The organism is Iningainema tapete BLCC-T55, assembly GCF_014698965.1.
GTDB lineage: Bacteria > Cyanobacteriota > Cyanobacteriia > Cyanobacteriales > Nostocaceae > Iningainema > Iningainema tapete.
This window is the reverse complement of the sequence record NZ_JACXAE010000095.1, coordinates 1-57,671: the sequence shown is the minus strand read 5'-3', so window position 1 is coordinate 57,671 and position 57,671 is coordinate 1. Positions and strand designations below refer to the sequence as shown.

53 protein-coding genes and 5 pseudogenes (1 of these 58 running past the window's edge) are annotated in these 57,671 nt (G+C 41.3%); 24 read left to right on the top strand and 34 right to left on the bottom strand.

All coding sequences use genetic code 11. The features are described from left to right. Positions 1 to 139 carry the 3' portion of a vWA domain-containing protein gene (locus ICL16_RS31700; RefSeq protein ID WP_190835568.1) on the top strand. 467 nt of this gene lie to the left of the window's left edge, so the window shows 139 of its 606 coding nt (coding positions 468-606); the start codon falls outside the window, past its left edge; the stop codon is at positions 137 to 139. A 21-nt stretch (positions 140 to 160) separates the two neighbouring features. Next, positions 161 to 538, top strand: a complete 378-nt coding sequence (locus ICL16_RS31695; protein ID WP_190835567.1) for a salt stress protein, Slr1339 family — start codon at positions 161 to 163, stop codon at positions 536 to 538. Between the two features lie 112 nt (positions 539 to 650). Here the strand turns inward: ICL16_RS31695 and ICL16_RS31690 are convergent, their stop codons facing one another. Then, complete coding sequence (locus tag ICL16_RS31690; RefSeq protein ID WP_190835566.1) at positions 651 to 1,004, bottom strand: winged helix-turn-helix transcriptional regulator; 354 nt, start codon at positions 1,002 to 1,004, stop codon at positions 651 to 653. Between the two features lie 154 nt (positions 1,005 to 1,158). Here ICL16_RS31690 and ICL16_RS31685 point away from each other — a divergent pair, with 154 nt between their 5' ends. Beyond that, on the top strand, positions 1,159 to 1,782 hold the full coding sequence (locus tag ICL16_RS31685) for an FMN-dependent NADH-azoreductase (RefSeq protein ID WP_190835565.1): 624 nt from the start codon (positions 1,159 to 1,161) through the stop codon (positions 1,780 to 1,782). An 89-nt stretch (positions 1,783 to 1,871) separates the two neighbouring features. Here ICL16_RS31685 and ICL16_RS31680 read toward each other — a convergent pair whose 3' ends face one another. From ICL16_RS31680 to ICL16_RS47860, 4 genes are all read right to left on the bottom strand, one after another. Beyond that, positions 1,872 to 2,342 (bottom strand): hypothetical protein, encoded by a 471-nt coding sequence (locus ICL16_RS31680; protein ID WP_190835564.1) that lies wholly within the window; start codon positions 2,340 to 2,342, stop codon positions 1,872 to 1,874. A 63-nt stretch (positions 2,343 to 2,405) separates the two neighbouring features. Beyond that, positions 2,406 to 2,999 carry a TetR/AcrR family transcriptional regulator gene (locus tag ICL16_RS31675; RefSeq protein ID WP_190835563.1) on the bottom strand — a complete coding sequence of 198 codons (594 nt, stop codon included), beginning with the start codon at positions 2,997 to 2,999 and terminating at the stop codon, positions 2,406 to 2,408. A gap of 69 nt (positions 3,000 to 3,068) precedes the next feature. After that, entirely contained in the window at positions 3,069 to 3,434 is a 366-nt protein-coding gene (locus tag ICL16_RS31670) for a Kelch repeat-containing protein (RefSeq protein ID WP_190835589.1), read from the bottom strand. Further along, a complete protein-coding gene (locus tag ICL16_RS47860) occupies positions 3,358 to 3,687 on the bottom strand; it encodes an FBX42 beta-propeller domain-containing protein (RefSeq protein WP_190835562.1) in 330 nt (109 codons plus the stop codon). Before ICL16_RS47860 ends, ICL16_RS31670 begins: the two co-directional genes overlap by 77 nt. Before the next feature lie 117 nt (positions 3,688 to 3,804). Here ICL16_RS47860 and ICL16_RS31660 point away from each other — a divergent pair, with 117 nt between their 5' ends. Continuing rightward, entirely contained in the window at positions 3,805 to 4,308 is a 504-nt protein-coding gene (locus ICL16_RS31660; RefSeq protein ID WP_190835561.1) for a hypothetical protein, read from the top strand. Between the two features lie 408 nt (positions 4,309 to 4,716). Here ICL16_RS31660 and ICL16_RS31655 read toward each other — a convergent pair whose 3' ends face one another. Continuing rightward, positions 4,717 to 5,028, bottom strand: coding sequence for a hypothetical protein (locus ICL16_RS31655; RefSeq protein ID WP_202895817.1), 312 nt, complete (start codon positions 5,026 to 5,028; stop codon positions 4,717 to 4,719). Positions 5,029 to 5,092: 64 nt separating this feature from the next. Next, complete coding sequence (locus ICL16_RS31650; protein WP_190835559.1) at positions 5,093 to 5,575, bottom strand: hypothetical protein; 483 nt, start codon at positions 5,573 to 5,575, stop codon at positions 5,093 to 5,095. Positions 5,576 to 6,104: 529 nt separating this feature from the next. Between ICL16_RS31650 and ICL16_RS31640 the strand changes: the two are divergent. Further along, positions 6,105 to 6,516, top strand: a pseudogene (locus ICL16_RS31640) (element excision factor XisI family protein). 69 nt (positions 6,517 to 6,585) lie between these two features. On the opposite strand, the gene ICL16_RS31635 reads toward ICL16_RS31640, so the two are convergent. The 4 genes from ICL16_RS31635 to ICL16_RS31620 form a co-directional block, all read right to left on the bottom strand. Continuing rightward, on the bottom strand, positions 6,586 to 7,293 hold the full coding sequence (locus ICL16_RS31635; protein ID WP_190835558.1) for a TIGR00266 family protein: 708 nt from the start codon (positions 7,291 to 7,293) through the stop codon (positions 6,586 to 6,588). 66 nt (positions 7,294 to 7,359) lie between these two features. Continuing rightward, complete coding sequence (locus ICL16_RS31630; protein ID WP_190835557.1) at positions 7,360 to 8,910, bottom strand: ATP-binding protein; 1,551 nt, start codon at positions 8,908 to 8,910, stop codon at positions 7,360 to 7,362. A gap of 158 nt (positions 8,911 to 9,068) precedes the next feature. Continuing rightward, entirely contained in the window at positions 9,069 to 9,644 is a 576-nt protein-coding gene (locus ICL16_RS31625) for a GNAT family N-acetyltransferase (protein WP_190835556.1), read from the bottom strand. A gap of 15 nt (positions 9,645 to 9,659) precedes the next feature. Then, the gene (locus tag ICL16_RS31620) at positions 9,660 to 10,691 is read right to left on the bottom strand and encodes a glycoside hydrolase family 10-like protein (protein ID WP_190835555.1); all 1,032 of its coding nucleotides are present in this window, start codon (positions 10,689 to 10,691) and stop codon (positions 9,660 to 9,662) included. Positions 10,692 to 10,923: 232 nt separating this feature from the next. Here ICL16_RS31620 and ICL16_RS31615 point away from each other — a divergent pair, with 232 nt between their 5' ends. Together ICL16_RS31615 and ICL16_RS31610 are read left to right on the top strand one after the other, a co-directional pair. After that, positions 10,924 to 12,141, top strand: a complete 1,218-nt coding sequence (locus ICL16_RS31615) for a Na/Pi symporter (RefSeq protein ID WP_190835554.1) — start codon at positions 10,924 to 10,926, stop codon at positions 12,139 to 12,141. A gap of 23 nt (positions 12,142 to 12,164) precedes the next feature. After that, positions 12,165 to 13,220 (top strand): PstS family phosphate ABC transporter substrate-binding protein, encoded by a 1,056-nt coding sequence (locus ICL16_RS31610; RefSeq protein WP_238361043.1) that lies wholly within the window; start codon positions 12,165 to 12,167, stop codon positions 13,218 to 13,220. Positions 13,221 to 13,309: 89 nt separating this feature from the next. Here ICL16_RS31610 and ICL16_RS31605 read toward each other — a convergent pair. Then, positions 13,310 to 13,735, bottom strand: a pseudogene (locus ICL16_RS31605) (DUF4351 domain-containing protein); the annotation flags it as partial. A 217-nt stretch (positions 13,736 to 13,952) separates the two neighbouring features. Here ICL16_RS31605 and ICL16_RS31600 point away from each other — a divergent pair. Further along, complete coding sequence (locus tag ICL16_RS31600; protein WP_190835551.1) at positions 13,953 to 14,201, top strand: hypothetical protein; 249 nt, start codon at positions 13,953 to 13,955, stop codon at positions 14,199 to 14,201. Here the strand turns inward: ICL16_RS31600 and ICL16_RS31595 are convergent. The 3 genes from ICL16_RS31595 to ICL16_RS31585 all read right to left on the bottom strand — a co-directional run bounded on the left by ICL16_RS31595 (position 14,194) and on the right by ICL16_RS31585 (position 18,144). Beyond that, positions 14,194 to 15,105, bottom strand: coding sequence for a DUF1338 domain-containing protein (locus ICL16_RS31595; protein ID WP_190835550.1), 912 nt, complete (start codon positions 15,103 to 15,105; stop codon positions 14,194 to 14,196). The two genes, ICL16_RS31600 and ICL16_RS31595, sit on opposite strands and share 8 nt — an antisense overlap. Before the next feature lie 95 nt (positions 15,106 to 15,200). Beyond that, on the bottom strand, positions 15,201 to 16,514 hold the full coding sequence (locus ICL16_RS31590) for an acetyl ornithine aminotransferase family protein (RefSeq protein WP_190835549.1): 1,314 nt from the start codon (positions 16,512 to 16,514) through the stop codon (positions 15,201 to 15,203). 136 nt (positions 16,515 to 16,650) lie between these two features. After that, positions 16,651 to 18,144 carry an aldehyde dehydrogenase family protein gene (locus tag ICL16_RS31585; protein WP_190835548.1) on the bottom strand — a complete coding sequence of 498 codons (1,494 nt, stop codon included), beginning with the start codon at positions 18,142 to 18,144 and terminating at the stop codon, positions 16,651 to 16,653. Between the two features lie 870 nt (positions 18,145 to 19,014). Between ICL16_RS31585 and ICL16_RS31580 the strand changes: the two genes are divergently transcribed. Beyond that, entirely contained in the window at positions 19,015 to 19,599 is a 585-nt protein-coding gene (locus ICL16_RS31580) for a peptidoglycan-binding domain-containing protein (RefSeq protein WP_190835547.1), read from the top strand. Positions 19,600 to 19,658: 59 nt separating this feature from the next. On the opposite strand, the gene murG is transcribed toward ICL16_RS31580, so the two are convergent. Next, entirely contained in the window at positions 19,659 to 20,729 is a 1,071-nt protein-coding gene (murG, locus tag ICL16_RS31575; protein WP_190835546.1) for an undecaprenyldiphospho-muramoylpentapeptide beta-N-acetylglucosaminyltransferase, read from the bottom strand. An 80-nt stretch (positions 20,730 to 20,809) separates the two neighbouring features. On the opposite strand from murG, the gene ICL16_RS31570 reads away from it, so the two are divergent. The 3 genes from ICL16_RS31570 to ICL16_RS31560 all read left to right on the top strand — a co-directional run bounded on the left by ICL16_RS31570 (position 20,810) and on the right by ICL16_RS31560 (position 25,311). After that, the gene (locus ICL16_RS31570; RefSeq protein WP_190835545.1) at positions 20,810 to 21,640 is read left to right on the top strand and encodes a nuclear transport factor 2 family protein; all 831 of its coding nucleotides are present in this window, start codon (positions 20,810 to 20,812) and stop codon (positions 21,638 to 21,640) included. Between the two features lie 55 nt (positions 21,641 to 21,695). Further along, a complete protein-coding gene (locus ICL16_RS31565) occupies positions 21,696 to 22,463 on the top strand; it encodes an SDR family oxidoreductase (protein WP_190835585.1) in 768 nt (255 codons plus the stop codon). A gap of 349 nt (positions 22,464 to 22,812) precedes the next feature. Continuing rightward, positions 22,813 to 25,311, top strand: a complete 2,499-nt coding sequence (locus ICL16_RS31560) for a bifunctional diguanylate cyclase/phosphodiesterase (protein WP_190835544.1) — start codon at positions 22,813 to 22,815, stop codon at positions 25,309 to 25,311. Positions 25,312 to 25,444: 133 nt separating this feature from the next. Here the strand turns inward: ICL16_RS31560 and ICL16_RS31555 are convergent, their stop codons facing one another. From ICL16_RS31555 to ICL16_RS31540, 4 genes and pseudogenes are all read right to left on the bottom strand, one after another. Then, complete coding sequence (locus ICL16_RS31555) at positions 25,445 to 27,286, bottom strand: sensor histidine kinase (protein WP_190835543.1); 1,842 nt, start codon at positions 27,284 to 27,286, stop codon at positions 25,445 to 25,447. Positions 27,287 to 27,388: 102 nt separating this feature from the next. Continuing rightward, positions 27,389 to 27,598: pseudogene (locus ICL16_RS31550) on the bottom strand (ATP-binding protein); the annotation flags it as partial. A gap of 139 nt (positions 27,599 to 27,737) precedes the next feature. After that, positions 27,738 to 28,145 carry a hypothetical protein gene (locus ICL16_RS31545; protein ID WP_190835541.1) on the bottom strand — a complete coding sequence of 136 codons (408 nt, stop codon included), beginning with the start codon at positions 28,143 to 28,145 and terminating at the stop codon, positions 27,738 to 27,740. A 23-nt stretch (positions 28,146 to 28,168) separates the two neighbouring features. After that, positions 28,169 to 28,615: a YajG family lipoprotein gene (locus ICL16_RS31540; RefSeq protein WP_190835540.1), complete on the bottom strand. Its 447-nt coding sequence runs from the start codon at positions 28,613 to 28,615 to the stop codon at positions 28,169 to 28,171. 285 nt (positions 28,616 to 28,900) lie between these two features. On the opposite strand from ICL16_RS31540, the gene ICL16_RS31535 reads away from it, so the two are divergent. Continuing rightward, on the top strand, positions 28,901 to 29,557 hold the full coding sequence (locus tag ICL16_RS31535) for a DUF1295 domain-containing protein (RefSeq protein WP_190835539.1): 657 nt from the start codon (positions 28,901 to 28,903) through the stop codon (positions 29,555 to 29,557). A gap of 102 nt (positions 29,558 to 29,659) precedes the next feature. Here ICL16_RS31535 and ICL16_RS31530 read toward each other — a convergent pair whose 3' ends face one another. Next, positions 29,660 to 30,508 (bottom strand): acyl-CoA desaturase, encoded by an 849-nt coding sequence (locus tag ICL16_RS31530; RefSeq protein WP_190835538.1) that lies wholly within the window; start codon positions 30,506 to 30,508, stop codon positions 29,660 to 29,662. Positions 30,509 to 30,677: 169 nt separating this feature from the next. On the opposite strand from ICL16_RS31530, the gene ICL16_RS31525 reads away from it, so the two are divergent. Then, positions 30,678 to 31,877 carry a TetR family transcriptional regulator gene (locus ICL16_RS31525; RefSeq protein ID WP_190835537.1) on the top strand — a complete coding sequence of 400 codons (1,200 nt, stop codon included), beginning with the start codon at positions 30,678 to 30,680 and terminating at the stop codon, positions 31,875 to 31,877. Here ICL16_RS31525 and ICL16_RS31520 read toward each other — a convergent pair. Beyond that, on the bottom strand, positions 31,852 to 32,835 hold the full coding sequence (locus ICL16_RS31520) for a Gfo/Idh/MocA family protein (RefSeq protein WP_190835536.1): 984 nt from the start codon (positions 32,833 to 32,835) through the stop codon (positions 31,852 to 31,854). The genes ICL16_RS31525 and ICL16_RS31520 overlap by 26 nt on opposite strands. A gap of 323 nt (positions 32,836 to 33,158) precedes the next feature. Here ICL16_RS31520 and ICL16_RS31515 point away from each other — a divergent pair, with 323 nt between their 5' ends. Beyond that, on the top strand, positions 33,159 to 33,458 hold the full coding sequence (locus tag ICL16_RS31515) for a ferredoxin (RefSeq protein WP_190835535.1): 300 nt from the start codon (positions 33,159 to 33,161) through the stop codon (positions 33,456 to 33,458). A gap of 84 nt (positions 33,459 to 33,542) precedes the next feature. Here ICL16_RS31515 and ICL16_RS31510 read toward each other — a convergent pair whose 3' ends face one another. Further along, entirely contained in the window at positions 33,543 to 35,141 is a 1,599-nt protein-coding gene (locus ICL16_RS31510; RefSeq protein ID WP_190835534.1) for a SpoIID/LytB domain-containing protein, read from the bottom strand. Positions 35,142 to 35,313: 172 nt separating this feature from the next. Between ICL16_RS31510 and ICL16_RS31505 the strand changes: the two genes are divergently transcribed. The 3 genes from ICL16_RS31505 to ICL16_RS31495 all read left to right on the top strand — a co-directional run bounded on the left by ICL16_RS31505 (position 35,314) and on the right by ICL16_RS31495 (position 36,790). After that, the gene (locus tag ICL16_RS31505; RefSeq protein WP_190835584.1) at positions 35,314 to 35,577 is read left to right on the top strand and encodes a ParB N-terminal domain-containing protein; all 264 of its coding nucleotides are present in this window, start codon (positions 35,314 to 35,316) and stop codon (positions 35,575 to 35,577) included. Positions 35,578 to 35,661: 84 nt separating this feature from the next. Further along, complete coding sequence (grpE, locus tag ICL16_RS31500; RefSeq protein WP_190835533.1) at positions 35,662 to 36,306, top strand: nucleotide exchange factor GrpE; 645 nt, start codon at positions 35,662 to 35,664, stop codon at positions 36,304 to 36,306. A 151-nt stretch (positions 36,307 to 36,457) separates the two neighbouring features. Continuing rightward, positions 36,458 to 36,790, top strand: a complete 333-nt coding sequence (locus ICL16_RS31495; protein WP_190835583.1) for an STAS domain-containing protein — start codon at positions 36,458 to 36,460, stop codon at positions 36,788 to 36,790. Here ICL16_RS31495 and ICL16_RS31490 read toward each other — a convergent pair. From ICL16_RS31490 to ICL16_RS31465, 6 genes are all read right to left on the bottom strand, one after another. Continuing rightward, entirely contained in the window at positions 36,787 to 37,932 is a 1,146-nt protein-coding gene (locus ICL16_RS31490) for a PP2C family protein-serine/threonine phosphatase (RefSeq protein WP_190835532.1), read from the bottom strand. The genes ICL16_RS31495 and ICL16_RS31490 overlap by 4 nt on opposite strands. Positions 37,933 to 37,997: 65 nt before the next feature. Then, positions 37,998 to 38,762 carry a DUF1350 family protein gene (locus ICL16_RS31485; protein ID WP_190835531.1) on the bottom strand — a complete coding sequence of 255 codons (765 nt, stop codon included), beginning with the start codon at positions 38,760 to 38,762 and terminating at the stop codon, positions 37,998 to 38,000. Positions 38,763 to 38,965: 203 nt separating this feature from the next. Continuing rightward, positions 38,966 to 39,685, bottom strand: a complete 720-nt coding sequence (locus ICL16_RS31480; protein WP_190835530.1) for a hypothetical protein — start codon at positions 39,683 to 39,685, stop codon at positions 38,966 to 38,968. A 211-nt stretch (positions 39,686 to 39,896) separates the two neighbouring features. After that, positions 39,897 to 40,928 carry a class A beta-lactamase gene (gene bla / locus ICL16_RS31475; protein ID WP_190835529.1) on the bottom strand — a complete coding sequence of 344 codons (1,032 nt, stop codon included), beginning with the start codon at positions 40,926 to 40,928 and terminating at the stop codon, positions 39,897 to 39,899. Positions 40,929 to 41,091: 163 nt separating this feature from the next. Next, positions 41,092 to 41,496: a hypothetical protein gene (locus ICL16_RS46240; RefSeq protein WP_238361042.1), complete on the bottom strand. Its 405-nt coding sequence runs from the start codon at positions 41,494 to 41,496 to the stop codon at positions 41,092 to 41,094. A gap of 133 nt (positions 41,497 to 41,629) precedes the next feature. After that, complete coding sequence (locus tag ICL16_RS31465; RefSeq protein ID WP_190835528.1) at positions 41,630 to 45,637, bottom strand: magnesium chelatase subunit H; 4,008 nt, start codon at positions 45,635 to 45,637, stop codon at positions 41,630 to 41,632. 354 nt (positions 45,638 to 45,991) lie between these two features. Here ICL16_RS31465 and ICL16_RS31460 point away from each other — a divergent pair, with 354 nt between their 5' ends. Further along, complete coding sequence (locus tag ICL16_RS31460; RefSeq protein WP_190835527.1) at positions 45,992 to 47,251, top strand: glycosyltransferase family protein; 1,260 nt, start codon at positions 45,992 to 45,994, stop codon at positions 47,249 to 47,251. Positions 47,252 to 47,275: 24 nt separating this feature from the next. Here the strand turns inward: ICL16_RS31460 and ICL16_RS31455 are convergent, their stop codons facing one another. Beyond that, a complete protein-coding gene (locus ICL16_RS31455) occupies positions 47,276 to 47,662 on the bottom strand; it encodes a hypothetical protein (RefSeq protein WP_190835526.1) in 387 nt (128 codons plus the stop codon). 406 nt (positions 47,663 to 48,068) lie between these two features. On the opposite strand from ICL16_RS31455, the gene ICL16_RS31450 reads away from it, so the two are divergent. Beyond that, positions 48,069 to 48,761 carry a M23 family metallopeptidase gene (locus ICL16_RS31450; protein WP_190835525.1) on the top strand — a complete coding sequence of 231 codons (693 nt, stop codon included), beginning with the start codon at positions 48,069 to 48,071 and terminating at the stop codon, positions 48,759 to 48,761. A gap of 71 nt (positions 48,762 to 48,832) precedes the next feature. On the opposite strand, the gene ftsH is transcribed toward ICL16_RS31450, so the two are convergent. Continuing rightward, on the bottom strand, positions 48,833 to 50,725 hold the full coding sequence (gene ftsH, locus ICL16_RS31445) for an ATP-dependent zinc metalloprotease FtsH (protein ID WP_273039823.1): 1,893 nt from the start codon (positions 50,723 to 50,725) through the stop codon (positions 48,833 to 48,835). Positions 50,726 to 51,019: 294 nt separating this feature from the next. Here ftsH and ICL16_RS31440 point away from each other — a divergent pair, with 294 nt between their 5' ends. Together ICL16_RS31440 and ICL16_RS31435 are read left to right on the top strand one after the other, a co-directional pair. Then, entirely contained in the window at positions 51,020 to 51,565 is a 546-nt protein-coding gene (locus ICL16_RS31440; RefSeq protein WP_190835524.1) for an NADPH-dependent FMN reductase, read from the top strand. Between the two features lie 222 nt (positions 51,566 to 51,787). Beyond that, positions 51,788 to 52,612, top strand: a pseudogene (locus ICL16_RS31435) (Rpn family recombination-promoting nuclease/putative transposase). A 70-nt stretch (positions 52,613 to 52,682) separates the two neighbouring features. On the opposite strand, the pseudogene ICL16_RS31430 reads toward ICL16_RS31435, so the two are convergent. Further along, a pseudogene (locus tag ICL16_RS31430) lies at positions 52,683 to 53,128 on the bottom strand (helix-turn-helix domain-containing protein); the annotation flags it as partial. A gap of 341 nt (positions 53,129 to 53,469) precedes the next feature. On the opposite strand from ICL16_RS31430, the gene ICL16_RS31425 reads away from it, so the two are divergent. Continuing rightward, positions 53,470 to 54,360, top strand: coding sequence for a DUF4351 domain-containing protein (locus tag ICL16_RS31425; RefSeq protein ID WP_190835523.1), 891 nt, complete (start codon positions 53,470 to 53,472; stop codon positions 54,358 to 54,360). An 89-nt stretch (positions 54,361 to 54,449) separates the two neighbouring features. Here ICL16_RS31425 and ICL16_RS31420 read toward each other — a convergent pair whose 3' ends face one another. Together ICL16_RS31420 and ICL16_RS31415 are read right to left on the bottom strand one after the other, a co-directional pair. Continuing rightward, positions 54,450 to 55,388 carry a DUF2382 domain-containing protein gene (locus tag ICL16_RS31420; RefSeq protein WP_190835522.1) on the bottom strand — a complete coding sequence of 313 codons (939 nt, stop codon included), beginning with the start codon at positions 55,386 to 55,388 and terminating at the stop codon, positions 54,450 to 54,452. 254 nt (positions 55,389 to 55,642) lie between these two features. Continuing rightward, positions 55,643 to 56,272 carry a peptidoglycan-binding domain-containing protein gene (locus ICL16_RS31415; RefSeq protein ID WP_190835521.1) on the bottom strand — a complete coding sequence of 210 codons (630 nt, stop codon included), beginning with the start codon at positions 56,270 to 56,272 and terminating at the stop codon, positions 55,643 to 55,645. Positions 56,273 to 56,818: 546 nt separating this feature from the next. Here ICL16_RS31415 and ICL16_RS31410 point away from each other — a divergent pair. Beyond that, the gene (locus ICL16_RS31410) at positions 56,819 to 57,619 is read left to right on the top strand and encodes a hypothetical protein (protein WP_190835520.1); all 801 of its coding nucleotides are present in this window, start codon (positions 56,819 to 56,821) and stop codon (positions 57,617 to 57,619) included. Positions 57,620 to 57,671 lie beyond the last annotated feature (52 nt).

The window sequence follows — 57,671 nt, the reverse complement described above, 5'->3', positions numbered from 1 at the left end:
AGCTACCCGCTTTCTTAAAGTATTAGATGATGAATTACAAGGGGCTGGTGCAAAGTTCGACATCTGTGACACTATTACTATGGACGATATGGAAGACATGAGTTTGTCGGAAGTTTTGCTCAATGCCATTAATGATTGAGCATGTTGAGGATATATAATTATGGACTCTCTCGATCAGTTACTAGCTGAACTAGAAGCGGAATATAATGGAAATAAACCTCAGCATACTTCAGCAAAACCATTACCACCAAAAATAAAATCAGCATCTTTAATAGATAATCTTTTGGCAGAAGTTAAAGCTGACTTTGAAGAAAAAGATTTAGCCGCTCAACTGCAAAAACAGCAAGAAATCAAACAAGAACAAGAAAGACTGGCAAAGCTTAAAGCTCAAAAACAGGAGGCAATCAAAAAGCAAGCTTCATCTTGGTTAGCTAACTTAGATCCTTTATCAACAGAAGGTATTTGGTTTGAGACGTTTGCGGAAAAATACTCTTCTAAATTAGAGGCAGCAGTAGATTATTTGCAAAGTAATGAATAGAGTCAAAAAAATGCAAAATTCTTTTGATTAATTTTGCATTTTGAATTGATTAATGATTGTCAGCGCTCAAGCGCTTACTACAAATTTATATTTATTTAAACTTAAAGCACAACTACATACCATCTTGCTTTTGATTTATTTGCGATAAATGCTTAACACCCCATTCATGCATTGCATAGAGAATTGGTTTTAAACTTTCTCCTAAAGGCGTTAATGAATATTCTACTTTTGGCGGAATTTGGGGGTAAATTTCTCTATGAATAATGCCGTCTTCCTCTAACTCCCTGAGTTGCTGAGTAAGCATTTTTTGCGTAATTCCATTTAAAGCTCGTTGTAATTCGCCAAAGCGTTTTACTCCTGCCATTAATTCTCTAATAATCAAAACCTTCCAGCGCCCACCAATCACTCTGAGTGTAGTTTCTACCTCACAACTTAGCCTGCTGTGGTTTTCCGCTTTAGCTTCCATAGTTACTTTTTGGTAATTACGTTACTTTTAAGTGCCTACTTTCTTTCTTATGTTTACATATATTAAAGTTAGTACTAGTAAAAACTTTAACTGAAAAAAAGGCTACAACTGACGTTGAACGCCTTTAATGTAGTGTACTATTGGGAATTGATTTATGGCGCATATCCTGCATATTGACTCTAGCCCTCGTGGGGAACGTTCTTATTCTCGCAAATTCTCTCAAGAATTTATCTCTTCTTGGAAAGCATCTCATCCTCAAGATACCATTAGCTACAGGGATTTAGGTCGTAATCCAGTTCCTCATGTTGATGAATCGTGGATTGCTGGGGCTTTTACTCCTCCACAAGCGCGTACACCAGAACTATCTAAGGCAATTGAAGTGTCAGATACACTGGTAGACGAGTTCTTAGCGGCTGACCGCTATGTTTTCGCCATCCCAATGTATAATTTTAATGTGCCTTCTACCTTTAAAGCTTACATTGACCAAATTGTTCGTGTTGGTCGTACTTTCGCTGTTACTGACCAAGGTAGTTTTAAAGGACTAGTTGAAGGAAAAAAAATGCTCATTATCACTGCTCGTGGTGGTGATTTTACACCACCAAGTCCTGCAGCACCTTTCGATTATCAAGAACCTTATCTCAGAGCACTTTTTGGGTTTCTGGGAATCACTGACATTTCATTCATTCATGTGGAAAACCTCAGTGCAGGAGATGACATTAGAGAGCAGTCTTTTGCCAAAGCCCATCAAGGTATTGAGCAAGCTGTAGCAAGCTGGTAATTCTGTAGAGACGCGAAAGTTGAGCCAGCGCTGCAGGAGGGTTTCCCTCCGTAGGCGACTGGCGTCGCGTCTCTACAATATGTTTGAGATTATACTACTTGCAGCACAATTACAGTCAAAGACAAAAGCGTTAGCAGCACACCCAACGTCGGAGCTTGATCGTGGTAAAATTCCCACGTCTGATCGCCTTTATCACTTACAATTGCAGAAGTAGGTACTGAGTCGGTTAAGTTCAGCAGTTTTGTATCAATCACCTGATTCCATAAGAGTGCGCCTAGTAAAGCGCTGCTCACTCCAATTGTCACTAATGATACTGATACACCTGAAAAAACTTGAATTAGCTCAATGATAATTATAGCGATCGCCGCACCAATCCCCCATGTATTGTAACGAATCCAGGTATCTAGTTTCAGTTTCTCTAGCACTCGAATTGAAGATTCATCCTGCTCATGACTAATCACCCCTTCTACAATCGGACGAAAGTTAAATATTATACATACAATTGCACCGAAAATAAAGCTAGAGAGCAACAGGGATGCAATTTGTAAAGAAGCAATCATTGATTTTCCCCTAATATTGGTTGAATGACCAACCAAAAATTGAGCAAAAAAAATTTCCTCTGGCTATGAGCGCTCGCCAAGCAGGGACTTGGACATCTCAATGAGGACATTATAAGCTCCTTCAATGTCAAAAGTCGGATCTGCAAGCTTTTGCACAGCTAACCCATCGAAACAAGCAAGTAGCACAGCAGCCATTGCATCAGAATCAACAGCCGAGTTTTCTGCAATGGTATCAATTGCTTCACTGATACATTGGCGTCCTTTTGCTAGCATTTCAGTCATACTTGGACGTAGCTGAGGATTTCTCAATCCCAAAGCAAATAGTTCACAACGGATGCGAAACCATTCAGGCTCGCGCTCTACTCGCTGCTTCGGCTCGGCAAACGCTGCTTCTAGTATATTTTCTGACGCAGAGGAAGATGTCAACTGCTTCATTTGTTCTACATAGCGTAAGCCTGCCTCTTGAAGTACTTCTTGCAAGAGTTGATCCTTGTTCTCGAAGTAGTAATGAATCAACCCGGGTGCAACATTTGCTGCACGAGCAATTTCCTTCATCGTCACTGCCTCATAGCCCTTCTCAGCGAGAAGGCGATATGCAGCAGCCGTGATATCAGCGCGAGGATTGCGAGTATCTTTGGGAGGTTTTTGATTGGTCATACAACCAATATAACATAGGAAGATGCAATCTTTGTAGAGACATTCCGCCGGAACATCTCTACATTGTTATTAATTCTTGTGGGGATCGTAGGAATAGACATCTAGGTTCCAAATTTGACCGGCACCCGTTCCGCCTGAACATTGAAAATCATAACCTGCAAAAATATACATTTGGTTGCCGACTTTTGCCGCATTAGTTCGCTTTAGACGTACCAAAGGATCTCCATCCGGCTGCACTTGAGTCCATACGCGCTTAACGAGATCGAACCGCCACAACTCCTCAGTTGGATTTTGTTGAAAGGGACTGCCGCCGTACACCGTCAGCTTGTTCCAACGGGGTTGAGTTCCTGAAAGCGCTTCATGTCGCGGTGGCGGTGTACCTGGCGTACCATTTGGCACTAGTTCCGTCCAGGCATTGGTTCTTTGATCGTACACCCAGAGCTCGATCTTCGGCAGCAACGCTAGCAGCAAATGCACGGGCTGGTGGAAGGCTACCTTTAGGGGAGAGTAAGAACCATGTATCAGTAGATGTATCGAATCTGTACAAATCATTGTAAAAGGTGTTTTGAAAAGTACTAAAGTCGTCTTTAACACCTCCAAACACGTACACTGACTCACGTAAGGCTGCTACCGCTGGAGTTGAGCGTTCTGTTGGACGCGATCGCGATGTTATCCGTCTGTTGTGCAAACATCCTTTCCCCCTTGTATTTGCTTTATACAACGCAATTTTTGAAGGTTAAGCTCCGTGATTGCCACAAGCGTAGCAATCAGCCAATACTTAAATAAATGCCATCTTAATTAACTTATGCACTTACGCTTAGTCGTAACAGCGATCGCCTTCAGTACAACACTTACCAGTTGCAGCACACTCACCACTAATGAGTACTCAGCCACTGCACTTACTCAATATACTTGGCAAGTTAAATATGCTAACGATTTAGTTAACGAAACATCACCACGTTTTGAAACTTTCGCCACCACCTCCCTACTTAATCGTAATGGCTTGAAGCCACAAGGAGCAGTCACAGGTCCTGACGAGCGGGGTTTATGGTGGGCTGCTCTGCCGCCACGCCCAACCGTTGATGAAGTGGAAGAGCGCAAACAAGGACAACAAGCAAGTCAGCCCGAATTATTAAAATCTGTAGAGTACCGATTGACCTATGGAGTAGGTGAGCAACAGCGTACATTACCTACTAATTATGATGTCTACCGCCAAGTAGTCAAGGCATTCCCATCGCGCATCCCTTTACAGTTGACTTTGGGAGTAACTGATAACTCAGTTGAAAAAGCTGAACCCGTGGGCAATTAAAGCCATGTACTCAAGTAAATCGCGCGAGTAGCCGAAGTCCGTTTTAACGGACTAAAAATCAACAAATTAGTCGGTTTTAACCGACTTAAGCTATGCAGCCTGTGAACTTCAGTTCTAGGCAGATTGCGGAAGAACTATCGCTACAATGAGGCAGCACTAAATTGCCAAGGGAAAAAAGCTGTGAGCGCAACTTATACCGGGGGCTGTCAATGTGGACAAATTCGTTATGAAATTCGTGCTTGTCTTTTAGCCCGATATAAGATCAGCACCTTACCCATTTTACGTGGGTGCTGAAATGAATACCTCTTCTAAAGTTCTGCGGACAAAAGGCGTTTCTCTCGTTAAAACGCCTCAACCATTTTGGAACAGTTAATTAGTTGTATATTCGATGGAATAGGAATAGAATTTTCACATTTCAGCTTGTTCTGCTGTTTGTTGAATAGTTGTAAACTCCCTTCTCAAGTCGTCGTCTGATGGTCTTTTAGGGAATTCTGCGTGGGTGTATACCCAAAGTAAATAAACAATACATTGCTCTTCATGAATTACGTACATTAGACGACCACATTCGGCTGCGCCTTGTAATTCAGGCATCCCAAATTTAATTTTCCTGAATTTAAAAACTGGTTGATAACATCCTTTTGGAAAGCCTTCATCCTCTGAAGATGGATGAGAGCCTGGGTTCTCACGGAGTTGAGCTATGATATCCTCAACTAACTCCAAAAAAGAATTCCTGGCTCTCTCATTTTTACGGTAATGGTTTTTAATTACCTTTTTAAAGCTATTATTAAACCTCTCTAAGTGCCTGAGCTGATAAATTTCGCAACCACTCACGGGTTTCCTCCGGTTTTAACTCCTCACCCTGTACTTTTTTTGAGTACAGTTGTTCTAGAGTATCAGATAAAACCGCTTGATAGCTAGGGTCTTCGCGCTCAATAGCATCCAAAATGTTATCAACTAGCATGTCTAAAGCTTCAATGCAAGAACAAAATGCTGCTGTTTGATTGGTTGCTTTTATAAACAACATATATGCTTTTACACGAATACCGATCCACAAATTAGGCAGCCCCGAAGGTCGCTCAATCAATTTATATGCAAGTTCTTTTAGCCTTTCCCGGCTTTCAGGGGAGAAATTACTCCATTCAAGTTTGACAAGATTTGCTGTTTCACGTAGTCCGACAGCAATTTTGTCAAGTTTCGACGGACTGACTTTTCTTTGCCGGACTTGCTGAATTTCATGAAAGTCAATGATCAAAACTGCTGCTGACACCGCGTTACTCCTGGACTTGTGGTTTTTAGTATAAAAAACTACAATTTTAAATTGTAAACAAAATTAGACTTGTCTACATCTGTAGCTTAATTGTATAACAGCAGATCCTCACTGTCTTCCGCACCAACAGTGAGCTTTTTACCGTATCTTTAACCTGCTTTGTAGTTGTACTTAAATCGTTTTTTGCAACGCTTTGAAGGGGTTGCGCGTGCTAACAGTGTTCTTTTGCGCAGAGTATCATATATCTTAACGCTGTGTCAAGATAATTGTTTCAACCTTGGTGACTTGCACTTTGGGAATCACCCCCGATAGTGACAAAATCTACAACTAATACAAAGCATTCCTGATGAAAAATTTTTTCAATGCGTGTTTGTACTAGTAGTTCCAGAAAAAATTAATCTGAGATTATTTTTTGCTCGGCGCAGTTGGCGCGATTGCGATCGCCTTCGACGTTACTGCGTGTATATTTTATATAGTGTTTTTTCAACTTGATTTCCCAAAAGCGATGGTAGAGGAAAATCAAGTCAAAATGATTATTTATGATGTAGAGCATCTTTGTAATTGTCGAAGGTCAAAACTAGAGCAATACCGCCAGAAGGTGCAACAAATGCTTTTAGAGTATGGTAAGCAAAAATCGGCTTAGGTCGATATTGAGGTTGAAAAGATTTTTGATACAGAGCGAGATCATTACCAAATAGTGCATATAGGTTGGCAGGGGCAGGATTGGGTTCATAGTTGTATCATACATATTGACATTAAAGGTGGAAAGATTTGGCGCTACTTGGAATGGTACAGAGGATGATATTGCAGCAGATTTGGTTGCAGCAGGAGTTCCAAAATCGGATATTGTGCTGGGATTTCAGTCACCGTTTATGCGACAGTTTACGGAATATGCTCGCTTGTTAAATGGACTCGTGGAGCAGATAGTGTTTGTGAGGTAACTGAGCTGTTGTGCTATAGGAAAAATGGACACAACAGCAGTCGTAAATTTTAGCTTGGACGTTGTAACATTAGCCACCTGCTGAAATTGATTGGGTGACTGCACCAATCCTCTCTGCCAGTTTAGAAAGTGGTAAACTTTGTAGATACACAATTCCAGGTCCAGTCAACTTCGCTAGAAACAAACCTTCACCACCAAATAAGGCATTCCGAAAACCACCAATAAATTGAATATCATAGCTAACTGTAGGAGTAAAAGCCACTATACAACCAGTATCAACCCGCAAAACTTCTCCTGCACTCAATATTTTTTCAATCAAAGTTCCACCCGCATGGACAAAAACCATTCCGTCCCCATGCAGTTTCTGGAGGATAAAACCCTCTCCACCAAATAAGCCTGCTCCCAGTCGTTTGGTAAAGGCAACATCAATTTCCGTCCCCTTAGCAGCGCACAAGAAAGAGTCTTTCTGACAGAAAATCGTCCCCCCCAACTTAGCTAAATCTACTGGGATAATTTTGCCAGGATAGGGAGCTGCAAATCCCACCCGTGCTTTACGAGTACCGCCATTAACAAAAGTTGAGATGAAAAAACTTTCTCCAGTTAACATCCGTTTGAAGCCTTTAAACAAACCACCACCTGTACCAGTTTGCATTTCGATGCCCTGTTCCATGAAAATCATTGTACCAACTTCTGCCCGCACTCCTTCCGCTGGATCTAGTTCTACCTCAACTAATTGCAAGTCAGAACCGTAGATTTTGTAATCAATAACATCCGCCATAATTTTTCTCCAAAATAGTCAAGACAATATTAACCGTTACACTTACTACTTGACTACATATCAAAGCTAAGCACGAATAACAGTAATAAAACGTTGATTTTTTGTGGTCATAATTTGGGTTGATAAACGTTCTTCTATCGGTGGTGCTTTTTTACGTCTGTCAAACACAAATAACCAACCAAAATCTAATCCCAATCGCGCTAAGTATGAATCCAATTGTTCAATACCTTCATTTTGAGGATCGCCTTTTTTCTCGCGCCATACTTTTAATTCAATGCCTAAAGTAGTAGAACCATATCTTAAACATAAATCCATACGATCGCTGCCGATTGCATATTCCCGCTCTAAGGTTCCACCACCATTGACGACGCGATGTAAAAATGCCATTAGTACTATGTGAGGGGCAACTTCATGATACCCAGTACTACCTAATAGTGGTTCACCATGCTGAAGCCAAAACTTCATAAATGCTTGTAGTAAAGCATCAATGTTTAGCTCTCCAGAGTCCGTCAACCAACTAGGGCTAATGTAAGGTAAACTATCCTGAGTACCTTGCACTAAAAGACGGGGAATAACCTCGCGATAAATGGGATTAGCGATTACCAATCCTGCGGTAGGATCGCGTCGCAACAATCCTAAATCAATTAAATATTGTCGATCATCAGCAGGAGTGTCACCTAGCGCAAGTCCAGCTAGCATCGGTTCAATAATGTTTTTGACTCGTTGTTCTCGAAGTTTTTCTGCCAGTGAGTCTAAATGTGTATCTTGACGAGTAATTAAAATTTCTTTAGCTTTTAATATATGTTCATGAGTAATGTCGATACTTCTATCTTTTACCATTTTTTCGACAATTTCTTTGGCAAGAGCATTTACTAACCAAGGTTGTCCCTGAGTTAAATCAAAAGCTGTTACTTTTGCCAATTGAGAGAAAACTTGCCCAGTATCTTCAGTATGCTGTTGATATAATTCTTGCACCTCTGTGGCGTAAAAATTTCTCAGTGTTAGGGAACTAACTTTAATATTAAAGGGACTAGCCGTATTTAATCTATCGCTACCACCTGATGCAACCTTATAATCGCGCACATCACGTAAACCAATCAACCCTACAGATAAAGGAAAATTATTGGGACGGTTGGGATAGCCGTCGCGTAACTGGCGCAGAACCGAAATTAGGACATCATTTTCTAGCGAATCAATTTCATCTATAAATATTACCAAAGGTCGGGACGAAGCTTGCGCCCAAATCTGTAAAGAAGCTCGAATTCTCCGTCCTGGTTCTTCTTGATTCCAAATCGGTGGCTGCAACTCCTTGGGCAATCGGACTTCAATTGTATCGCGCCATGTTCCCAACATTGCGAGTTCCGCTGCACCGATATCATGATTAAATGCGCTGCCTACTTCTGCTGATACCATGACTGCTGTGTAGCGCCCACTTTCTGTCAGCTGTTTTGCTAGCGCTAGCATCGTGGTTGTTTTACCTGTTTGCCGAGGTGCATGAACTACAAAGTAACTACGCTGTTGAATTAGCTCCTCTACATCTGGCAAACGCGCTGTTGGCGATAGCATATAGTGGATATCGTCTTGGCAAGGACCGGCAATGTTGAACCAACGAGACATGCAACAAAACTACGTTCAAGCGGATACTCTTGAGTGTACCTTACTTTAATGGGCTTAAACACTGCCGTAAACAACAACAAATCCCAACAAGATCCCCGACTTCTTTAAGAAGTCGGGGATCTGAGCCTAAGAGCGTGTTTGTAAATGAAATAGAATTGCTATACTTTATGCAAAGCATATTTAACTGCTTTGCGTTCAGATGCTGTGAGATTTGGTAGTTGACTTTCGGTAAATGAAAACTCTTTTTCATACTGCAAACCAACTTTTTTCATGACTTTAATAGAACGTTGATTATCTAGTAAAGTCCAACTAACTACTTTTTGTACATCCCATTCTTTAAATCCTTTGAACACTAATATCTGTGAACCTTCAGTAGCATATCCTTTACCCCATTTGTGGGGATGTAATCGATATCCGAGAGCAATTTCCTCATCTGTTACGATTTTTAATTCCACACCAAATCTACTTTCTGTAGCTGGATAGAAGTGAAACCAACCGATAAATTCATTAGTTTGCTTTTCAATTGCCGCCCAAATACCATAATGTTCATATTTTTCGTAGTATTTAATCATCTTGGGCAAAGACTGATTTTTAATGGTTTCGTAATTTGTTGGGTTACCTCCATTACCCCAACGCAATATTTCTGGTTGACTATCTAGTGCAAATAAATTGTCAACATCTTTTTCGGTAAACTCACGCAAAATTAATCTTTCGGTTTCTACAATAATATTCATAACAAACCTATTCATTCAATTTTGAAACAACTCCACAAAAACTTTCTCCACTGCCTGCGCTGGACTTTTTTTAAATAACCATAGTGTAGTTTCCCAACTAAAGAATGACACCCCAGAATAAGAAGCTGCCTGTACAGCTTTTACTTCTTTTTGCAATCTTTGAATTGACTTAGCTCCTAAAAATGGTCCAGTATAAAGACCAATACTTACGGGTACAAGATTTTGTAAACTGTAGAATCCACCGTTGTATAACTCAGATTTGAAGGATGCTAAATCTTGACGGTAAACTTGTACGACAACTTCATCTAGCAAGCCGAGTCTTACCCAACTCCTCCAGTCTTGTAAGTATTTGCTATAAGCAAAATCAGGTGAATTTGGAGATAAAGATACCACTGCTCGTGGACGAACAGCTTTAACTGATAAAGTAATTTTGCGCATCAACTGAGTGAGCTTTTCTGCCCGCCAAGCCATCCATTGGGCATTAGCAGGATTTGACGGTGGTTTACGTCCGTATTCTTTTTGATAAAGTTTAGTTGTATAAACATCGTAACCAAATTCAATCGGTAAACCAAAGTGGTCATCTAACTGAATACCATCAATGGGATAGCGTTTTGCCACATCTACGATTAAATTGACAATAAACTGCTGCACTTCTGGATGAAACGGGTTCAGCCATCCAGCAAAATCCTTGGTTTTTTCACCACTTTGAGTTACAGTAAGCCAGTCTGGATGCGACTTGGCGATCGCACTATTCACAGGAATCATTAAACCATACTCAAACCAAGGGATCAAACGCAAGTGTTGACGATGTGCTTGTTGAACTAATCCAGATAGCACATCACCAAAAGGTAGTAGTGGTAATGAAGCACGAGGATCGCGTAATAACCCTCCCGCCTGCTCAGCAATTGGACTAGGATGTAAGGTGTGACCTCGATTCCACACTGAAGGATAGATAGTGTTGAGATGGTGTTTTGCCACATTACCCACGACTTCATCTAGACGAGTAGTGTAGTACATTCCAGTAAAAACTATATTTAGATACCACATCCAGATGATTTATTACTGAAAAATCTGTAGTGATTAAACATAAAAGTTTCTTAATTAATCTTTAATAGAAAGTTAATTTTATTAATTTAACTACAAATTATTAAGAACATAAGTATTCAAAGAGTGATAGCATTTTTTTGAAGAGTTTTTATGTGCATTTGTGGCAATAGTGTGTCTATGCACATTTGCATAGTTTAAGGCAAGTAAAATACATCTACTTTGAGGAGCAGTTGTGTTCATTGCAAAGAGATTTAATCAAAAAATACTTAAATGTTTGAGTGTAGCCTTTTTCGTTTTAACTTTGATTGTTTATCCAGCTATACTCAAGCCTGATGTGCCATTTGCGCAGTCTTCTGTAGAGATGAGTGCAAATGCTCAGACTACTTCTAATACAAGGGATATCAAACTGGAAATTGCTCAAGCTCCCCCTCCTCCAGCTTCAGAGGAAGCATCAGAAGAAAAAAAGGATGGTGTGAATTTTTTCAAAATGGCAATGGGGGCAGTTGCAGGTTTAGTTTTGTTCATATACGGTGTGACTAAACTCTCTGAAGGGCTAGAAGATTTAGGTACAGATAGGATGAAGAGTCTGCTCTCGAAGTGGACGACTAATCGTTTTGCCGGAGTTTTGACAGGAGCCGTTGCCACAACTCTACTAGAATCATCATCAGTCACTATTATTATGGTGATTGCGATGGTAAGTGCCGGAGTGCTGACATTTGTGCAGTCTCTAGGTGTGGTTTTGGGTTCAAATATTGGTACAGCAGTAGGTGCGCAAATCATTTCCCTGAATATAGAACTTTACGTACCAATCTTGATGTTTGCGGGTTTGCTACTACTATTCGTAGGTAGAACAGGTACGCAGAAAAATCTTGGTCTAATTTTACTTGGTTTTGGCTTGATGTTCTATGGTTTAGAGGCGATCGATGAAGCCATGAAACCATTTAGAAATTATCAGCCTTTTATCGACTGGATGCAAACCTTAGGTAAAAACCCGCTTTTAGGTGCAATAGTCGGGGCAATTTTTACAATCATCATTCAATCTTCTTCCGCAACAGTTGCTATTGTCATCACCTTGGCAAGTTCCGGTTTAATATCACTTCCTGCGGGTATTGCCATCATGCTTGGGGCAGAAGTCGGAACTTGTGCTGATACATTAGTTGCTACTATAGGGCGTGGGCGTCCTGCTTTACGCACAGGTGTGTTTCATTTACTATTTAATTTAGTTAGTGCCATTCTGGGAATTCTCTTTGCGCCTCTATTGGTACAACTTGTCTTGGCAATTTCTGGTGGAGCTGGTGTTGGGCGTCAAATTGCTAATGCACAAATTATCTTCAACATGATTGGTGTAGTAGTAGTAATTGCATTTCTGCCAGTGATTGCGCAGTTATTGGAAAGATTAATTCCCGATGCTCGTGAAGAACGTCCCTTGCGTACAGAAACTGTAGTTTAATTGAGCGTATGATATTTCAAAACATGCGTACAGCATCTGTTCTACCTTTAGTTGCTCTGATGGGAATTACTGCTTGTAATAATCGGCAGCCATATCAGGCAACTGAGTTTCCCCAAGCATTGACTGTAGCTGAAAACGCTAGTAATGTTTCTAACCTATCAGGCAATTTAATTATAGATGGCTCAAGTACTGTGTTTCCTGTTTCCAAGGCAATGGCACAGGAATTTAAGATGAAAAATCCAGGAGTTCAGTTTACAGTTGCAGTGTCTGGTACTGGTGGCGGTTTTGAAAAGTTCTGTACAAATCAAACTGATATTACAGGCGCTTCTCGCCCCATCAACTCTTTAGAACAACAGGTTTGCCAAAAGAATAACATAGAATATATTGAGATGCCTGTTGCCTTTGATGGTATTTCGGTTGTAGCCAATCAACAAAACAATTTTGTTGATTGTCTCAAAATAGATGAACTGAGAAAAATGTGGGAACCAGGTGCTCAAGGTAAAGTTAGTAGTTGGAACCAAATTCGTTCTAGTTTTCCCAATCAACCATTGAAACTTTATGGTCCCGATCCTAAATCAGGTACTTACGACTATTTTACTTTAGCAGTAGTCGGTGAAGAAGGTAAAAGTCGAGGTGATTATACCAAGAGTGAAGATGATACTGCTTTAGTTAAAGGTGTTTCAGGCGATCGCAATGGATTGGGCTTTTTTGGCTATGCTTATTATATAGCAAATAGAGATAAGTTAAAGCTAGTCGCTGTTGACAATGGTTACGGTTGTACAAAGCCTAGCCCAACAACAATTTCTGATTCTAGTTATCAACCACTTTCGCGTCCAGTATTTATTTATGTGAAGAAATCGGCAGCTAATCGCCCAGAAGTTAAGGCTTTTACTAACTTCTATGTAGCACCAGAAAATGCAAATATTGTGTTACAAGTTGGCTATGTTCCCTTACCTAATATTACTCTTAATTCAGTTAGTTCTCGTTTTCGACGCGGTATAACTGGTTCTGTATTTGGTGGTAGTGGTTCGGTTATTGGTGTGGGGCAAAAAGCAATTCAAGAAAAAGAGAGTAATTAGGTATTTGTGATCAATTATGTTGTAAAAGCAGGTGATCGCATTTACCCATGTTAAGATACCCGACTTTTTTAAAAAGTCGGGTATCTATACTAACCCCCAAGTGCTTCTAGCCAAGAGAGTAAATCAGCCATTCCCTGAAAATCTAACAGTGCTTCACCAAGATTTTCTAACTTTTCTAGGGACAGAGTTTCCATGTGCTGACGCACATCTTGAGGTAATTCTCCTACCCGTCGAGTTAGTTGACGAAGAATCAGCGCTCGTTCTCTCTGTTCTGCCTCCTCTCGTCCTTCTGCCTTAATTTCTCTGTAAACTCGCGTTTCTTTTAGTGTAATTCCTAACATCAATTCTACCTCCCGGCGGCTTAATTGTTCAAATTTGTACACCATGATTGTCGTCACTAACTCAATTATGGCGCTATTTGCTGTTTCCGGCTGTTTCACAGCGGAACGCTCAAGTAAGTACCTTGCTTCGAGTGGTGCTTTTTCTTCGTCTACGGTAGTTAATACCATCAACGCCGCATTAGATACTTCCTAAGCTCAGTAGATACTGTGTATAATGCGGTGGTGTGACGGAAGCGGCATTCAAAGGTAAAGTAAGCTAAAATCTTTTTTTTAGTTGACATTATAATGCAGCTTCAAACCCAAGCTATTATAGAGACTTTATGCCGCCAACCAATCCGCTTGTAGTTTTTATTTCAATAGCTAGCTTTATTCTTTTAAGGAACTATTGATCTTGCTTAAAAAGACTATTGAAGAAGATTCAAATCTGTCTACTGAAGACAAGGTTGAAGCTTTAGAGCAAATAAAAATTATTGCAGAAGCAAGGATCAATCTTCAAGATTCTACACGTTATAAGATGGCAAATAGATCGATCATGATTTTGAAAGGAATGACAGTTGATTTGCCGCCAAATTCAAAATTTGTAGTAGCTTCTATGGAGTTATTGCCACGAATTACAGAAGCTTTACTTTCTGCTACTTAGATACCCGTGTCATTTCAAATAACTGTTGAGCATTCTTACCCAAAAAACCATCAAAAAGTACTTGTTTACCAGGTTCTACTTCTACCATATAGCGCTGGGCAATTTCATAATAAGCGTAAGTCCAAGGGATTTGAATTTCTGCACCAGTAGAATCATCTAATACCGTGACAATTTCCGTCACTGCTTGCGTTGCCGTTTGCCGCAAACCACAGTTAACATCCCCTTCAATTTCTGCTTTCATCGGTACACTCAGCTTAGCTAAACCACAGGCAGTAGTTTCTATATCTGGGTATTCAGGAGTATTTTGACTATTGACGTAGCCCGTGAAGTGATTGACAGAGAAACCGTGCAGCAAAACCCATGCACCATATTGAGTATATTTATTAACTTCTTCTAAAATGGATTGTCGAGGAGGTTGCCAAGGGCGGCTAAAGATTTTATGGAGTTCTTTAGTCAAACGTTTAGCGTCAGTCTTAAATGTATGTAAAATTGCGGAGATATTGAGTAAATTTTCGCCTGCTACTGTTTGATGGATAAGTTGAGCGATCGCATCTGGCAATTCATCTACAATTAACTCACTAATAAACAACTTGGGCAAGTCAAATTTCTCCTGCTGCGGATGACGATAGTGACGGGCAAAAAGATGAGTTTCAGCAAAAGTATACTCCCCAACCGCCTCATAACCAAAAGATAAAGCAAGTTGCCCCAGGTACTCAATCCCCAAATTAACCTTACCCTGTGGACTATCCACCATCATACGTAAAGACCGAAAAGCAATATGATCGTTCTTCACACAGCCACCCGCACCTACAATCATTTGCTCATAGGTGTGAGCGTAACTTACCCTAGCAGTGTAATCTTGCCAAAGCAATGAGAAAAGGTGACGGGCGATTTCGGGGTTCATATGATTTCTATTGTTGCCACAAGACTAATATAACCTCACACAAATACGCTGTAGAGACGCGAAATTTCGCGTCTCTACATTAGCGTGAGGTTTTTTCACATATTGTTGAAAATATCTGATATAATATCTAGGGCAATTTGAATTTGGTCACTATCAATTACCAAAGGTGGACAAAAGCGAATTGCAGCTTTACCGCAACCAAGCAGCAATAAACCGCGCAAGAAAGCTTCTTTGATCAGGCGATCGCGTAACTTACCCTCATTATCTAATATATCTACCGCCACCATCAAGCCTTTACCACGGGGTGGCGAAAGAGGAAATTGTTGAGATAAGCGAAGCAAACCAGCTTGTAATAATTCGCCCATCTCAGTAGCGTTTGCCATCAAACCACTTTCCAGTAGTTGCAAAGTCGCAATACCCGCAGCACAAGCAACAGGATTACCGCCGAAAGTGGTAGCATGAGAACCGGGTTGCCAAGTCATCAATTCAGGACGAGAGAGAATTGCTCCTAAAGGTAGTCCACTAGCGATCCCTTTAGCAGTAGTAATGATATCAGGCATCACACCCCAATGCTCAATCGCAAACAAACGCCCAGTGCGCCCCATCCCAGATTGTACTTCATCAACAACCATCAAAATGCCGTGGCGATCGCATATATCTCTGATGCGCTGTAAAAACCCATCCTCCGGCACAATATAACCGCCCTCCCCTTGAATTGGCTCAACTACAATCGCCGCCACCTCATTAGGTGGTAAAGTAGTAGAAAAAAGTTGTTGCTCCAAATAATCCAAACCAGAGTGAGTACCGTAGGGAACATGCGTCACCCCTGGTAACAAAGGACCAAACTTAGCTCTTTGCACAGTTTTAGAACCAGTCAAAGACATCGCCCCATAAGTGCGTCCGTGAAATGCTCCCAAAAAAGCCACAATCAGAGAACGTCCAGTATAATACCTAGCCAGCTTAATTGCCCCCTCATTAGACTCCGCCCCAGAATTAGTAAAAAACACCCTTGCACCATCAGGAAAAGGAACACGCAAAGCCAACATCTCCGCCAAATCCACCATTGGCTCATAGTAAAAATCAGTTCCCGACATATGCAGCAAATTACCAGCTTGAGCTTGAATAGCCTGCACAACATCAGGATGCGCGTGCCCAGTAGCAGTAACAGCAATACCCGCCGTCAGATCCAAAAACACATTACCATCCACATCCTCCACCATACAACCCTCACCACGAGCCACCACCAAAGGATAGTCACGAGTATAAGAAGGAGAAGTCACAGCGTGATCGCGTTTCACTATATCACGAGCCAATGGTCCAGGCAACGAAGTTACAATCCGAGGCACACGAGGCAAAGAAAGTTGAGATTTAGGAATGCCGATTTTGGATTGACGCAGGTCTAGTACCATAAAAGCGAAGTAGTATAAAACATACTTTTTCTATTCCCATAAACTTACGACTACCAAAAAACTAAAACTGTATATTACACATCCAAATTTTCGATAAATTTACAGGTATCTTCTTCTTGGCGCTCTTGGCGGTTTATCACTCCCGATTATCAATCTGCGCACGCTGCAAACTCCCCGAAAAATCAACATACACAGCCTTCCACTCCGTAAAAACATCGATTGCTCCACCAGCCTCACGATGCCCATTACCAGTTTGCTTAACACCACCAAAAGGCAAATGCACCTCAGCACCAATCGTCGGACCATTAATATAAGTAATACCAGCCTCAATATCGCGCATAGCAGCAAAAGCACGACTCACATCACGAGTATAAATCGAAGAAGAAAGACCAAAAGGCGTATCATTAAGGATAGCGATCGCCTCCTCAAAAGAGCCTACCTCAATCAAAACCACAACAGGACCAAAAATTTCCTCACGCGCCACCCGCATCTGCGGAGTTACATCATCAAGAATAGTTGGGTGAAAAAAGAAACCGTGTTGCAAATCCCCCTCACTTGCCACCGCTCCCCCCAATAAAACCTTTGCGCCTTCCTCCCGCCCAATCTCCACATACCTACTTACACGCTCAAGTTGAGAAGCATTTACCAATGGTCCCACATCAGTATTAGGATCAGTACCAGCACCCAAACGTAACTTACCAGTACGCTCCTTCAGCATATGAGTAAACTTCTCTTTAATATCGCGGTGCAAAATCAGACGACTAGTAGCAGTACATCGTTGCCCAGAAGTACCAAAAGCACCCCAAACAGCACCTTCAAGAGCTAGTTCCAAATCGGCATCTTCCATCACAATTTGGGCATTTTTGCCACCCATCTCCAAACAAACACGTTTGTGAGTACGCCCACAAGTTGCCCCAACAAAAGCACCAGTTTCCGACGAACCTGTAAAAGACACCAAATCAACATTACTGTGTTCAACTAAAGCTTTCCCTGCCTCTTCGCCCAAACCATGTACTAAGTTAACCACTCCTTTTGGCAAACCCGCAGCGTGAAAAATCTCAATTAGTTTAGTTGCACAAGCTGGGGTATCTTCAGATGGTTTAAGGATCACAGTATTACCACAAACTAATGCCGGCATAGCTTTCCAACAAGGAATCGCCACTGGGAAATTCCACGGAGTAATCAAAGCGCAAACTCCAATTGGCATCCGCATCGTCATGGCAAACTTATTGGGCATTTCTGAAGGAGTAGTTTGCCCGAATAATCGCCGCCCTTCTCCTGCACTGTAATAAGCGCAATCAATCCCTTCTTGTACATCTCCCCGTGCTTCTGCCAGGGGTTTACCCATTTCCCGACTCATCAACTGAGCAAGTTCTTCTTTATGCTGGAGTAAAAGTTCACCAACGCGAAAGATGTATTCTGCCCTTGCTGGGGCGGGAACGAGTCGCCAAGTACGGTAAGCTTGACGAGCGGCAGCTATGGCAGCATCAACATCAGCAGTTGCGGAGCGAGGGAAGGTAGCAACTATTTCACGGCTATTAGCGGGGTTGCTGCTGGGCAAAGTTTCTGCCGATACCGCACTCAACCATTCACCTGCAATGTAATTTTGACAAGTTAGCGGAATGGTCATAATCAAAACCCCAGTTTAAGATACACTGCAACGTTTGTTTGCACTAGTTTCTCTTGACTGTTCTGCTTTCGTCAAGCCATAGCAGTTGTCATTTGCGCTAAATTTGCTGAAAAATTAAATTATTTTCATCCAGTTAACAATCTTCAATATTTAATAGTAATTTAGTCATAGTAACGACATCAATACAAAGTCTTTAGTGTGCCAGATGGAAGGATGTAGATGTTCTCCATTACAAACCTTTACAAATACTTTTTTTAAAGTAAAGATTAGTTGCATTCTTAAATACTAACATTTGGGATGTTAATTTAGTAATTGAAGCTAAAAAGCTTCAAAGGCAGAGTCAACAGCCTTAAGTAAATAATTTAAATTAAGCTGTCTAGGTAAAGAAGCTGTTTTGCCATTGCGTTCTGTGCTCACTCTTCTTAAGTGATAGAGAAAAGAAAGCGATCGTATTATATTCGAGGTGATAGTGATGGTAGGAATGTTTATATTTTTAGGCTTTTGCTTTTTTTGGCTAATTGGTTTATCGCTTTTAGCAGAAATTTGGTTGGATGAAGAAGAACAGCGTTTAGAGTAAATCTATTCTTCAAGTTGCTGTTTAATTTTATGAATCAACTCTTCATCGCTTAAAGACTCTTTCCAGTTATGATTGAGTTCGAGTCGCACCGACTTAGCACCACCGCTGGGAGTGCAGACAACCCAGTACTGCGCTTTGCTGCTTGGATTGCGCGTAGTTTGTCAAACTGGCATGTCCGAAAAATTTTCAATTTTTATACTTGTGCGTCCGGAATGGGTAAATTCAAAAGTGATTTTAAGTATGTAAAACAAAACATGAAGTTCAATTAGCAACTTTTCAAGACAGGACAAACTATGAACGCTACTTCTGTTGTACTTAAGGAAGGCTCAAAAGGTGCGGAAGTCACCAAGCTACAAGAAGGTTTGAAAAAACTCAATTTTTACTCAGGTATTGTTGACGGCATTTTTGGAGCAAAAACGAAAGAAGCTGTCATTAACTTTCAAAAGTCACAACAACTAGTTGCTGATGGTATTGTAGGGGAGAAAACTTGGTCTAAATTAAACACGGCATTACAAAAAATTGATCCACGAGCAGATTTTCAGGCAATTGATGTACAAGAATTTATCTCTTCTCACCGGATTAGAGTTTCTACTCCAAAGGCAGTAGCTGTACAATTGTTTCGTCATGAGGAAGACGAAGAAGAGGGAAGATTTTCTGAGGAAATTTCAGTTGAATATCCTGAAGGATTTCCTTTTGCAGAAACAGCTACAATCTTACACACTATTGTAGGTTTGGCTGATGATTCAGTGCGTGGAATAAGATATCGGATCGAATTGAAACGCAAGCAAAATAAATGGGAAATTATTTGGGTAGGTGAACAATACAAGTGTCAACCAGGTAGAGGACATCAAGACTGGTCTAGCGTTCTTTGTTCATAGTAGATTTGATTGTGCAGTATTATGCTGCACATGATAATTTGACATTAGTTCAATCCCGGTTAGTGTAACACCTCACGTACTAACTGCGCCAACTTCTCGGCACTATCAGGAAGTGCGATCGCCTGTGCCGCCTCTCCCATCTTACGTAATTCTACGGTTGATTGTAATAAACTCAATACCTTATCTTGCAACACCTGGTTTGTTAACTCGGACTGTTGAAACAACAACGCCGCACCTACCGAAGTAAAAACCTTAGCATTGTATGTTTGATGATCTTCGGCGGCAAACGGGTAAGGGATCAAAATTGCTGGAGTTCCACACACAGCCAACTCCGTCAAACTACCAGCGCCAGAACGACTAATCGCTAAATTAGATCTGCGCAACAATGCCGCCATGTTATTGTAAAATGGTAGCGCTATATACTGCGGATGTTTTAAACTATCCGCATCAGGATCTCTATCCCCAGTTAGATGCACAACCCAAGCACCTGCCTCAAACCAAGCTGTAGCGGACTCGCGTACCAACTTATTAATACCAACAGCCCCCTGACTACCACCAAATACCACAATCAAGGGAACACCTTCAGGAATCGGCAAATCTAGGGATGCTTCAATTCCTGCTGCCAAAAATTCCGAACGTACTGGAGTACCCGTATAAACTGTTTTAGCGCCCTTTAAGTATGAAGCTGCTACCTCAAATCCCACCGCCACTGCATTACACCAAGGACCAAAAAAACGTGTTACTTTACCAGGTAAAGCGTTGGACTCGTGGAGAATTACAGGTAAACCTAAAGAACGTGCGGCAATTATAGCAGGACTTGCTATATAACCCCCAGTTGTAAATACCCCTTGAAATTTTCCTTGTTGGAGGAGTTTTCTAACTTTGAGAATCGAACCGATTAGTCCCCCCAAAACGCGCAAAGATGAAAGTCCCAATTTTTGCTGGAACCCCTCAACTGCAATAGTATTCAATGGATACTGCTGGGGAACAAGCTGAGTTTCTAGTCGATTGGGGACACCAAGCCATTCTATTTGATAATCTGGCAATTTTTCCGCCAGTGCGATCGCCGGAAATAAGTGTCCACCAGTACCACTAGCAGCTATTAATAATCGTATCGGAGCGTGTGTCATCAAGCCTCTACCCTATCAGCACCTAGATTAACTAAGATAAAACAAATTCTTACCAACTGTCGCCAAATTGCCACTCAACAATGTCTAACCTTACTACCTTACTACTAAGACACGTACCAAAGCCCAACAGCTTTCTCATTTTATTGTGCCTCACAATTGGTTTAGTCAATGTGGATCAAGCTCAAGCCAAGACACCACAGCAATTAGCTCAAACTAATACCACAACAACTATACCCGCCGATTTGAGAAACTTGTTGGCACAAGTTGATGCAGCAGCAAGCCAAAGAAATGTCAAAGGGGTGTTGCAGTTCTACGCCAACAATTTTACTCATGGAGATGGATTAAATCTCCAGACAATGGAAAAAGCCCTCATTTCACTGTGGCAGCGCTATCCCCAATTGAAGTACAACACACAAGTACAATCCTGGAAGTCTGAAGGCAACGCGATTATTGCCGACACAGTAACTAATATAACTGGTTCACCCTCTCCTAAGAGTAATAACTTGGCGATGAACGCTAGTATTACATCGCGTCAGCGCATTGTTGGCGGAAAAATTGTCCGCCAAGACATTATATCTGAACGTACACAACTTACCTCAGGAAATAAACCACCCCAAATTGAACTCAAGTTACCAACTCAAGTAAAAGTCGGTCAACAGTATAATTTTGATGCGATCGTTCAAGAGCCACTAGGTGAAGATTACATACTAGGAGCAGCTCTAGAAGAACCAATTCAAGCAAACAAATATCTTAACCCCACACCTGTGGAGCTAGAATTACTTACATCTGGTGGACTTTTTAAGGAGGGACGCGCACCAGCTACTCCTGGCAATCAATGGGTTTCCGCCGTAATCATGCGCGGAGATGGTATGACCATGATAACTCAAAGGATGCAAGTTGTGAGTAAATAATTTCTAGTAGAGACGTTCCATGAAACGTCTCTACACATTTCACGATCAATTAAAAATGATTTCAATTCAAAACAAAATTGTCTTGATTACTGGTGCAAGTAGTGGTATTGGCGAAGCTTGCACGAAAATATTTGCTCATGCGGGCGCAAAATTGATTTTAGCGGCACGACGTTTGGAACGTTTGCAGCAGATGGTAGAGACGTTGCCTGCAAAGTCTCTACAGGTACATTTGCTACAACTAGATGTGCGCGATCGCACTGCTGTCGAATCTGCCATCAACAATCTACCCCCCGCTTGGTCTAACATTGATATCCTAATTAACAACGCTGGTTTGAGTCGTGGTTTAGATAAACTCCACGAAGGGGAAATTCAAGACTGGGAGGAAATGATTGATACAAACATTAAGGGTTTACTTTATCTTACCCGTTATGTTGTACCGGGAATGGTTGCTCGTGGAAAAGGTCATGTAGTTAATATCGGTTCAATTGCTGGACATCAAACTTATCCTGGTGGTAATGTTTACTGCGGGACTAAAGCTGCTGTCAAATCCATAACCGAAGGCTTGAAACAAGATTTGTTAGGAACCCCCGTGCGCGTAACTTCCGTTGACCCTGGTATGGTGGAAACAGAATTTAGTCAGGTACGTTTTCATGGTGACACTGAACGTGCTAAAAAAGTTTACCAAGGAGTAACTCCTCTCACCCCAGATGATGTAGCAGATGTCATATTTTTCTGCGTCACGCGATCGCCCCACGTTAATATCAACGAAGTTATACTCATGCCAGTTGACCAAGCTAGTGCAACCTTGGTTAATAGACATTAGACATCTCCGAAAATTGCGTAGAGACTTCGTCCAATCGCGTCTCTACAAAGGTTTTTGGGTAACGCATAGTTCTTTTGGTGGAGTAGCCGATGTTGTCTTTTTTCGCGTCACGCGATCGCCTCACGCTAATATCAATAAAGTTATATTTCTGAAAAACCCGAGGTAATAATGCTTACAATAAGCCATGAAGCAAATAACCTCTTAATAACTAACTAAAATACAGCAAAAAACCTTCTATTTAGTTTTGACTGGCTTTTTCTGCGAGCGTCTGTTAATTTGGATGGGATAATAACGCCTAAAACTTCTTGTGGTAAACAGCAGGTAGATAAGTTGCAATTAAGACAAGATAATGCTAGACATCATCACAAACTTCTTTAGCTCGGAAAATTTTATCCCTCATGGACACTGCTACCTCTGGAAACCAGGGCTGGTTAGGCTTCATATCCTATCAGACTCCCTAACTGCTGTTGCCTACTACTCGATTCCGCTGACACTGTTCTACTTTGTTCGCAAACGACAAGACTTACCATTTAACAGGATGTTTTTGCTGTTTGCCAGCTTTATTACTGCTTGTGGCACGACGCATTTGCTAGAGGTGTGGACGCTGTGGCATCCAGTTTACTGGCTGACAGGGGCAGTGAAAGCATTTACTGCTCTAGTTTCTGTTTATACAGCAAGTGTCTTGGTATCGCTAATACCAAAGGCATTGACTTTCCCAAGCCGAACTGAACTCGAAGCAGTTAACCAACAGTTGAAGCGTGAGATTAGTGAGCGTAAGCAAGCAGAAATTGCCTTGCAAAAAAGCGAGATTCGCTACCGTGCTATTGTTGAGGATCAGACTGAACTCATCGCTCGGTATTTACCAGATGGGACACTTACTTTTGTCAACCAAGCTTATGCGCTTTATTTTGGATACTCCCCAGAAGAACTGATTGGCAGCCGTTATCAACCAATTATATTTGAGGCAGATCGGGAGCGAGTTGCTCAATCAGTAGCTTCAATGAGTGCTGATAATCCCGTTGTGATTGTTGAAAACCGCGTGGTTTTTGGAGATAAGGTGTGTTGGACTCAGTGGCATAACCGGATGCTGTTTGACAACCAAGGAAACTTTATAGAATATCAATCAGTGGGACGCGATATTACAGCTCTCAAGGAAACTGAAGAAACACTTTTTCAAGAAAAAGAATTAGCTCAGGTGACGTTACAATCGATTGGAGATGCGGTCATCACGACAGATGCGATCACGAGGATTACATACCTCAACCCAATTGCAGAAACTTTGACAGGCTATAACCAAGCAACCGCAAAAGGATTACCGTTAGTAGAAGTTTTTAAAATTGTGCATGAAACGACGCGAGAGCCAGTTAATAACCCGATTGAGCAAGCGTTGCGGGAAAACAGAATTATCGATTTAGCAAACCACACCATCTTAATTGCTCGCAATGGGCAGGAAATTGCGATTGAAGATTCAGCAGCGCCAATTCGCAATCGTGAGGGACAAACCATTGGTGCGGTGATGGTGTTTCATGACGTGACTCAGAACCGCACGCTTTCGCGCCAGCTATCCTGGCAAGCTAGCCACGATACCTTAACTGGATTGGTAAATCGCCGGGAGTTTGAGCGACTGCTCGAAGAAGCATTGCGCCAAGCCAAGTTAAACTCTCAAACTCATGTGTTGTGCTATCTAGATATTGATCGCTTCAAAATTGTGAATGATACTTGTGGTCACGTGGCAGGAGACGAATTACTGCGTCAAATTACCGTTTTATTGAAGGAGAAAATCCGGAAAAGTGATACACTGGCACGGTTAGGAGGTGATGAATTTGGCTTATTGCTCAATCAGTGTATGCCGGAACAAGCTTTACGAATTACCAATGAGTTGCGTGAGTGTGTTCAAGACTATCGGTTTTTTTGGCGAGCGCAGGTATTCACAGTTGGAGTAAGTATTGGCTTAGTCGGTATCGACGCGAATAGTGGGAGCTTGACAGAGATGATCAGCATGGCTGACGCTGCTTGCTATACTGCCAAGAACCAGGGACGCAATCGCGTGTACGTTGCTCGGACTGACGACGTTGCGCGACTGCAACAGCGCGGAGGGATGAATTGGGTTAGTCGCATTACTCAAGCCTTGGAAAATGATTGGTTTTGTCTCTATGCTCAACCAATTGCCGCCATCACTCCCGATGCTCAAAACGTCAAGCATTATGAAGTGCTGCTGCGGCTCTGGGATGAGCAGGGAAATTTAGTGCCGCCGATGACGTTTATTCCAACTGCAGAGCGCTACAACTTGATGCACCTGATCGATCAGTGGGTGATTCGGACTCTGTTTAAAAATTGGTCAACAGTCGTTGGCGATGAACAAAGCATTTATGCGATTAACCTTTCTAGTTCTAGCATCAATGATGATCGGTTCATTGACTTCTTGTATGAGCAGTTTGCCCTACACTCCATCCCACCCGATCGCATTTGCTTTGAGATTACCGAAACCTTGGCAAACGCCAACCTAATAAAAGCCAGACACTTGATTCATGAACTTCGACAGATAGGCTGTTGCTTCGCGTTGGACGATTTTGGGGCGGGGATGTCGTCGTTTATGTATCTCAAGTCTTTGCCTGTGGATTACCTCAAAATTGACGGGAGTTTTATTCGTAATATTGTCGAAAATTCTGTAGATAATGCTATTGTGGGTGCGATCGCGCAAATTGCTAATGTAATGGGTATTCAAACGATCGCTGAGTTTGTGGAAAATGATGCAATTTTAGAGCGAATCACAGCATTAGGGATTAATTACGCACAAGGCTATGGCATTGCGGCACTTTTCCCATTGATAGCTAATGAACTGGCTTGAAGACAAGCAATTGAAACCGATTTTCAAATCAAACATTATTAAACCTCCCCAGAAATTAAACGTGCATAACTAATCCTTGTAGAGACTTTTCATGGAAAGTCTCTACATTATTTTTTACTATCTTCTTTTTGCACTATTCAGTCTTCGCTTTCATAGGAAGCACAATTGAGAATTCAGTTCCTTTTCCCAAAATAGAATTTACTTCAATCATACCTGTGTGTTGTTCGACAACAAGTTGATAAGCAATTGCTAATCCCAATCCTGTTCCTTTACCTACAGGTTTTGTAGTAAAGAATGGGTCAAATATTCGCTGTTTATTTTCTTCGATAATACCAATTCCATTATCAGCAATAGATATATTAATCCATTCTTTGTCCTTAGTAAATGTCCTAAGTGTAATTGAAAGTGCAGATTGATTTGACTCGTGCAAAGCATCAATAGCGTTAGTCAAAATATTCATAAATACTTGATTTATTTGTCCTGCATAACATCCTACTAAAGGTAAGTTACCGTATTCTTTAATAATATTAATTTCTGGTTTAGTGGGTGTGGCTTGCAAGCGACTGTTCAAAATCATGAGTGTATTTTCTAATCCTTCATGAATGTCTACAAATTTCATATCTGCTTCATCAAGACGTGCAAAATTGCGGAGAGACAACACAATTTGACGGATGCGAGTAGTTCCTTCCCTCATAGAATTTATAAGATGAGGTAAATCTTTTATCAGAAATTCAATATCAAGTTCTTCTATTTGATAGTTAATTTGGGGTGTAGGATTGGTATAGGTTTGTTGATATAGTTCTAGCAAATTGAGGATGCCCTCACTGTATTCTTTGACATGAGTGAGGTTGCCATGAATGAAGCTGATTGGATTATTGATTTCGTGAGCCACCCCAGCCACCAGTTGTCCTAAGCTAGACATTTTTTCTGTTTGCAGGAGTCGAGCCTGGGTACGCTGTAGTTCTTTCAAAGTTACGGTAAGTTGCTGTGCCTGCTGGCTAGAACTGAGGGCGTGATCGCAAATTTTTTCATACATTTGTACCTGTCTCCATGCCCCAATCAGCGCTACTATCAGCAAGCTCCCCAGCACCACCGCCAATACGTTTAGCGCCTGCAAAGGTGATTCAATATTTTCTCGTGGCACAACTATTGCCACGGACCAATTTGCTTCTTTCAGCGGGGTATAGGCAATATAATTCCACTTGCCATCAAGTTGCAGTAATTCAATATTTGTTTGCCCAGACACCATCTGTTGCGTAATTGCTGCTAACTTGGGATTGGCGGATTTTAAAAAACTGTCTGCTGGTTTTTCGGGTGAGCCAATGAGGTTCTGATTTGGATGAGCAATGGGAACTCCTTGAGAGTTGAGTGCAAAGGCATAGCTGTCTTTACCTTGATGCAAATTACTAATTACTTCCACTACTTTGTCAATTGGAATTCCTCCCATTAACACACCTGCCAGACTTGTACCTGTAGCAGCAGGAATTGGTGAACTGATCTGAATCTGTAGCTTTTTTGTTGTTCGTCCAATTATCGGATCGCTGGTGCTTGTTTCGCCTGCTATACCACGTTGGAAAAATTCCCGATCTTTGGCGTTTAGGCGACTACCTTCAGTATTAATCAAAGTACCATCAGTTTTTACTACTGCCATTAACAAAAATGTTTGTAACCTTTTCACCTCAGATTGTAAGTAAGGGTTAATAACATCCCAATCAATTGATCTTGCTAGTGGAGAATTTGCTAGGGTCTTGATTTCTGTCTTCCGCAGGGCTAACCATTGATCGATCTCATCCCGACCTTGTTCCGCTTTTAACAGCGCTTGTTGTTTCAGGCTCTGTAAGAGCAACTCCTTGAGAACGTTGTAACTGGTAATTGTAGTTGCTCCAATCCCAATAGACAAGGTAATAACAATAATCAACAGCAACAGCGATCGCCTCTTCAATTGTGACAGAAAAATTTTAGCGTTATTAGACATTAAGTAAACCTGAATAATTTTAATTATGTAGTAAAAATAAAACTAACTAGTTAAATTATTGACCATTTATCGATTACTTATTAACAGACTTCATACTGGTAATTAACTAATTTGCGCTACCACAGGCAATGTAATTAAAAATTCTGTTACCTGTCCCACAATTGATTTAACTTCAATGCTTCCTCCGTGCCTTTCAACCACTATTTGACGTGCGATCGTCAGTCCTAATCCTGTGCCTTTGCCAACGGCTTTTGTTGTAAATAAATGGTCAAAAACTTTTTGTTGAACTGACTCTACCATTCCCTTACCGTGATATGGCTCCTTTTACAGTCCTAAGCTACGGAGAGCGGGCGTGCATTGTGCCTCACACCCAAGGTCATTTTTGCCCAACTATTTTTAAGATGCCCACCTCATCTGTCAGATGAACAGTTGCTGGCATTACAGTTCCTGCTTATGGGGTTAGTCCAAGGGTAGCGCGGTAAGCTGCACGTTGGGACTCACGCCCAGCCGCGTTGGTAATCTGTTCCCATCCCTGTTCAATCTGCTGCATTGCCTGCTCGGTTGTAATTTTGTTCACTAAGAACTTAGATAAAACGGCATCAAGAACTTCAAATTGATATTGTTGATTATGGGGAATAGTCAAACTCAAAACCATATTGGGACTATTCAAGCTGACGCCTTTCGCTCCAAGATAGTTGTTGGCTGCTTCAGACGACATCCCAGATTTAATCCAGGGATCTGAGTTTTTAAATTGCGAAATTCGGTAGGGGTTGAAGCCCGTTGCTCCAATCGTCACATCAATATTAGAGTGAGCGGGTTGACTTATGTAAGAGAAAAACGCATAGGCGGCATCCTTCACTTTTGGTGTTGCCTTGGCATGAATTACACCTGTCCAACCGATATTGGCGGCGTAGGGTGCGTGATTGACACCATCAATGGCGTAAGGACAGGTAAAACAATCGCCATGTCGTACTTTGAAGCACTGCTAGACCAGTTCTTTTGCAGTATGTTGTATAAATTTTTAAAAGGAACGCCCGTCAGATTGACCTTCGCTCCAGTCAAGGCTTCAAACCCAGCAATCCATTTCTTAGTACCTGTATGAACGGTTTCATCTTGGGTAATGACGTTAATTGTTACACCGTCAAAGTGTTGAGCGAAAGTTGTGGCCTGGGAAGTTGTTTGTGTCGGAGGTGATACAGTTGGAGTATTGGGAGTAAAGAATTTACAGCCGGGAGCCGCGATGCTGAGCCATAATGCCGTTAGCAGCACAAGCCAATACTTGAGCCGTTTCATATCAGAACACAAGCGTTGCCATAATGAGACATTCATATGTGATATGCTTTGTAAGTTAATGTTAGACTAATAACTATTGCTGAATCCCCACAATTTACAGACTTATTGTTCCCAGATAAATAAAGTTATTAATAAATAATTACAAAAATTTACATAAGAACTTCAATAAAAAATTCTGTACCAACACCTTGAACAGAGTAAAAACTCAATTTACCACCGTGGGTTTCCTCAAAATCAATGAGGTTATACTAATGCCAGTTGACCAAGCTAGTGCAACCTTGGTTAATCGGCATTAAAATCAAAAACGTAAGCTTTGCCATTATGCAAAATACTGTTAACGCTGAAAAAACTGGTTTGACAGCACTTACAGCAATAAATACCGCAAAAATTCTCACAATTGTTTCCTTGGTAGCTTTATCTGTTGTCTTCGGCATTCAAGATATGCGACAAGTAATTTATCTGTGTTTGCATATCGGCTATTGTACTTGGTGGCTGCTGGAACAGTGGTTATTTCCCCAGAGAAGACAGATATTTAGTGAGTCGGTAGGACTTTTTGGCTTTATTTCAACGCTTTTGTTCGTTGGCTTTTTGTACGCTCTACCAGGATACCTTGCATTTACTAACCCTGTTCCCATATCCATGACTGCAGTAGCTATAGCGCTACCACTATACACTTTTGGTACTTTGATTAATGCGACTGCTGATGTGCAAAAGCTAACCGCTAAGCAGTTTGGTACAGGGCTAGTTCGTGACGGAATCTGGCGCTTTTCCCGTAATATTAACTACTTTGGTGATTTGCTGCGATACACAAGTTTTAGTGTTGTAGCTGGTTCGCTTTGGGCTTATGTCGTTCCCCTAGCTGTAACTCTTATCTACCTTCAACGCATCTCTCAAAAAGAACAGGCTATGTCAGCTAAGTACCAGGATTATCCTGAGTATCAGCAATCTAGCACTCGGTTAATTCCGTTTATTTGGTAGCGGATTAAAATTTGGGTGTAGGTGAATCGAAATATTAATGCGTAAAAATCACGATTTTGTAGAGACGCCCCGGCGGGGCGTCTCTACAGTGATTGGGATTAACTAAATTTGTGCTTTTAATGTTGATGGCATAACCACTTTTTTGGCTAAGCCTAGTGTTTGTAGGATTCTAATTGCCCACCAAGTCATATCCACTTCCCACCACTGCAATCCGGCTTTTGCCACATTGGGATGAGCATGATGATTGTTGTGCCAGCCTTCTCCGTAAGTTAAGATTGCTGCCCACCACAAATTACGTGAGTTGTCGTTTAATTGAAAGTGACGATAGCCGCGCAGGTGAGTGGCAGAGTTAATTAACCAAGTGCTGTGCCAAAGTAATACTGCTCTGAGAAAGATTCCGTAGACGATAAAAGACCATCCACCTAAAGCATATAGTATAATGCCAACAGGAATTTGTAGTAGTAAGAAATTGCGATCCAGCCAACGGTAGTATAAATCGCGCTCTAAATCGGGAGCAAATTTTTTGTACATTTCGCGATCAAAAAACTCGGCACGTGGGTAGAAAATCCACAGCATGTGGCTCCACCAAAAACCACGTCGGGCAGAGTAGGGATCTTTATCTTCGTCTTCTGTATGAGCGTGATGCAGTCGATGCCCTGCTACCCAAAAGATTGGTCCCCCTTGCATGGCGAGCGCTCCGATTGTGGCGATCGCATATTCTAACCATTTCGGCACTTGAAAACTGCGGTGAGTTAAAAGTCGGTGGTATCCTAAACAAATACCAATGCTACCAAACAGCCAGTGTAGGAATATTGTGATTCCTAAAGCCGACCAAGAAAAACACCAGGGTGCAAGCAAACACACTGCGTGAAATGTACCAAAAAATGCCACGTTAATCCAGCTCAGAGCCAGTGGCTGCTTACCAACAGCCGCAACTGAGTTTGTAGTCATAAATATTTCCTTTGAGGTGATTGTGAGAAACAGCCGTCAGTCGTCAGCCGTCAGCAGTTAGCATTTAGCCATCAGCTAAAGTAAGAATAGAAGATGCAAGTGCTACTTACATTACCTAGCATAGCAGTGATAAAATTTAATTGCAAGTGTTACTTGCATTTTTGGAGTTATGTCTGGTCAAATTATTTCCACTCGACAGCGACTGCTGGGTGCAGCTATGTCGTTATTCGCCGCTCACGGAGTCACAGAGACGACAACCAAGGAAATTGCCGAATTAGCGAAAGTTAATGAAGTAACGCTATTTCGACATTTTGGTAACAAGCAAGGATTACTGTTGGCGGTAATTTCCGAATCGCCAGTATTTCAAGAACTGGGTGAATCTTTAAAAATCCAAGCAAGTCAAACTACCACTGTCTACCAAGCACTCAAAGATTATTGCTCAGATCGCTTACATGCGCTAGAACAAGTTCCAGAATTGGTGCGCTCTGTGGTAGGTGAGGCGGGATCTTACCCGGTAGAAAATCGTCAAGCCCTGGGACGAAGTTTAACGCAAGTCAACCATTATGTTACCGACTATTTAGCTACAGTTATGGAGCGTGAGCAACTACATACGTATTTACCACCCCAAAAGCTAGCCAGTTTACTCAATAGTATGTTAATAGGGTATGCTGTGATTGAATTTACTAGTGAATTTCACGAACTTTGGCATGATCGAGATGAGTTTTTAGAAAACTTAGTGGCATTGTTTTTAAACAAAGTCACAAATACAAATAATGAGTCTATTACTACAGAGAAGATAATAGATTTACCGAGCAATACAGTTCATTTAATTCTACAAAGAGCAAAAAAATCAGGACTGAGAGATTATGCCCTGATGTACATTTTGTTTGGAGCAGGTTTATCATCAAAAGAAATTGTCAATTTAGAGCGATCGCATCAAATCATCAACACCAACCAGCATTTATTGCAAATCACGACAGATGACATTCGACAAGTACCAATTAATCAGTGGATCATGGGTAAACGGTATGGCTCTTACACTCGTAATCCATTAACTCAATGGCTAAAAAGTCGTAAAGATGATCAATCAGCATTATTTCTTAATGGTAACGGAATGCCAATATCAGAGGTAGAAATACAAGAATGTTGGCTCTTATTAACAAAAGGATTATTGACACCTGAAGGATTACAACCTGTGATTGAACAAGCTCAACAGACATGGTGTGTAGAAATGTTAATGAAGGGAATGAATTTGGAAGATATGAGTATAATTACAGGCTGGAATTTAACTAAATTACAACCTTATGCACGTAGAGCTAGGGAAAAATCAGCTTTAGAGCAAGCTATTCGTTTGGATCAAAAGTCTTAGTGTCCACAATTTCTGTAACTCCTGTCTCGGTGGAACGCTTTGCGGCATCTGCAACTCTAAGGGTGTATAAACTTTCCTCTGGGGTAATGTATAATGGAGTGCCATCAATGAGATGGTCTAGCACCATAGTAGTATCTTTGGCAAACAAACCCCGTCGAGTACCTACTTCAATGGGCTTTGTTTCCCCGGAGTGAACTAAAACTCCGTTGTCGCCATCAAAAATTAGTCCACCGTTTTCGCCATGCACTTCAAATTTACGTTCTGCTTGCCACAAAGTTTCGCCTTTACCGTAAACTACTTCTGCTAGCAGTCCATTGGTAAAGTTTAATTGAGTAGTACAAAAATAGCTTTGGTAATATTCTTGATCTGTCTGCCAAAATCGGTTGTGACAGTTAACACTTGAAACACTACCAAATAAATCTACTAAACGATGTAATCTTGACAGCGCCCCGATTAAAGGAAAGCCGAACAGCTCTTGATTGTAAGTCCATTTGCGGGGTGCGGGGTGTTGGGGATTGATGGTGCTGTAGCGAGCATAGAATACGTGACCTATTTGTGATAAGTTTTGTTTTAAAGCTTGATGTAGTCCACCTAATATTTCTAGGTGTTCAACGTGGAGGAGTTTTTTCTTTACTTTTGAGAGTGCGATTAGTTCAATGGCTTCTGGTACGTCTAAAGATAGGGGATATTCTACAACAACATGTTTACCAGCTTGTAAGGCAAGACGGGCGAGCGCACCATGATCTCGATTTACATTGCTAACGATTACCAAATCCACATCAAAATCTACTAGTTGTGATGTGGAACTCATTGCCTGCGCTTGATAGTTGTTGGCAAAAGCTGCTGTTTTTTCTGGTGTATTACCAACAACTGCTACCAGATGCGATCGCTCATCTTGTTGTAATGCTTCTGCCCGTAGCTTTGCTACATAACCCGTACCTACTAAGCCTACTCGCATAAGCGCGTTTCTTTTCAAAAGTATGCTCATTATACACCTGAGTATACTAAAGTGTTTTTTGAATACTTCATAATTTATGAGTTTAACTATAAATTTCTTTAACAACGATGTGAGTAGTTGCTGTAAAATATAAGTAAATCTTATCTGTAATAACTAACTAAATCTCATTACTAATCGGGTTCAATTTCCAGTTACATCGTTTTATTTTTCTCGTAGTATCAGAAGTGAAGCAAATTTGAACGAGCGGCTAATCCCAGGAGATTGGCTGCCAACTTTGCTTTAGGATAACTTATAATGTTTGTCTGCCAAGAGAGGATAACTAAATGGCTACTTTCAAAGTGACTCTAGTCAACGAAGCTGAAGGGCTAAACCAAACAATTGACGTTGAGGATGATACTTATATTCTAGACGCTGCTGAAGAAGCTGGTCTGGATCTGCCTTACTCTTGTCGCGCTGGTGCTTGTTCCACCTGTGCAGGTAAACTCGTATCAGGTTCTGTTGACCAATCTGACCAATCATTCTTAGATGACGATCAGATGGAAGCTGGATACGTACTCACCTGTGTTGCTTATCCAACCTCTGACGTCACCATCGAAACCCATAAAGAAGAAGAACTTTACTAAACCAGCAAAGGAAACATCTCTTACCAGAGAAATCTTTTATTTAGTTCAGAAGTTAGCAGTTTGTAGTTAACTGCTAACTTTTACTTAGCTAGTTTGTTTAATTTCGTTGTTAAGAATTTGAATTTGGGTGTCAGGATAGTAGAATTGGAGAATTTTTGGACTTGACCAACCTAGTTTAGCTAAGTTTTGCGCACCAGTTTGACTCAAACCAACTCCGTGTCCTAAACCACCACCAACAAAGGCATACCCCCACAGGCTAGATTCGCCTTTGTTCAAAGCTTGCAAGTAAAAAAGAGTACTTCTAGGAGCAGCAAAGGCACTACGAACTTCGTCTTTATACAGAGAAAATGTGCCGATGTCAGTTTTGACATCAAGTTTGAGAATACGTCCACTTTTACTTCGCTGTGCTACTTTGATATCTTTTATGTATCTAAATTTAGCAAAAGGACTATTTTTTACCTTCAGAAATTTCTGCAAACCCTTGGTAATATCTGGTAGGCTGGTTTCTTTACGCCAACGAAATAATTGTTGTTCGCTTTCGTTAAAGCCTTTTTGCAGATTGATAAACTGCTCAAAGTTATTTTCATCTGCTAAATTCTGCCGAGATAAATTCCATAGAGTAGTACTTGGAGTATCGACTAAAGGGCGTAAATACGCTCTATCTTCGCCATTCCAGACATCGCTAAAGGAAGCTAAGATACCACCAGTGGTAGAAGAATAAAGGGCGTCTACTAACTCGTTTTGATAGGTTAGTACCATCCCTTTTGTGGCAGAGATCGCCCGATCTGTGCTGGGACTTACTCCATTTAGTCCATAATAAACTTGGCAATGAGTGTCAGCACACAACTGATAGTTATCGATCGCAAATCTACGTACATTGCGTAAAGCATAGGTTCGGGCAATTATTGCCTGTGCTTCTAGGGCTGCTGTTGGTGCTGATGTGCCAATTTCATAAGGTACTACTCCGCGCAAATAAGTTTCTAAAGACACTTCGTTGACTAGAGTATAGCTACCGTAAGCGTTGGGCTGTACGGACATCCTACCTCCGTAGAGACGAGCTTTTTGCGGTTTTTCACTTTCGTTCACCTTAATCAAGTTTTTACCGCTGCTAATTTCTAGATTTTTGCGGCTGTAACGTTTACCATCTACTACCAAAGTAGGTTGTGGTATCTGCCGGAGAATTTGAGTATCAACGAAGGCAGTTTTGTTACCTGCTTTTTGCACTGTCTGCAATAGCAAGCGTCTGAGCAAGGGGGTATTGTAAACAGAACGTTTTGCCCAAACTTGCCAACGCTCGGGCTGGGCTATTTCTACTTCGATCCCCAGCGAACGCCAGTTTTTGGCGCTGTCTTCAGCGGTTTCAAAAGTGCGGTAGATTCCCAGCACCACCCGCTCGGATACTACTGGTTTGGGTAAAGCTTGCATCATAATTTCTAGCTTTACCGGGTTGGCTGTGACTAAGGTTTGATCTCGATTGCCGTTTTTAAATTTTAGCTTGAGGCGATCGCCACTACTGGGTTCTAGTTGCAGCTTTTCTTTGGGTTGATCCCCAAATCGCTGCACAATCCCAATCCTTAGTTCCACATCATGGATTTTGTCGGTTGTTGCTGACGCACCTGTTAGCCCTAATAAACAAAATGTCGTCAGTACTGTGTAATAAATACGCCAGAGCCAGATTTTCATGGAACTTGATCTGCCTTCAGGTGCTGTTTTCTTAGTGGATGATAAATTCTCTTTGTAGTGTAGCGAGTTTGTGAGATTAGTTACCTGTAAATCTCATCTATTTTACAAAATGTTGCAGTACAAAGTCATAACGATTATGATTTAGATAGAGAAGTAAGACATTACATAGATAATTATGAGAGTACAAGAAATCCCCTTGAATCAAATTAAGCGACCGTTGCCACGGCAGAACGACCAAAAGAAAGTACAAGCTTTAATGGAATCGATTGCCCAAATCGGTCAACTTGAACCGATTGATGTTTTAGAGGTAGATGGCAATTATTACGGATTTTCCGGATGTCATCGCTTTGAAGCCTGTCAGCGTTTAGGCAAAGAAACAATCTTAGCTAGAGTTCGTAAAGCGCCCATGAGTGTACTGAAGATGCATTTAGCGTGAAAATAGGTAATAGCTAATGGCTAATAGTTAATGGCTAATGGAACAATTAGCAATTAGCTATTCCCCATTCCCCAAGTACCTACCATGTCCGAAAATGATTTCACGTCGTTGTTGCGAGAGTTGATGCAACGAGTGGGTGTTTCTAGTTTTAATGCTTTGAGCCGCGCCGCTGGGATATCAGAGCGTCAGCTAAAGCGGTTACGACGGGGAGAAGTTGAGCAGATGCGGGTAGATGTGCTGCTTAAATTGTCACATGTGTTACAGGTTTCATTAAGTGAATTAGTGACGACTTTTTCTGCTACTTCTTCTGATATTATGGGCAAGGAGCTTGAAGAGGTACAAATAGCAGAGCTAAAAAAAGAGTATGAAAGATTACAATTACAACTAAACAATCAGCAGCAAGAATTGCGGCAAGATTTCCAGCAGTCGAGTTTGCAATTGCTCGAGTCATTGTTATTGCAGTTTCCCACAGCAGCCTATAAAGCAAAAGAAAATCCACAACTACCTGCAGTGAATATAGTACCCTTGGTAGAAAAACCTTTGTCTAGACTATTGGAGCAGTGGGGGGTGGAGGCGATCGCCTCTGTGGGAGCATCCATACCTTACGATCCTCGGCTACACCAACTGATGGAAGGAAATGCACAACCAGGCGAAATTGTCAAGGTGCGTTACATTGGTTATTGCCAAGGAGAAAAGTTACTCTACAGAGCCAAAGTAAGTACTAAATGACAAATTGCCTGTTGGTGTTGAGAAAGAGAGCAAAATTGGGAATACTGAAAGTAGTGGACACAAGTCTACTCATTTTTTTCATGAATTATGATCGTTATAGACAACCAATGTCCGAACATAATTAACAAACAACTACAGTAGTTGAGATATGATGACACAAAGCGTGAAAGTTGTTCAACCTAATGGCAGTTTGGTTGCCGCCACCTCACAAGAGTTTCGGCAAAAAATTACTGAATTGGTAGAAGGAGATGGTGGTGCAAAAATAGTGTTAGTTGATTTTCAAGACGTGACATTTATGGATAGTTCGGGTTTAGGGGCTTTGGTATTAGCATTCAAAGCACTAAGGGCAGCAGACAGAAAGCTAGTGGTGTGCTCTATTAATGAGCAAGTCAGAATATTATTTGAACTGACGGGAATGGATAAAGTTTTTGAGATATTTCCTAACCAAGATGAGTTTAATCAAATGGTACTATCAAAAAATTAATCAAATTTAATTTGGATTATAGATAAATCATCATCAAAAGCCTCTTTGGAGTTTAATGCCATGAGGTGATTCAATACCAAGTCAAGTTGCTCATCAACTTGATAATCTATATTGATCAGCATCTCAATAAAAGCATCCAAATTCCAAAGTGTGCCATCTAATTGAGTAAGTTCATAAACTCCATCACTAAAAATATAAAGAGTGCTATTTTCTTGAATATGACAAAACTCGTCAGTGTATTTTGTCTGAGGGAACATCCCAACTGGTAAACCTGGTGTTCTCAAACGTTGGACTGTAGTAATGTTTGAAGATGTACCAGATAATAACACAGCTGGTGGATGACCTGCACTAGCATAAATTAACTGGCGCTTGACTCGATTATAAACTCCATACCAAATAGTAAAGTACTTATCGTTTTGATAATTCATTTGGAAGGTGTCATTTAAAGCCGCAAGTACATCACTTGGTTGATAGTAATTCAAACCTTTGAGCGCATGTGAACGAAGTATATTTAGTACGGAAATAGAGGGGAGAGTAGCTCTCAACCCATGCCCAGCCGTATCTAGCAAATAAATTGCTAGATAATTAGGATCTAACCAGTAATAATCAAAACAATCACCCCCTAATTGCCGTGAAGGAATAAATCGGAAGTTGATGCTGAGGGGTTGTTTCATTACAGGCGGGAGAAGAGAACATACATATTCTGCCGCTTCTGCCAATTCTGCTTCTAAAATTTGTTTTTGCGTTTGCAAATCTCTGGTTAATTGGTGGAGGCGCAATCCTGCTCTTACCCGCGCTTGTAATTCATTTTGTTCTATAGGTTTGGTGATAAAATCATCAGCACCAGCATCTAGCCCCTTGACGCGATCAGCTACTGAATCTAAAGATGTTAATAAAATAAAAAAAGTCGTGGATAAATTGGGATCTGCTTTGATATATTGGCATACTTCCAGTCCATTCAATCCTGGCATAATCCAATCACAAATAATTAGTGCTGGATGGCAAGCAATTGCCTGAGCAATACCCTCAGTGCCATTGCTGGCGGCAATTACCTGGTAACCCTGTCTTTCCAGCATCCTTTTCAACAGAATTTTTACTGCCGGATCATCATCAATTATTAAAATTTGAAAAGCATTGTTCATCAGTTATTACTTATTTGTCAAAACAAGTAAACAGTAAAAAGAATTTGTTAACTTTTATCTTTTAATTATGGTGGCGATAGGGGATTGAGCCACAAGAGAACTGTGTGTTTTAGCTGGTTGAGTTCACGGTATACTTCTTGTTTAAACCACTGTCCTAAGGCGTCAAAAGGTGTGAAAGACTCTCCTGCCTGCCATTTAAGATCTTGACCTAAAGGTGTGGTATGAGTACCAGGCAGCGTCTGTTGTGTTACCATCTCCGGAAAGCGTTTTTGCAACAGTTCAGTTAATGCTGCTGATTGATCGAGAGTATCATTGCTAAATTTTATCAGTAGATTGCGCCGAACGTTATAGCGCTCTTGTACCAGTTTGTTGGTTTCATTCGGTGAGGGGGTAAACTCGACAGCAAAGGTATTGAATTGTTCGATTAACGGAATGGCGTCTCTGGCAGCGTAGTTGTTATAGGATATCAAAATATTGCCAGCACGTTCTACGGCGTATAAGCTGCCAATGAGTAAGTGGAGTTTACACCCCATGCTATGTCCGATACCATAGATGGGTAGGTAGCGTTTACGTAATGCTGAGGAATCGTGTAACCGTTCTAAGGCGCGTTCAAAGTTTAACAGTACAGATTTGGCGATCGCACTATGATCTAGAGTGTTGACAAACGGTGTGGCAACGACAACATAGCCTTTATTTGCCAATTGTTCTAGTAAGTGGCGGTAGGTAAGGTGTGGTGCGGTAGCGACAAATGCACCGCCCAAGAAATGAATGATGCCAATGGGATTTCGGGGAATGAGTACCCAGTTACCAGAGATTTCTTTCCAATCCATGTCAAGCGGCGAGCCTCCTATGTATTCTGAACTCGCTTCGTTGTCACATCATGTGGCGAAGCGTAGCAAAGATTCTTTGCTATCGCTTTAATCTAGCATTTCTTTCATGCTAACCTCTGTAAGACTGTCATTTGTCCTTTGTATATTACTAATGACTAATGACAACCATTGCGAGTCAGTATACATGTTTAAAAGAATACAGCTTAGTATTGATTCTGTAGCTTTTTCATTTCGTATTGTACTTCTAAGGCAATTTGCAATGCTTCATTGAGTAATCGTCCATGCTCTGTGGCTTGTTCTGTGACCTGCATTGATGCTAATGTTGCTAAGTTATTAGCAAATAAGTCTGTGTTACTAATAATGAATTTTCTATTTTCCCGCAAAATTCTTTCTGTTTTCAAAGCTCTGATCAAATCATATCTTGTCAGTTTAAGTGCTTCAATCACACTATTTCTCTCTTTGATTCCCACAGAATTATTGCCAACTGCTTCTATTTGATCGTTAATATCTATTGCTTTGATTACAGAATTGTATCTCTCTACCTCACTTAAGAGAATTTCCAGAGAATGCGTTATGTTTGCTTGGTAAATTTTAGTTCTTTGTCGCCAGATTACGTACATCAACGCTTGTGTACATAAGCCCCCAATCAATCCCACCATGATTAACAATATCCATGAAGATATTGTGATCCATGTCGCAAAAAATCTGACAAAAATTTCCAGAAAAATATGAGTTATGTATAATAGAGAAAATCCAATAAAAAATGCTGTAATACCTTCTGGCCCTTTTACCTTATTGATGAAATCTTGTCCCCATTTTTTCATGGGATTAATAATATAAATTAGTTCAGCATTGACTGGCAGATTAGTCAACTTTTGCAATTCCTTTTGAGAAATTTCTAATCCCTGTAAATCATCTCGCACAAGTTTACCATCCCCATTATTAAAATATTTTTATATTATTATATAACCACTAATTTGCTTGGCAGGAATTATACAAATTATGTAACTTATTGCCAAAGTCATCATACAGGTAGACAGAACACGAGGGATAAATGATTGTGTCAGTACGAAAACAGACACAATCATTGTGATTAATGATACTATTAATGGTAAAAGTGTTCCATGAATATAGTTATTGCATAGCTTCTACTACTACTGAGGCAATGTTGGACATAAGTTGTTCTCGCACGTTCAAAGCAGCTTGTGAACCAGCGATGAATACGGCGAGCGCCACTTTTGTTCCCTCAGGCGAACTGATAATTCCTACATCATTAGTCGCAGTATTTCTGCCCAGAACATCTGCTCCTGTACCAGTTTTGTGTGCGATTGACCAATTTTTGGGTAGCCCTGCTTTTAGCCGCTTCTGTCCTGTGGGAGAATCGGTCATAATCTTGAGTAGCAAAGCAGTAGAGTTCTGAGATAATAACTTATTTGATTGCAGCTTTTGCAACATGTCAACTATACCTTCAGGAGTGGCAGTGTCTCGGGGATCTCGGAGATACTTTTCGAGAGCAGCTTTCTTGACACGAGCGGGAATTTTTTGCTCAGCGGCAGCGAATTTTTTTTCATCAGCTAGTTCGGGACGAAAATTTGTCATTCCCACACTCTCTGGTTGCAGTTGCTGCTCCAATCTATCAACACGAACATCACGAATTTTGAGCTTGCCTAAGATGACATTCACTTGCTGAGTTCCGCCCACCAATCGCACCAAAGCATCGGCAGCCGTATTATCACTAATTCCTACAGAAAGATTGAGAAGATATTGGACTGTGAACTGTGCGCTGTTACCTTTGATCTCCTTTTTGATGGGACTCGATCCTAGAGCAAACTCTTGAGGAGTAATGGTAACTGCTTGTTCGAGGGAAATCTTGCCCTCGTCTACTAGTTTGAGAACGGCGATCGCACTAGGTAATTTGTATACACTTTGCATGGGAAAGCGTTGCTTGCCATTGATAAACCCACTTTCACCAGTATTAAGGTTCAAAACCCCGATGCCAACTTTGCCATTAACGGTATTCAGGTTAAGATTGTTTAAGCGACTTTGAAGTATTGCTGTGTTGGAAGTTGGAGACGGTTGTTGTGCTTTGACGGGAAGTAACATCAACGTCAGCAGAGTAACTACTGCAAACAAAAGCCAAAAACGACGTACAAAGATTGAAAACATCTAAGGTTTAGTTCCTGGGTGTATAGGATAAATTATTCCAAGACAAATAGTCCTATCCCGGACATTGTAGAGGATAGGGGAGTAAATTTTTGTAGTTTGTCGGTTGGCGTAGGCAGTCGTTAATTCTACGTGAGTACTTACGCAGAAATGACAGCGATAAATTCTATTTGCTACTTGGGGGTTGCCACGCTTTACCAGCAATGAAACTTAGCAATCCTGTGACTATTAAAGAAACTGATATAGCAAACTTCTTTTCATCGTTAAAAGAGCTTTCTCTGATTAAGGTAAATAGAGAATAGCCCCCAAAAGCAAAAATGAAAACGAGAGCGGCAGAAAAGACGACTACATCTTTCAAAATAAATAAAATCCAATCTTTTCTTAGTTCCTGTCTAAACTTGAGTTCCCGTAGCTTTCGTTCAAACTCAGTGTCTTCAGGTGACTGCAATACTGATGACAAAATCTTTTGCTCTGGGGCAATATTTTCAATTACCTTCGGTAAATCTGTCATGCTACTAAATGCCAAAAACTTACGTACATATGGTGACAAAATATCATCCATTTGCCGCATAATTCTGATTGGGAAACAGAATCTATTCAACGCGATATCTGTTTTTGAATTTAGGCTTCATATATATCCGGTAGATCGTGTAGAGACGTTGCAGGCAACGTCTCTACATTTGGTGTATCTACACGGTTATAACCTACTCAATTCCCTCAATCCGATCTTCAACCTCCTGGTACAACTCGCGCAGCAAGTCCAAATTGCTCTCGCTTGTCTCCCAGTAACCGCGTCCATTTACTTCCAATAAAGTTGACACCATCTTGCGGAAAGAATGGGGGTTGAGATTGAGTAAGCGCTGACGCATTGCTTCATCTTGGATAAACGTGGTATTCACATCCTCGTAAACCCAGTTATCGACAGCGCCTGCAGTTGCACTCCAACCCATCGTATTTACTAACCGCTTGGATAGTTCGCGCACACCTTCGTAACCGTGAGAAAGCATTCCCTCGTACCACTTGGGATTTAACATCTTGGTACGAGCATCTAAACGCACGGTTTCTGATAAACTACGCACCTGAGCGTTAGCTGTGGTAGTGTCTGCAATGTAAGACGCTGGAGTTTTACCATCACCGCGCAAACCAGATACTACCTTGGTGGGATCGGAATCAAAGTAGTGGGAAACATCCGTCAAACTAATTTCGGAAGAGTCGAGATTTTGGAAAGTCGCCTCAGCGGTTTTCAAGGTGCTTTCAAATATCTTCCGAGATTCATCCATTGTACCGGGGTTATCAGAACTGAAGGCGAAAGATTTCCGCTTCAGGTACATTTCCTGCAACTCCTCTTCGCTTTCCCAAGTGCTGTTTTCCACTGCCAAGTTAATATTTGACGAGTAGGAACCAGAAGCATTGGAGAACACACGAGTCGCTGCTTGACGCAAGTTGATCCCCATGGACTCTGCTTGTTGCATCGCGTGTTGGCGAACATAGTTCATGGATGGAGGTTCATCCGCTTCCGCCGCCATCTTCACTGCTTGATCGAGCAGATTCATTTGGTTGATGAACAAGTCGCGGAATACACCAGAACAGTTGATCACCACATCAATACGGGGGCGTCCCAACTCTTGTAAGGGTATCAATTCTAACTTGTTCACCCGTCCCAAAGCATCGGGAACTGGACGCACTCCTACCAGCCACATAATCTGTGCCAGTGATTCTCCGTAGGTTTTGATGTTATCTGTTCCCCAAAGTACACAGGCAATGGTTTCAGGATACTTACCTTCATTTTCTGCTCTATGCCGCGCCAACAACCTATCTACAACGATTTTTGCTGACTGCACTGCCGCAGTTGTCGGAATGGATTGGGGGTCAAGGGCATGTATATTTTTACCTGTAGGCAACACATCCGGGTTACGGATGGGATCGCCACCAGGTCCTGGTAAGATGTATTGACCTTCTAACCCTTGGAGTAAAGCTCCCAGTTCGTTGTCGGCGCAAACTTGCTGCAAGCAGAATTCCAGATACTCGAACAGCGGTTTTAGTGCTACGGCATCCACCTTGGTATAACCTGCTTGATGCAGTGCTTCCACCCAAGGTTCTTTTTTGCCCATATTAAATAATGTAGAGACGTTCCATGAAACGTTACCAACACGTCCTTCTGCGTCGATTTGCTCTTTCACCAGGGCTGATACTGCGTCACGAGTTGCCATAGTGATGTCCTGTAATAACTGGACATCTTCTAAAATGCCTTTGTCACTGTTCTGGTAAATTTCATCAATGTCTCTTCCAATACTATTAGCAATAATGCGGGGGAGACTTTGAATTTCTTCTTCAGAACGGTCTAAGCTAGCGATGTTAACGAGAGTGGCGATCGCCTCTTCTGCACTCGGTGGTTTCCCAATTACGTGTAATCCGCAAGGTAAAAGTCGCGATTCAATCTCCATCAACTTGCGGTACACGATGCCAACAATATTATCTCGCTCCTCAGCAGTCATATCCTTAGCATCGGTTTCTGGTAAGGCAATATCCTTATCCAAATTCACCATCCGACACTTATCCATAATAGTGTTGACGATGGGTATACCGCGCCCAGTATCTTTCAAAGTTTGGTAAGAACCAATCAAATCGCTTAGTTCCTTCAAACCCTTATACAACCCGGCATTTTCCGCAGGAGGAGTTAAGTAAGAAATTGTCTCCGCATAACTGCGACGCTTGGCAATTGTCGCCTCGCTAGGGTTATTTGCTGCGTAATAGTAAAGATTGGGAATCATGCCAATCAAGTTATCTGGATAACATTCCCCAGACATCCCCATCTGCTTCCCTGGCATAAATTCCAAGGAACCGTGAGTACCGAAGTGCAGCACTGCGTCAGCTTGCCAAAGCTGTTCTAGGTAGGTATAATATGCAGCAAAACCGTGGTGAGGGCTTGCGGAACGGGAGAACAACAACCGCATCGGATCGCCTTCGTAACCAAACGTAGGCTGAACGCCAATAAACACGTTACCAAAGTGTTTACCGTATATTAGCAGGTTTTGTCCATCACTGTTAAGATGTCCGGGCGGTGGTCCCCAATTCTCTTCTAGCCGTTGCGAGTAGGGTGTGAGTGCTTCGTACTCAGCAACTGACATGCGGTAGGCAATGTTTAATTCTGGGCTGCTGTACTGCGCCTGGGCGTCGTGGATAACTTGCTCCATCAACTCTTTAGCAGAATCTGGCAATTCTGGCAAGTCATACCCGTTGTTTTTGAGGGCTTTCATCACCTCGTAAATTGAGCCGAATACATCCAGGTATGCTGCTGTGCCTACGTTGCCTTTATCTGGTGGAAAGCTGAAAACGGTGATGGCTACTTTCTTGTGCAGCTTGGGCTTACGGCGCAAGTTTGCCCATTTTAAGGCACGTTGTGCTATTGCTTCAATGCGATCTTGGAGTGCGATCGCTTTCCCTGTTGCGCCATCCCGTCCTGATAAAATTATCGGTTCAATTGCCCCATCTAACTCAGGAATCGCAATTTGCAATGCTACCTGAATCGGGTGTAACCCCAAATCACTATCCTGCCATTCTTCTGTTGTTTGGAACACCAGAGGTAGGGCTACCATATAAGGACGATTCAACCGCTTGAGCGACTCAATTGCCTTAGGATGGTCTTGTCGTGCAGGTCCACCTACTAAAGCAAAACCTGTCAAAGATATTACCGCATCTACCAAGGCTTTGGAATTTGAGTTTTTCCCAGTTCCATGTTCCCAGAAGTAGGCATCTACTGGCTTGGAGAAGTCCAAACCCCCAGCAAATACAGGAATTACCCTTGCGCCCATTGCTTCTAGTTCCTGCACCATCGCTACATAATGGGCATCATCACCTGTAACTAGGTGTGTACGTTGTAATACTAACCCAATACAAGGTGCTAATGGGTCTTTTAAATCCTTAGGAATATCCTTACGAACCATGTACCAGTTTAGGTACTCTTTAACATCCTCAAACATTGTGGTTGCTAAAGGATGCCAAATTCCCATATCGGGGTAGACAACTGGTGCTTGATATTGTAGAGACTTCGTATTTCGCGTCTCTACATCTTTTAATACGTATTTATCAGCTAGCATTAGCAAGAAATTTTCCAGGTTTTCTGGAGAACCACCTAGCCAATACTGAAAGCTGAGCATAAAATTTCGCGCATCCTGTGCTTTGTCCATTGGTAAGAACTTTAGCACCTGCGGCAGTGTGCGCAGTAGTTTTAACATCCCATCTTGGAACCCCGCGCCAGATTTTTCCTTGCGCTTGCGCATAAATTGTGCTATTGCACTCTTAGACTGCCCTAACTGTGCCAGCGAGAAGCTGCCCATTTTACTTAGGCGCATCACTTCCGGCATAGAAGGAAAGACTACGGCAACGTCGAGGCGATCGCGATGTGGTGCTACTGCTGCCACTAATTTCTGCGCTAAATCTTCGATAAAAATTAGTGAAGCGATGAATATATTAGCACTCTCGATCTCACGTTTAAACTCCTCGTAATTTTCTGGATCGCGGAGTTCTTCAATCAAGTAGCCGCTAATCTCAATCGCCAAATTAGGATTGTTTTCGTTAATCGCCCTTACCGCTTGTGACAAAGCACTCTGGTACTGGGACTCTAACACGACATAGACCACCTTAATTAAACGACGTCCCCGTAAGTTATCAGGCGTAATATGTCTAATGGTGGACTTGACGTGAGTGAACATGCTGACGAAGCTCCTTTGATGCGTGTTCTCTAAAATTAGTTCTGTAGTCTGAGGAAAAGCATCACTATAAATGTGTTGCTGATTATTTCCGGCAAAAGCCGTTACCCAGACTTTCTCTTAAGGTAATCTGAGTTGTTTTTATCAGAAAACGCTTACTCTGTGGCGATTTTGTCGTATATCTGACACAAAACGATATAAAAAACGCAACAAATTTTAAAATTTATTAACTTATGTAATTAGTGATTACTCGGATAAATGTGAAGAAAAATTAAATTTGAACATCACCTCACGGGAAAACGGAACCAATGACAATTAACCAATGACAATTAACCATTAACAATTAACCATTAACAAATGACAGAAATTGATATTATAATTCTTTCTAATGGTCCTGGAGAAGTAACAACCTGGGTGCGCCCAGTAGTCAAAGCATTGCGGCAAAAACTGGGTGAGGATCGTTCTCAAGTGAGAATTTCCGTAGTTTTATCCCCTTGCCCAAATGCTAGCGGCAAAGAAGCAGGTATAGCCAGATCCTACCCGGAAGTAGACAGAGTACAGGCAGCAGAGCATTTTTGGCAGTTTTTGCTGTGGGGCAAAACTCAAGAAAATTGGAATTGGCGCAAAAGTGGTGTAGTTTTATTTCTAGGTGGAGATCAGTTTTTCCCTGTTGTGATTGGCAAACGACTAGGTTATCGTACCGTTGTTTATGCTGAATGGGAAGCACGGTGGTACAAATTGATTGACCGCTTTGGCGTGATGAAACCTGAAGTTATTACCCGTGTACCTCAGAAATACGCTCATAAATTCACCGTGGTGGGAGATTTGATGCAAGAAGCCCAGAAAGAGGTGGGGGAGACTAATTCTCCCCTACTCCTCTACTCCCTCAATACGGAACTTATAGGTATACTCCCAGGATCAAAGGCGGCAAAATTGTCGCAGGGTGTGCCTTTGATGTTGGCGAGCGCAGAACATATCCATGCTCAAAGACCACAAACCAAATTTACAATACTTGTAGCTCCTACTTTGGATTTACAGACTTTAGCTAATTTTGCCGATCCAAAGAAAAATCCCTTTGTTCAAACCTTTAATTTCAGTGGTGCCCAATTGATTTTCTCAGAAGAAAAACTTCCCGTTCTGAAAACAGCAACTGACTTATATGTAGAACTGTGGACTCAAACACCAGCACACGACTTATTATCTCAGTGCAGCTTGTGTCTAACTACAGTAGGAGCAAATACGGCGGAACTAGGTGCTTTAGCTGTACCGATGATTGTTTTACTACCAACACAACAGTTAGATGCCATGCGTTCTTGGGATGGTTTACCAGGTTTGTTAGCAAATTTGCCCGGAGTTGGTTCAACATTTGCTCAAGTAATTAACTGGCTGTTCCTGCAACGAAAAGGTTTACTAGCATGGCCTAATATTTGGGCGCAGCGAGAGGTAGTCCCAGAACTTGTGGGAAAACTCCACAGCCAAGATGTTGGACAAATGGTGTTAGAGTTTTTGACTGCTCCAGAAAAATTAGACTACATGCGAGCACAGCTACTAACCATTCGAGGTAAACCAGGTGCAGCCGACAAACTAGCACAGCTAGTGCAAGACGAAATTTTGTAGAGACGCTCCACCTGAGCGTCTCTACTATTCCGATGATTGTCCATCTCGTCGTCCCAACTCATAAACGCCGCAACCCATACAAGCAAGTATACCTATGCTAATTGCCCAACTGCGACCTAAAGTTAGTTCAACACCCCAATTACATAAAGCGCCAAAGGCGAGAAAGGGTACAATGCTTCCCAGCGAAGCGTAAAAAGCGTTTTGGGATTCACGAACTTTACGAGTCTTTTCAAATTCTGACGCACTTGTGTAAAGCGATCGCTCAGCAAAGTTAAACCAGCGGTTTAGTTGCTGAATTACCCAGTCACTCAATGGGGAAAAACCTAAGTATAGCGCTAAAGACCATAAACTTGTTCCGGCAATGGCAGTTGTGTCCAATTCAAAGCTGAAGGGCAAAATTTCTGTGAGCATGGCATGTGGGAGTTAGGCAAAGGGTAACTGTAGCTCCACTCGGAAGCTAACTCAACCTATAAAAGCAATTTTAAGCCTAAAGTTCATAGCATTTCTACTTATAAGCAATTTTACTTGAAAATTGAATAAATTTTCTCATTTAAAAGATAATTAATGAGTAATTAAACGTACTTATTATAAAGTACTTATTCCAGTAAAAATGCTGATAGTCATTTAGATTTTTGTAAGGATTAAATTTTGAAAACAAAAAAAGTTGATTGTTTACTAAATTACTTGACATAATCATAATTTCTAGTAAGATAGACCGAAGTGAAAGATAAAAAAATAATACATATTCAACAGTGGTACGGGTAAGTGAAGTTGGACAAAAACTAGAGCACCAACCGTACCATATTAAGGAAAAAAAATGAGTAAGCGACCACAAAGAAAAGCGCGTTCTTTCGTCACTCTACTTTTGTTAGGATTAACTATTGTAGTTTTAATTACTCAATTGCCCAAGGCAGAAACGGTTAAAGCTGTAGAGTTCAACAGAAAACTAATTGCAACGAGCGGGGGTTGGCAAGCAGCCTCTTTCCCGGTAGAAAATTTTCAGGCATACACATCACCTTTTGGCTATCGTCGTTCTGCCAGTGGCGGGAATAATATGGAATTTCATGGCGGCTTGGATATTGCCGCCCCGCAAGGTAGTTATATTCGCAATTGGTGGGCAGGTACAGTAGTCAAGCTAGGCGATCGCGACGCTTGCGGTACTCATATAGTAATTCAATCGGGTAACTGGGAACACACTTACTGCCATATGGAGGGAAGTGTAGAAAACTCATCTGGTCGTCGCTATATGAGCGATCGCGCTGGTGGTATTGTAATATGGGAAGGTCAGCAAATACCAGCAGGAGCTAGAATCGGTCGAGTAGGCATGACTGGACGCACCACTGGTCCTCACCTCCATTGGGGACTGAAGTATGGTAAAAATTACGTAGATCCAGCAAAAGTTCTCAGAGAAATGTTCTCTCAGCAGCAAATAGCCGGAGGTTCAACGAATCCTCAACAGTCAGCAGTCACCATCGAGGAATCGAAATACATCCGGGATAATGGATACTAAAAATGGCTAATGGCTAATAGTAACAATTAACAATTAACCATTAGCCATCAACAATTAACAATTAGCAATCCCTATGTTGACTTTGCCAGTTGTTTTTCTGGCAGTTGGGTATATTCTGAGACAATTTTGCGAAATTCGTCTCCCTCAATTGTCTCTTGTTCTACCAACATATCCACAAGTCGATCTACCAATGCTCGGTTTTCACGGATGAGACTACAGGCTTTTTGGTAGCAAGAAATGGCAATATCCCGTACATAACGGTCAATCTTGGTAGCCATTTCTTCGGAATATTCGGAGCGTTCCATCCAGTCTCTGCCCAAGAACACCTGCTGTCCGGGACTTTCCAACGCCACTGGACCTAAATCAGACATTCCGTAGAGCGTTACCATCTTGCGTGCTAAAGAAGCTACATTAACCAAGTCTTGTGAAGCTCCATCAGTAATTTCTGCTTCGCCAAACACTTCAATCTCGGCTGCTCTACCTCCCAAAGCAACGGTAATCCGATCCATAATCCAAGCACGACTGTACAAACCACTGTCAACGTTGTCTTCACTGGGTAAGCTTTCGGCAAAACCTCCCAATCCGCCAGAGCGAGGAATAATTGTAACTTTGTTTAACGGATCTGAATGTTTGAGCAAAGTAATTAGCAATGCATGTCCCACTTCATGGTAAGCAATTAACCGCTTTTTCTTACTATCTAGCAAAGGAGTTAGGGATAACCCGATAGTAATGCGATCGATTGCATCGCTAATTTCCTGCATTGTAATTGCGTCTTTGCGTCGCCGTGCCGTAAAAATTGCCGCTTCATTGAGCAAGTTAGCTAAATCAGCTCCAGAAAATCCTGGTGTACGTCTAGCTATTGCTTCTAGGGATATTTCTGGAGCTAGCTTTTTATTTCGAGCGTGTACCTGTAAAATTTGTAGACGACCTCCGTATGTGGGCAAATCTACCATTACTTGACGGTCAAATCTTCCTGGTCTAAGCAGTGCTGAATCTAGTACATCTGGGCGGTTGGTGGCTGCTATAATAATAATTCCGTTATTACCTTCAAAACCATCCATTTCAGTGAGCAGTTGGTTGAGAGTTTGTTCTCGCTCGTCGTTACCACCACCGATTCCGGCACCCCGCTGTCTTCCTACAGCGTCGATTTCATCTATAAATATTAAACAAGGTGCATTTTCTTTGGCTTTTTTAAATAAATCTCGCACACGAGAAGCACCTACGCCGACAAACATTTCCACAAATTCTGAGCCAGAAATACTGAAGAAGGGTACGGCTGCTTCACCTGCGATCGCTTTTGCTAGTAGAGTTTTACCAGTTCCTGGGGGCCCGATTAACAGCACTCCTTTGGGAATACGTGCGCCGACGGCTGTAAATTTTTCTGGTTGTTTGAGGAAGGTGACGACTTCTTGCAGTTCTTCTTTGGCTTCTTCAACTCCCGCTACGTCGTCAAATTTCACTCCGGTTTTTGCCTCCATTTGGAATCTAGCTCTGGTTTTGCCAAAGTTCATTGCTTGGCTAGAGGCATTGGTGGAGCGTCGTAGGAACAATAACATTAAAGCTACTAGTGGTAAAATCCACATGAGGTTAATCAAAAGACCTACAGCAGCTCTACTATTGGCAGAGGAGACTTCCGCAAAGTCAACTTTATTTTCTTTGAGTTTGTTAATTAACTCTGTGTTGTGTTCAAGCAGCTTGACTGTGATGGGTTGAGCATCTGGTTTTTGATTATTTAGATATACTCTTGCTGTCTGTTCACTTTCATCCAGTTCTACTTTTTTGACTTTCCCTTCGTCTGTTTTCTGGAGCAGCTCTCCATAAGTGAGGGAGTCACGCTCAGTTTTTTGCGCCAGCGCCGGAGTACTCCCGATTCCTGGCAACATGATTAAACCTGCGGCGAGCGCTCCTGTGAGCGCTGCAGTTATTTTGTGCTGTTTATTCAATGTGTTTTTACCAATCGTCATAATAATTACCCAATATCACGCTGCCATTAGCTGAGCGCTCATTTTTACGTCAATTCTTTTCACAAGAATCGATTTGAGCTAGATTCTAATCTTCTAGTGTAACTCCCACAAAAAATCATTCCCACATCTGCCTCCCGATTGATAGTGCTTACCACCTGAGCGATCAAGACGTAATTTGACATATTAAGTTACAAATCGCTAATATATACATAATCATAATGATTACGTATTTCAATACTGCTCTGTCAATAGTGTAATTAATTATTCAAGCTAGTAGCAATTGGTGGTTTGACTATGGTAAAAGTTGTTGGCATTGGTGGCAGTTTAAGAAAAGATTCCTACACCCAGATGGCTTTGGGTATAGCAGCGCAACGTGTAGAAGCGTTGGGCGCAGAAGTAGAAATTTTAGACTTGCGGCTTCTTCAGTTGCCGTTTTGCAATGGCGAAAAGGAATATCCAGATTACCCAGACGTGCAGCGATTGCGTGAAGCCACCAGTCGCGCCGATGGGTTAATTTTAGCAACACCAGAGTACCACGGTGGCGTTAGTGGTGTGCTGAAAAATGCCCTTGATTTGATGAGTTTTGACGAATTTTCTGATAAAGTGACAGGATTGATTAGCGTGTTAGGGGGACAACCTAACAGTAACGCTTTGAATGAGATGCGGCTGATTATGCGCTGGGTACATGGTTGGGTAATTCCCGAACAAATTGCGATCGGACAAGCGTGGAAAGCTTTTGATGGTGAAGGTAAGTTACTGGATGAAAAACTCTCTCAACGCTTCGACGAGTTTGCTCAAAGTTTAGTTGAAAACACACGCAAGCTGCGCGGAGTGAATTAGACTTGATCCCCACCCCCCCAACCCCCCCTTAATAAGGGGGGGCATCAAATCTCCCTTTAAGCCACTAGCGCTGCTACGCAAAAGTCTCGCATTCAAAAGTATTGCATTACTGGAGGGCTGCTGCCTCATAGCGTGCGCTCAGAGCCTATATAATGTATTATTTATTTCTTTAAGTTATGGTAAAAACTCTTAGAGAAAGTAGCCATGCTGAGGGGATAAAGAGTGAGTTTCGACAATGTTTGTAAACTGTTAGCTGAGAAATATCCTACCGATTTTGCGCGTTGGTTGCTAACTGTGGAACCGCGAAAAATCAAAGTATTAAAAACAGAATTGAGTATTGAACCAATTCGGGCTGACTCTGTAACATTTCTACAAACGGAAAATCGGATTTTACACATAGAATTTTAAACCAAAGCAAAGTCTGATACTCCCATTCCGTTTCGGATGTTGGATTACTCTGTCAGGTTGATACGTCAATATAACGTTCCCGTAACCCAGGTAGTTATTTTTTTACAACAGACAAATGACGAAATCGCTTTTACTGAAGAATATGTCAATGAAACCACAACTCACCGCTATCGAGTTGTACGAATGTGGGAACAAGATTCAACGCTATTTCTCGATAATCCTGCATTATTACCACTAGCACCGTTAACGCAAACAACCTCACCCCAACGGTTATTATCGCAGGTTGCCCAAAGTGTTGCTAGAATTCCAGATAGGGATACTAGGCAGAATATAGCGGGATACACAGAGATATTAGCTGGTTTGCGGTTTGAGAAAAACTTGATTCGTCAATTATTGAGTGAGGATATTATGCAAGAGTCAGTGATTTATCAGGATATATTACAGAAGGGAAAACAACAAGAAGCACTTACATTCTGTATGTCTTTACTTGATGAACGCTTTGGTGAACTTGATTTGTCAATTATTGAGCGAGTTCAAGTTTTAAATAAGGAACAGCTAGAAGCTTTAGGTAGAGCTATTCTGAGAATTTCATCGCTACCTGATTTATTGACATGGCTAGAGCTGCAAGAAAGAGGTTAAGTTTAAATCAGTTTGTTCTGTGGAGACGTGATTCATCACGTCTCTATAGGAATCCTATTTGATTTCAGAATACTCTTAACTTTCCCATTTCGATTTCAACGCGATGCTTTGCCAACAATGCTTCGATCTCTTTTTTTTTTCTGCAACAGCATCTGGATTTGCTTTAGGATTATGCTTTGTTGTTTTCTTCCAACTAATTCCTGCTGCCTCAAACAGGTCATAGTAACTTTGCTTTGATTCATAAACAATGTCGTACTCAGATGCTAGCTTGTACTCCAATTCACTAATCTCCCAGCATTCCGCTCTGTGCAGCCAACTTAAAACATCTTCTCGTTGTTCATTGGTTAGGTAGCTCTTTCTTCCTTTATAATCAAGTCGTAACCCGTCAATTCCATCTTGTTCATAGGATTGTTTCCAACCAGTTATTGACCCTCGATATACGTCTAGAATTGTTTGAATTTCGTCGTACAAGTAACCCTGGTAAACCAGCTTGACTGCCAATGCTTTCCTCATCTCACTGCAGTTGGTAGATACTGGCTGATCATTGTTAATAGTTAGACTTGTACATCCTTCCGTATTATCTTGCAACTCCGTTCAAAAATCAAATAGGATTCCTATATTATTTTAAATTAACAGTGTATCATAATATATAAATAATTTTGCGCTAGTACTTACCATTAAGCTACAAACACCACCAGATCAGATCTTTAAGAGTTAGCGTGAAAAGTCAGTTCTAGCCAATATGAGAATTTGCCCACTCAGCGGTGATCGCCTTGAATTCAGTGCGATCGGTAACACATAGTATGAGGTTATCCTCAGTACGTATAATATTATTAATATCTACTAATAAAACGAAGATGACTCGATTTATACACGACAGATTTGCTAAAGATTATCTAGAAGAACTGCTAAAACCCTATGGAGAAATCAAATCTTCAGAGAAAGTATTGGGTGAGATAAAAGAAATCGATATACTGTTCATTCCTTCAATTTTACAAAACTCTAACTTACAAGTATTAGGACTACTTGGAAGATTTGCGGAATTTCCTGCAATAATAGAACCATTCCGTAATGCAGCTACTGATGACGAAATCTGCGACTGTCTTCAAAAATCATTAGAAGTTAAAGCAAAATTGCGACGGGAAGCAAAAGCAAATAAAACTAAACTTCAGGATTCAGATATTCCTAAACTGTGGGTTTTAACTCCAACCGCATCTACAGCGCTACTGTCAGGCTTTAACTTTAACCAGAAAGAGGGGTGGTTACCTGGCATATACTTTCTAGGGGATTATTTACGAACTGCTGTTGTCGCAATTCACCAACTCCCAAAAATACCAGAAACATTGTGGTTGAGAGTACTGGGAAGAGAAAGCACACAGGAACAAGCAATCAGCGAACTACAAGCATTACCATCTGATCACCCATTTCGGAAATCAACGCTAGAATTAGTTTATAACCTGCGTAACAATTTAAGAATTAATCAAAATTTAGAAGAAGAAGACAGGAGATTAATTATGCGATTAGAACCACTTTATCAGCAAGACCGCGAACAAGCTATACAGTTCGGAAACAAACAAGGAGAACAGCGTGTAATTATTCGTTTGTTAAATCGCCGTCTTGGCGAGATTGATGCATCATTAACTGAAAGAATCCAAGGATTATCGACTGAGCAATTGGAAAGATTAACAGATGCTTTATTAGATTTTTCAAAATTAGCTGATTTAGAAAATTGGCTAAATCATTCGTAATGTTTATAAATTACATAAATCCTAGCCACAGCATTTGATGCTGTGGGCGGATTGCGGGTACGCTACATGCTCCCCTGTGAGTGTATTTTTTAGTGGTGGTGATGATGATGAGTATTAACGTCTAACTCTTCTCGACGAAGCTTAACTTTCGCTTTTACTTTATCCTGTTCAACAACCTTCTTGATTTTGACTTCTTCACGCACCACAGGTTGCTTTTGAATATCAACCGTTTCTTCATAGATGTCTATGTGTGCCATTTCCTCTTCACGGAAGTCAACGTTGCTAGGAGTACCTACCTGGAAACCGTCTTTTGGAGTAGTGCGTTCAACAATCACTCGCTGTTTTTCAACTGGTACGGAAACTTGTACCGTCTCAGTTTCAACGTGTTTACCAACCTTTACTTCTCCTCTTTTCACTCGGTTTTTCTTTGCAATTAGCTGTTCTTCATATAGCTTGAGCGTTTGATGATCCCGTTCATTGATGTCATACAAAGATGGCTCTTGTTCATATGTGTAGGTATCACGGTTGTCAACAGGTGTTGCTATTGGTTGAGTAACCAGTTTTACTTTCGGTTCAGCATACGCGGGGGGAGCATCCAAAGATGCCGATGCTTCTAAAGGTAACGACGCTTCTAAAGGTATTGATGTATCCAAAGGAGCCTCTGTTATTGGAGTGCGGTAAACTCTGGGCAGCAGTTCTTCATAATCATAATTAACCTTTTCAAGCTCTTGAAACTCAGGTAGATTTTCTACTTGACTTTTGGTCAATCCTTTGGCATGGATACGTCTCGCACTGTAGTCTATACGAGAAAGACCAATTGGTAGCAAGACTTGCTTGCCAAAAACCCAAAAGCTTGTATCAATTACTAAATAGCGAATGCGACCTGTTTCATCAACTAAAATATTTTTGATATTACCAACTTTATCGTCATTTATGTCGGAATAAACATCAAAATTCTTGATACCGCTATCTTGAATATCGCTGTGGTTTGGATCAAAAGCTTCAGCTTCAAAATTGTAAAGAACCATATCACTATCATCCTGTTGAATATTTTCTTAATTAAAATTAAAGAAATATTTTTTCTGTTCAAATTTATCTAATGAATTGTTGTAAAAAAACTTCTTTTTCATTCGGCAAAGCTTAAAGAAGGAAAATTGATTCTTGTGTCGGAGCAAGAATCAATTCGTCAGTAAGCGTTGAGGTTTCTCTTACTTATGTCTTCAGCTTATGATTAAATTGTGGAGAAATCGGGGAGAGAATCAGAGATTTGTGTTGTGTTGGGTTAACTTACACCGTCAAGAATCTCAGCCCAAGTACTCTGACCAACGATGCCATCATTTCTCAAATTGGTATAACGTTGTTGGTATGCTTCTACAGATGCGGCAGTTGCACGACCGTAGATGCCATCAACTGCACCTGTATAATATCCTTGCTGTTTCAAATATTTTTGGACATCTCTGACTGCTTGACCTTGGCTACCAATTTTCAGTACTGGTGCAGTATTTGCTGAGTATCTGCTTAGGTTAGTATATCCTACGGGAATGTTGCGATTGTATGCATCGATTAATGCTTCCCATGTCTGTGCTTCAATTTGACCGTTAGCTGGTAAGTTTCGCGATCGCTGGAAAGTAACTACAGATGAATATGTGTTAGGACCATAGATGCCATCAACGGATCCGTAGTAAAATCCTTGCTGGCGCAAGAACGCTTGCACATCTTTCACCGCTGGTGATACAGTACCACGAACTAATTTAGGTGCAGTAGCAGGTGAATATTCTACTTGTGTTAACCGACCATCTGCAATAATGATTTGCGCTTTTGCAGGTGCAGTACCAATTCCTAGCGCAGTTAGTAACGATGCACCAAGAAAGCCAAGTGAAATAACACCTGTGCGGATAAATTTGGTATTCATAAACTAATACTCCTTACGGAATTCGACAAAATGAAAATTAGTTAGTCTCTAATTTCATAAATGGAGACTATGAAATGCAAAACAAGTTCAACTTAGTAGAAGTTGTCACACCCTAACATAAATTTTTTCTCATCAATCAGTGTTACTAAGTTTTTACTTATGGCTTTAGTAAACTGCATTTCCCATAAAGCCACATGCGCATAAACTTATAGAAAAACTTTTTAGCTTTCTTCACTTATTGATAAAATATTAATTTAATTCTGTAGTTAATCACTTCTTTCTAAGGTAATATTTACGAAATATATTTGAATTCTGCACGAGTTTTCCACTATTGAGACATAAGCTCAAAATGCAGTCTGTTTTTCATGACTCATGCTTATGGTTGAGCGCTCAACTTTTCTTAAATCTCGTTGAAAAATTTGGACTATTAAGAACATAGCAATGGTCAAGACTTTTTGATATAGCTCAATAATGGCGATTTTGAAATAATGAATAGAGGTAATCAAGACAGATTCATCCAAAAGCTATGGAGTCGCAAGGAGGCTTATGAATAAACCCAAGCCAAACCAAAATAAGCGCTATGATAATTATCAGAATGAAAGTTCATTTCGGGTACTGTTTGACATAGGGGTATTAATGACTCTTATATTAGTAACTGTATTACTTAGAGGTTGTAACTTTTTTGATTCCGATACCACTATCGCCAATACATCCGAAATTGTTAACAACACAGACGAATTCATTGGTAAAAACGCGACTATTAGAAGCAGACCGATTGAGAAAATCGGTTTGAGTTCCTTCACTGTAAGTGATGCACGATTCTTTCGTGGTGAACCCATTTTGGTTGTGAATGGTTCGGGTGTACCTTTCAATCTACCTGTTGACCGAAACACAGAAGTTCAAGTTACTGGTCAAGTTCGCAAATTAGTGATTCCAAAAATAGAGCGAGAGTTTAATCTGAATATACAGGACGAATATTACAAAGATTACATCGATAAACCTGCGATTATTGCTCAATACATTACACTAGCGCCCAAACCAGGTCAAGTAACTCAAAGCCCTAGACAATACTATGGTAGGAAGGTTACGGTTAAGGGTGAAGTCAAAAACATCCGAAGTCCGGTTTTATTAACACTGGATGAAGACCAGTTACTTGGTGGGCAGGATTTGCTAGTTTTATTAAAAGCACCGCCCAAAGTTGCTATTAATGAGGGTCAGACAGTAGCGGCGATCGGTGAAGTTCGTCCGTTTGTTGTCGCTGAAATTGAGCGAGACTACGATTTAACCTGGGATCTGAATGTGAAAAAGCAGCTGGAAGTGGAGGGTTCTCCCGGCTTTTTGGTGTAAACTGTATATGTAGATACTTTTTACTCACTTTTGTTGTCTTATGGACTTTCAT

Excerpts from the sequence above, each read along its gene's own strand:
- ICL16_RS46240 (WP_238361042.1), bottom strand. The coding sequence starts at position 41,496 with ATGCGGCAAATGGATGATATTTTGTCACCATATGTACGTAAGTTTTTG.
- ICL16_RS31460 (WP_190835527.1), top strand. The coding sequence starts at position 45,992 with ATGACAGAAATTGATATTATAATTCTTTCTAATGGTCCTGGAGAAGTA.
- ICL16_RS31525 (WP_190835537.1), top strand. The coding sequence starts at position 30,678 with ATGTCTGGTCAAATTATTTCCACTCGACAGCGACTGCTGGGTGCAGCT.
- ICL16_RS31695 (WP_190835567.1), top strand. The coding sequence starts at position 161 with ATGGACTCTCTCGATCAGTTACTAGCTGAACTAGAAGCGGAATATAAT.
- ICL16_RS31570 (WP_190835545.1), top strand. The coding sequence starts at position 20,810 with ATGTCTAACCTTACTACCTTACTACTAAGACACGTACCAAAGCCCAAC.
- grpE (WP_190835533.1), top strand. The coding sequence starts at position 35,662 with ATGTCCGAAAATGATTTCACGTCGTTGTTGCGAGAGTTGATGCAACGA.
- ICL16_RS31590 (WP_190835549.1), bottom strand. The coding sequence starts at position 16,514 with ATGGTACTAGACCTGCGTCAATCCAAAATCGGCATTCCTAAATCTCAA.
- ICL16_RS31495 (WP_190835583.1), top strand. The coding sequence starts at position 36,458 with ATGACACAAAGCGTGAAAGTTGTTCAACCTAATGGCAGTTTGGTTGCC.
- ICL16_RS31450 (WP_190835525.1), top strand. The coding sequence starts at position 48,069 with ATGAGTAAGCGACCACAAAGAAAAGCGCGTTCTTTCGTCACTCTACTT.
- ICL16_RS31420 (WP_190835522.1), bottom strand. The coding sequence starts at position 55,388 with ATGGTTCTTTACAATTTTGAAGCTGAAGCTTTTGATCCAAACCACAGC.
- ICL16_RS31540 (WP_190835540.1), bottom strand. The coding sequence starts at position 28,615 with ATGAATGTCTCATTATGGCAACGCTTGTGTTCTGATATGAAACGGCTC.
- ICL16_RS31530 (WP_190835538.1), bottom strand. The coding sequence starts at position 30,508 with ATGACTACAAACTCAGTTGCGGCTGTTGGTAAGCAGCCACTGGCTCTG.
- ICL16_RS31565 (WP_190835585.1), top strand. The coding sequence starts at position 21,696 with ATGATTTCAATTCAAAACAAAATTGTCTTGATTACTGGTGCAAGTAGT.
- ICL16_RS31660 (WP_190835561.1), top strand. The coding sequence starts at position 3,805 with ATGCACTTACGCTTAGTCGTAACAGCGATCGCCTTCAGTACAACACTT.
- ICL16_RS31415 (WP_190835521.1), bottom strand. The coding sequence starts at position 56,272 with ATGAATACCAAATTTATCCGCACAGGTGTTATTTCACTTGGCTTTCTT.
- ICL16_RS31520 (WP_190835536.1), bottom strand. The coding sequence starts at position 32,835 with ATGCGAGTAGGCTTAGTAGGTACGGGTTATGTAGCAAAGCTACGGGCA.
- ICL16_RS31675 (WP_190835563.1), bottom strand. The coding sequence starts at position 2,999 with ATGACCAATCAAAAACCTCCCAAAGATACTCGCAATCCTCGCGCTGAT.
- ICL16_RS31410 (WP_190835520.1), top strand. The coding sequence starts at position 56,819 with ATGAATAAACCCAAGCCAAACCAAAATAAGCGCTATGATAATTATCAG.
- ICL16_RS31630 (WP_190835557.1), bottom strand. The coding sequence starts at position 8,910 with ATGTCTCGTTGGTTCAACATTGCCGGTCCTTGCCAAGACGATATCCAC.
- ICL16_RS31580 (WP_190835547.1), top strand. The coding sequence starts at position 19,015 with ATGAACGCTACTTCTGTTGTACTTAAGGAAGGCTCAAAAGGTGCGGAA.
- ICL16_RS31635 (WP_190835558.1), bottom strand. The coding sequence starts at position 7,293 with ATGGCGGATGTTATTGATTACAAAATCTACGGTTCTGACTTGCAATTA.
- ICL16_RS31485 (WP_190835531.1), bottom strand. The coding sequence starts at position 38,762 with ATGGATTGGAAAGAAATCTCTGGTAACTGGGTACTCATTCCCCGAAAT.
- ICL16_RS31515 (WP_190835535.1), top strand. The coding sequence starts at position 33,159 with ATGGCTACTTTCAAAGTGACTCTAGTCAACGAAGCTGAAGGGCTAAAC.
- ICL16_RS31510 (WP_190835534.1), bottom strand. The coding sequence starts at position 35,141 with ATGAAAATCTGGCTCTGGCGTATTTATTACACAGTACTGACGACATTT.
- ICL16_RS31610 (WP_238361043.1), top strand. The coding sequence starts at position 12,165 with ATGCGTACAGCATCTGTTCTACCTTTAGTTGCTCTGATGGGAATTACT.
- ICL16_RS31535 (WP_190835539.1), top strand. The coding sequence starts at position 28,901 with ATGCAAAATACTGTTAACGCTGAAAAAACTGGTTTGACAGCACTTACA.
- ICL16_RS31685 (WP_190835565.1), top strand. The coding sequence starts at position 1,159 with ATGGCGCATATCCTGCATATTGACTCTAGCCCTCGTGGGGAACGTTCT.
- ftsH (WP_273039823.1), bottom strand. The coding sequence starts at position 50,725 with ATGACGATTGGTAAAAACACATTGAATAAACAGCACAAAATAACTGCA.
- bla (WP_190835529.1), bottom strand. The coding sequence starts at position 40,928 with ATGTTTTCAATCTTTGTACGTCGTTTTTGGCTTTTGTTTGCAGTAGTT.
- ICL16_RS31425 (WP_190835523.1), top strand. The coding sequence starts at position 53,470 with ATGACTCGATTTATACACGACAGATTTGCTAAAGATTATCTAGAAGAA.
- ICL16_RS31620 (WP_190835555.1), bottom strand. The coding sequence starts at position 10,691 with ATGTGGTATCTAAATATAGTTTTTACTGGAATGTACTACACTACTCGT.
- ICL16_RS31560 (WP_190835544.1), top strand. The coding sequence starts at position 22,813 with ATGCTAGACATCATCACAAACTTCTTTAGCTCGGAAAATTTTATCCCT.
- ICL16_RS31555 (WP_190835543.1), bottom strand. The coding sequence starts at position 27,286 with ATGTCTAATAACGCTAAAATTTTTCTGTCACAATTGAAGAGGCGATCG.
- ICL16_RS31455 (WP_190835526.1), bottom strand. The coding sequence starts at position 47,662 with ATGCTCACAGAAATTTTGCCCTTCAGCTTTGAATTGGACACAACTGCC.
- ICL16_RS31490 (WP_190835532.1), bottom strand. The coding sequence starts at position 37,932 with ATGAACAATGCTTTTCAAATTTTAATAATTGATGATGATCCGGCAGTA.
- murG (WP_190835546.1), bottom strand. The coding sequence starts at position 20,729 with ATGACACACGCTCCGATACGATTATTAATAGCTGCTAGTGGTACTGGT.
- ICL16_RS31585 (WP_190835548.1), bottom strand. The coding sequence starts at position 18,144 with ATGACCATTCCGCTAACTTGTCAAAATTACATTGCAGGTGAATGGTTG.
- ICL16_RS31680 (WP_190835564.1), bottom strand. The coding sequence starts at position 2,342 with ATGATTGCTTCTTTACAAATTGCATCCCTGTTGCTCTCTAGCTTTATT.
- ICL16_RS31690 (WP_190835566.1), bottom strand. The coding sequence starts at position 1,004 with ATGGAAGCTAAAGCGGAAAACCACAGCAGGCTAAGTTGTGAGGTAGAA.
- ICL16_RS31625 (WP_190835556.1), bottom strand. The coding sequence starts at position 9,644 with ATGAATATTATTGTAGAAACCGAAAGATTAATTTTGCGTGAGTTTACC.
- ICL16_RS31440 (WP_190835524.1), top strand. The coding sequence starts at position 51,020 with ATGGTAAAAGTTGTTGGCATTGGTGGCAGTTTAAGAAAAGATTCCTAC.
- ICL16_RS31465 (WP_190835528.1), bottom strand. The coding sequence starts at position 45,637 with ATGTTCACTCACGTCAAGTCCACCATTAGACATATTACGCCTGATAAC.
- ICL16_RS31595 (WP_190835550.1), bottom strand. The coding sequence starts at position 15,105 with ATGAACCCCGAAATCGCCCGTCACCTTTTCTCATTGCTTTGGCAAGAT.